The following is a 57671-nucleotide window of genomic DNA, read 5'->3' as shown; positions in this document are numbered from 1 at the left end:
GCTGTCCTTGATGCCGAGGGCGTGGGCCGCTTCGGTCTGGCCGTGAGACACGGCCTGAATGCCGGAGCGGACAATTTCCGCGATAAAGGCGGCGGTATAAATGGTCAGCGACAGCCACAGCGCCAGAAATTCGGGAATAATGGTCATGCCACCGCGGAAGTTGAAGCCGCGCAGTTCCGGGTAGCCCCAGTCGAGCGGGGCGCCGAGCAGTACGAAGGTCAGCAGGGGCAGGCCGATAATCAGCCCCAGCGACATCCAGCCGGCGGGCAGGCGTTGCCCGGTGGCTTCCTGGCGGCGACGGTTGAAGCGAACCAGCCAGACGGCGCCCACAATGGCCAGCAGCAGCGCGACCCAGATCCAGTGAAAGCCGGCATTGGGCATAGGCTCGGGCAGATAGAGACCACGCACGTTGAGAAAGATACTGTCATTGATATTCAAGCTGTCGCGCGGGCTGGGCAGGGTGCGCAGTACGGCGAAATACCAGAAAAACATCTGCAGCAGCAGGGGAATATTGCGAAACAGCTCGACGTAGGCGGAGGCCAGCCGGGAGATCAGCCAGTTGGGGGACAGCCGGGCCACGCCGATGATAAAGCCCAGTATGGTGGCGCCGATGATGCCGAGAGCAGACACCAGCAGCGTGTTGAGCAGACCCACCACGAAGGTACGGCCGTAGGTATCGACTTCACTGTAGGGGATAAGCGACTGGGCGATGGCAAAGCCGGCCGGATCATCGAGAAAGCCGAAGCCGGTGGTAATGCCGCGAGTGCTCAGGTTGGCAAGGGTATTGTTGACAATATACCAAATGAAGCCGGCCACAATGGCGAGTAATATCACCTGGAACAGCAGGGCGCGTTTAGCCGGATCCCGCCAGAATTTAACATCATGATTCGCCGATGAGGACATAAGCCCAATCCTCGAATAGGTGAGCAAGGTGGGCTACGCCGTGGCGCAACCCCCATTTTACAACAAGGTAACTAACAAAAAGCCATCGCTACCACTTGTGCCTGCCGGCGATGGGACCTGGCTAGCGTATCGGAGGAGCGTATTGCAGGCCGCCTTCGGTCCAGAGTGCATTCAGGCCGCGCTCGATTTTCAGCGGAGAGTCCTGGCCGACGTTGGCCTCGAACACTTCACCATAGTTGCCTACCTGCTTGATGATGCGATAAGCCCATTCCTTCGACAGGCCCATGCCCTTGCCGAAGTCGCTATCTTCACCCAGCAGACGACGCACATCCTGGTTATCCCCGCCTTTCATGCTGTCCACGTTGGCTTTGGTGATACCCAGTTCTTCGGCGTTGACCATGGCAAAATGCGTCCACTTGACCACGTTGAACCATTGATCGTCGCCCTGGCGCACCGAGGGCCCCAATGGTTCCTTGGAGATCACTTCCGGCAGTGCCACGGCTTCGTCCGGCTTGGACAACTTGGTACGCAGGGCATAAAGCTGGGACAAATCCGAGGTCAGCACATCACAACGGCCGGCTTCCAGCCCCTGTACCGTTTGATCCGAGGTGTCGAACACCACGGCGGTATAGCTGATGCCATGTTTGCGGAAATAATCGGCTACGTTCAGCTCGGTGGTGGTACCCGACTGAATACAAATAGCGGCGCCATCCAGTTCCCTGGCACTGGTGACACCCAGGCCCTTGTTGATCAGAAAGCCCTGACCGTCGTAATAGTTGACCCCGGTGAAGTTGACCCCCAGCTCCGTATCCCGGCTCGAGGTCCAGGTGGTATTGCGGGACAGTACGTCGATTTCACCCGACTGCAGGGCGGTGAGGCGTTCCTTGGCGTTGAGTGGAATATATTGCACCTTGCCGGCATCGTTGAAAATGGCGGCGGCAATGCCCCGGCACAGATCCACATCCAGGCCTTTCCATACTCCCTTGTCATCCGGGATCGAGAAGCCGGCCAGGCCGCTGTTGACCCCGCATTTGAGCACACCCCGCTCCTTGACCGAATCCAGGGTGTCCGCCTGGGCCTGGCTTAGTCCTGCGGCCAGAGTAGCCGCCACCAGAAGGGCTGTTCTTCCTTTGCCTGTCATATGTCACTTCCTCTTGAGTTTGCTCGGGCTGATAGCTTTATTCGCTAAAGGCATAAAAACACCGATGCCCCCTTAGAGTATTAGCACAAAGATAAAAAAAGTTTGTTAACGGGATGTAAAAACAAAGAAGTGTGCGAGGAAGAAGCCGAAATCGTGAGCAGAAACAGTTTTTGTATGAAAAACAAACGGCTATTTCGGGCAGGGTGCAGTCTCAGACCGCGGTATGGCCTGTGGCCGGCCCAGATAATAGCCCTGGCAGTGGTGAATGCCCATGCCTTGCAGCCGGCTCAGCTCACCACCGGTTTCGATGCCCTCGGCGATGATGCCGCATCGCATGTCGCGGGCCAGATGGATGATGCTCCGTACAAACGCCTGCTTAACGGGGTCCTGGTCGATTCCGTCGATAAAATACCGATCTATTTTTACGAAGTCGGGCTGTACTTCGTACCAGAGTTTCAGTCCGGCATAACCGCTGCCCAGATCGTCGATGGCTATCTGGAAGCCTGCTTCCCGATAGCGTTGTACCGCCTGTTGCAGATCATCCGGGTTCAGGATCGGATACTGTTCGGACAGCTCGATCACGATACGACTGGCCGGAATACCCAGTGTCTGTGCCATGCGTCGGGTACAGCCCCGGGGATGCTGTTTATCCAGTAACACATTGGGATTGACGTTGATAAACAGCAGGCCTTGCATCTGCAGCCGGCAATAGGCCTGCATGGCGGCTTCCCGGCAGGCCAGATCGAGTTCCGACAGCAGGCCGGTCTGCCTGGCCTCGTCAAACAAGGCAGCAGGAAACTCGAGACGATGTCCTGCGGGGCCGCGGATCAGGGCTTCATGCCCCAGCAGATGGCCCCTATGGGTATCGACGATAGGCTGAAACACCGGTTGTAACCGACGCTGAGCTATCAGGGAAGCGAGAGAATCGTTTATACAGGCCAACACCGTCATCAGAATACCATCCATTGTAATGTTGGCTGGCAGTCTATGGCCGTTATATGAAACGGTAATGACAGCCGACAGCTATGGCCACTCATTTATCATAAGTGCCAGTCAAGTCGTTCCCAGCCCCGTTCGTCAGCGAGGCGACCGAGGCGTTCCTCCCCGTTGATGACCGCGGCCTGGTCCACAAACTCAAGCAGCGGCAGATCGTTCAGCGAGTCGCTGTAGCCGTAGCTGTGCGACGGCCGCCTGGTCTGTTGTTCCAGCCATTCTTGCAGCCGAATCAGTTTGCCTTGCTGGTAGCTGTACACACCGTGAGTACGGCCGTTATATACACCGTCGCAACACTCGAGCTGAATACCGATGGCATGATCCACCCCCAATGCCCGGGCTATGGGTTTGACCAGATGCTCGCCGGTAGCCGAGATAATCAGTCGTTCGTGGCCCTGAGCCGTATGCCAGGCCAGCCGATCCCGGGCGGCGGGATAAACGAGGGGCAGAATATCCTGCTGGATAAATTCGTCCACCAGGGGGGCCAGATCCCGCTGCTGCCAGTTTCGAATGGGTGCCAGAGTCAGTGTCATATAGGCATCCATGTCCATCCGACCCCGATAGTAATCATTCATCAGGGCGTGTTCCCTCTCCAGAATATCGGCGGGGGCCAGTTGGCGTCGTACCAGAAAGGACAGCCACAGGCTGGCTGAATCGCCGGCAATCAGGGTTTCGTCCAGATCAAAAATAGCCAGCTTCATCAGGCAACTTCCTTCAGTTCGGTGCTGTTGAATATCAGTTCCAGTGGGCTGCCGGTCGGCAACAGGGCGTCGGCGCCCCGGTTCAGTCGATCCACCGTCAGCAGGCAACCGGCGGCCTGAATGCGGTAGCGGATCACATTGCCCAGCAGTTGGTGACTGGCGACCGAGGCCATCACCGGAGGCGTCATGGCCGGGCCGTACTCGCGGCCGGGCTCGCGAATATAGATCGACTCGGGCCGAACCGCCAGTCTGCCGCTGATTTCGAGTCCCAGCAGCCGTCTTGCCTGCTCGGGAGTGAGCAGATTGTAGTTGCCCATGAAACCGGCCACAAAGTCGTTGGCCGGTCGGGTATAAACCGCCTCGGCGGTATCGGCCTGCACTATCTGCCCCTTGTTCATCACGAAGACCCGATCCGACATGGTCAGCGCCTCTTCCTGATCGTGGGTGACGAATACGGTGGTCAGCTTCAGCTGTTGCTGAATGGCGCGGATCTGCTCGCGCAGGTGCTTGCGAATGGGGGCGTCCAGTGCCGACAACGGCTCGTCCAGCAGCAGAATACGAGGCCGTACCACCAGCGCCCGGGCCAGGGCGACGCGCTGGCGCTGCCCGCCAGACAGGCTGGCGGGATAATACTTTTCGTGCCCCTCCAGACCCACCAGCGCCACCGCTTCGGCGACCCTGCGTTTGATGTCATTGGCATCGAGCCGTTGCATCTTGAGACCAAAGGCGATGTTGCCGGCCACCGTCAGGTTGGGAAACAGCGCATAGCTCTGAAATACCATGCCGATGCCCCGCTGTTGCGGTTTGAGCCAGGTAATATCTTCTCCCGATACGCGGATCTGCCCCTGATCCGGGGTGGTCAGCCCCGCCAGGCTGCGTAGCAGGGTGGACTTGCCACAACCCGAGGGGCCGAGCAGGGTAATGAATTCGCCCTGGCTGATATCGAAACTGATGTTGTTGAACACCGGGGTCTGATTGAAGGATTTGGTCAGGTTGGCGACTTCCAGATAATGCATCAGGCGCTCCGTTTTTGCAGGCGCAGGGCGAACCAGGTCGCCAGGCCGATAAAGAGGAAATAAGACATCACCATGGCACTGGTAAAATGGCCACTGTTGGTGCGTTGACTGTACAGATAGACCTGCAGGGTTTCGAAGCGGGTGCCGACCAGCATGTTGGCGAACACGAACTCGCCGAACAGGAAAGAAAAAGAGAGAAACAGCGCGGCCAGCAGGCCGTTTCTGATATTGGGCAGTACCAGCTGCAGAAAGGCGCGTGTGGTGCCGGTACCGAGCAGGTGAGCCGCGTCCATCAGATCCGGCAGCCGGATGGCCTCCAGGTTGTTGGCCAGCGCCCGGTACATGAAGGGCAGACTGATGGTGAAGTAGCAGAAAACAAGAATCCAGGGGCCGCCGACCAGGGGCAGGGGACCGCCGGCATAAAGCTGCAGCAGTCCGACCGATGACACCACCGGCGGCACTGCAAACGGCAGCAGTATCACCATGTTCATCACGCCTTTCAGCCGGGGAAAATAGTAGAACACCACGAACAGGGTCGGCAGTATCAGCAGCAGGCTGAACAGCAAGGCGGCCAGACAGACCAGCAACGAGCGACCGAAGGCGGCCAGAAATCGGCTATCCGACCAGAGGCTCAGGTACCAGTCCAGGGTAAAACCGCTGGGCAGAATATGGGCGCCCCACTGGGCAGACAGGGAATAAATCAGGGTGATGACGATGGGCGTGGCCAGCAGCAGCACCAGCCCGGCCACGGTCAGGCGGGCCGGCAGCGGGGCCCTGTCTGAGTTATTCATAACGACTCCGGCCGATGACCCATTGATTGACGGCGGTCACCAGCACCAGCAATAGCATCAGCAGCAACGACAGTGCCGCCGCCAGCTGGGGCTCGAGGAAGATGTCTCCGGCGACCAGGGCCGAGATCTGAATGGTGACCAGGTTGTAGTTGCTGGTCATCAGCGCAAAGGTACTGGCATAGGCGCCGAGGGCATTGGCCAGCAATATGATAAAGGTGCCGAGCAGCGCCGGTGTCAGTACCGGCAGTACCACCCGCAGCCCGTATTGCCAGGGGCGGGCGCCGAGCAGGGCGGCGGCCTCGCGCCAGTCTTTCTGGATGCCGTCAAAGGCCGGGTACAGCAGCAGTATGGCCAGCGGAATCTGGAAGTAGGTATACAGAATTATGAGCCCGCTGCGGGAGTAGAGGTTGAAGTTGTCGATCAGGCCGGCGTCACGCAGCAGCAGGGTCACGGCCCCGTTCATGCCGAGCAGCACGATAAAGGCAAAGGCAAGCGGCACTCCGGAAAAGTTGCTGGCCATGGTGGTAAAGGCCACCACCGCATCCTGTATTCTGCCCGGCACCTGACGCAGCGCCGCGGTGCCGGCCAACGCAATCAACAACCCCAGCAGGCTGGACCAGACCGCCAGATCGATGCTGTTACCGAAAGACTGGCGATAGAAGGGCGAGTCGATGATGTCCCGAAAGTTGGCCAGACTCCAGTCGCCGCCGGCCTGAAAGCTGTTGAGCAATACCCAAAGCATCGGCGCCAGCTGAAACAGCCCGAACACCACCACAAAGGGCAGCAGCCACAGCAGCGGCAGCGCCCGGCGCCAGGCGGCGGGTCTGGTTGACGTAGATGAAACATCATTACTATGTCTGCTCGTCGGCCGAGTCGTTCCCTTTGGCCTCAGGCCAGACACCGGCTCGTGGTCTGATCGTGTATTGGCTGTCAGCTGGTTATTCATTTCAGTAACTCTTTGCACATCGATTTGTCGTGTTCTGCACCCAGCAGGCTGGCGATGGTGCCGCACAAGTCCAGCTGTCGGGGCCGGGCCTGGGCGTCATGGCTGAAGGCGTGGCCTGCCACAAACAGCGGTATGTTGCGTTCTTCCGGCAGAATGCCGCTGTGGCTGTGATCCCGGTTCATGCCGTGATCACTGGTGATCAGTACCTGATAGCCCTGTTCCAGCCAGCGTGGCAGATACTCGGCCAGCAGCAGATCGAAGCGCCGGGCGCTGTTGCGGTACTGGCGCGAGTCCAGGCCGAATTTGTGGCCGGCATCGTCGGTATTCATGGGGTGGATCAGCAAAAAATCCGGCTCGAAGCGGGTTCGGAGGATTTCCGCATCCTGCAACAGGTGGCAGTCCGGATAATGGTCCTGAGAGTAAAAGAGGCCGTATTGTATCGGCAGATCCGCATCCTGGGTGAAGCGATCCCGCACCGGCTGGTAAGGGGCCCGGTTATACAGCTCGCTGACCCAGTGATAGGCGGCGGCGGCCGTGGTCAGCCCAGCCCGACGGGCCAGAGAGAAAATGCTCTGCTGAGTGCTGAGACGAACCATGTCGTTGTTCAATATGCCGCTATCCACCGGCCGGGTACCGGTAAGAATGCACTCATAGAGGGGGCGGGACACGGCCGGCAGTTCGCATTGCATCTGGTAGCCGGTCATGCGACCGGCTTCGTTCAGACCCTGAAGGTAGCCCAGGCAATCCCGGGCTACCTCGTAGGCCAGGCCGTCGACAACGATGAGTATGACCTTGTTCATGCTTACCTCTGCTGGTGGATTAGTACGGCAGACTGCCACTGGCGAGACAGGGTGCGGGTACTCTTTTCCCAGGCATCATGATCTGCGATGGGGCGTGCCGCCGCATACATGTCGTTGGGCAGCAGTTTTTCCTGTACATCGGCGGGCAGGGTCACGGTGCTGCGAATGGGGCGGGCATAGCCGCGAGCCAGGTTGATTTGCCCCGCATCGCTCAGTATGTATTCCCGGGCCAGCTTGGCGGCGTTGGGGTGTTTGGCATATTTGTTGATAATGGTGGCGTAGCCGGAAATCAGCGAGCCGTCATTGGGGATCACCACGGTGAAACGGTTGCGATCGATCTGATCCCGATAGCTGAGGGCATTGAAGTCCCACAGTATCGCCATTTCCACCTCACCTTTTTCCAGGTTGGCGATGTTGGGATCCACCGGTGACAGGCGGCCCTGTCTGGCCAGCTCGGCAAACAGCGTCAGGGCCGGTTTGATATTGGACTCGTCTCCGCCCTGGGCAAAGGCGGCGGCCAGCACGGCACTGTTGGCCTGGGCGGCGATACCCACGTCACCGACGGTGACCTGATAGTCACCATCCAGCAATTCCTGCCAGGAGGTCGGGGCCTTTTTCACCAGTTCGTTGTTGACGATAAAGGCGATGGTGCCGGTGTAGCCGAGCATCCAGTGGCCGTCCTTGTCCTTGGCCCAGTCGGGAATTTCATCCCAGGTGGAGGGCTTGTAGGGCTGGGTCACCCCTTGACGTACGGCGATGGGGCCGAAGGCGGCACCCACGTCACCGATATCGGCGGTGGCATTGTCTTTTTCGGCGGCAAACTTGGCGATTTCCTGGGCCGAACTCATGTCGGTGTCCTGATGCTGAATGCCGTAGTGTTCACCCAGATCCCGCCAGGTGTCCTTCCAGTTGGCCCAGCTGTCGGGCATGCCGACACTGTATATCTTGCCTTCGGCGCGGGCCTTGCTTTCCAGTTCCTCGAGTTCGGCAGCCAGCACCGGGGTGGTGCCGAGGGCCAGGGCAAGCAGACTCGACGTTTTTAGCAGTGTCTTCATCGGTTCCAATCCTCTATACCAGGTCAGGTTCGAGGAGGATGCTAGGTGGGTTCCGTTACAGATTGACGGCAGTTTTATGGCAGTTGTGATACGGAACAGATTAAATCACCGCTCCATCCGGCCTGCGCAGTATAGGTCGGACAAGGGGCCGGATCCTCCGACACGCCATGAGCTAAGGTCATCTGCTATTTGGCCGGTTTGGTATTATTCGTCGGGCAGCAGTCGCGCCAGCGGTAGCAGGCTGCGAAACAGGTTGGTGTCGCGCCCTTCGCGGGTGAAATAGACAAGGCCGTCGTGGCCCAGGGCAATGCCTTCAAACTGGCCGCTGTGACTCAGGAGGAAGTGTCGTCCACCGGCTTCAATGACGCGGCCATGTCGCACCGGATACAGCCACAGCCAGGCCTGGCGGTTAAACCAGCTACGGCTGTAACCGACCAGCAGCAACGTTTGGGTGTTTGCATCGTAATCGGCGCCGGTGACCAGCATATCGGTGTTCAGCCGTTGTTGTGCGGTCAGCGGTTGTGCCACCAGCGGGCCTGTTTCACCGGAGACCGGCGGCAGCCTGTAGATGTCCGTTTGCTGGTCCAGCCAGCGCTTGGTCAGCAGCCACAGCTCGTCTTCTACCCAGGTCAGCGCCTCGGCGTCGAAGTTATGTTGATAAAGGGGGGGCTGAACGTTGTGCTGCTCGGCGTAACGGACGGGAATGGGCGCCAGTGCGGTGAAATGCGTACTCTCTGCCGTCAGTGGCAGAATATTCAAGTCCTGGCGCCGGCCGCCGTTGTTGCCGGTATCCGCCAGGTACAGGATCTTGCCTCGTACGGCGATGTCTTCCCAGTCCCGGTTGCCGGCGGCAATGGATTGATGAGCGGTAACACTCCCTTCGCCGTCGAGCACAAACAGCTCGGCGTCGTTGCCGCTGTCGTTATGGCTGACAAAGCCCTGTTGCCAGCGGGCCAGCCCTGACGTTTCCGCCAGTCTGGCCGGAAAATCGGCCACCGGCACCAGTTCGAGTCGGGGGGGCTGAGCGGCTACACAGCCAGACAGTAATATCAAACTCGGCAACAACGGGATGAGGCGCAATGGGTGTCCTTTCGTTGAATCATGTATGTGTGACGTAAAACAGTGCTGGCGTGACACATACATGGTTATTATTCCTGTGCGGTTTGGCAATACAATGGCTGCTGTTTTTTCACTTTTACCGACGCTATTCGGAGCATGACAATGAATCTCAAGGACTGGTCGGTATCGGCTGTGACCGCCGGCTTCCTGGCGGTGCTGATTTCCTATTCGGGGCCCCTGATCATCTTTTTTCAGGTGGCCCAGAGCGCCAATGTCTCCCATGAAATGATGGTGTCCTGGGTATGGGCCATATCGATAGGTGCGGCGGTGTCGGGCATAGTGCTGAGCTGGTGGCTGAAGGTGCCGGTCGTGACCGCCTGGTCCGTGCCCGGCTCGGCGCTGCTGATCAGCATGTTTCCCGAACTCAGCCTCAATCAGGCGGTGGGGGCCTATATCACCGCCGGATTCATTATTTTTCTGATCGGCATCACCGGCTGTTTCGATACATTGATGCGGTCAATCCCCAAGGGGATTGCCTGCGGCATGATGGCGGGAATTTTGTTTCAGTTCGGGGTAGGGGCTTTTCAGGCGGTGGAGTCCATGCCTGCCCTGACCTTCATGATGATTGTCGCCTACCTGGTACTGAAGCGCCTGTGCCCCCGCTATTGCATGATACTGGTGATGTTGGTGGGGATGGCATTGACCATGGGCCTGAAAGGGGTTGATTTGAGCGGGCTCGAACTCAGCCTGGCCGAGCCGGTATTTATCCGTCCCGAGTGGAGCTGGCATACCAGCCTGAGTCTGGCCATACCGCTGGTGTTGGTGAGCATCACCGGGCAGTTTCTGCCAGGCATGGCGATTCTGCGCAGCTCGGGCTATTACACCAAGGCCAGACCGATCATGCTTGTTACCGGCATCATGTCCGTGGTGATGGCGATGTTTGGCGGTATCACCATCGTCATCGCCGCCATCACCGCCGCCCTGTGCACCGGCAAAGAGGCCCATGAAAACGCAGACAAGCGCTATGTGGCGGGCATGGCCAACGGCCTGTTTTATCTGCTGGGTGGTTGCTTTGGCGGCAGCATCATACTGCTGTTTACCGCCCTGCCGAAAGAGTTTGTGGCGATACTGGCCGGATTGGCTCTGATCGGCGCCATCACCAGCAATGTGATAGGGGCCGTCAATGACGCGGAACACAGGGAGGCTGCCATGGTGACCTTCCTGGCAACCGCCTCGGGCATGAGCTTCTTGGGACTGGGCTCGGCGTTCTGGGGCGTGGTGTTGGGCGGACTGACGTATCTGGTATTGCACAAGGTCTACCGGCTACCGGCCCGGGCCAGGCGAGCCGATCCACGATTGACCGAATCGTCCAGGGCTCCGGGCGACGGTGGCCCGGCAGATGTCTGATGCCTTCCAGCTCCGGCAGTTCCATCGCCGGCCAGATCAACCACTCGTGGAGCCATCAGGGGTACTGGCTGCGGATACCACCGTAAAGTGGTTGATGAGTAGCTCAGTCTGCTGCGTACAAGAAAATTACCCGCTGTAGTTACTGATCTTATTTTAATAATTAGCTCAAAATTCCACCTCGAAACTGTTAAGCTGCCGGCAAAATTGACCATCCAGTTGAATAAAGAGGAGATGCAGATTGAGCAAGGGTGTTGCGCTGTCGGTTTTTTCATCGGTGTTGTTCGCGCTGCTGTACTATTACGCCAGCCTGATGACGCCGCTGAGCGGCGAAATTGTATTCGGTTGGCGCATGTTGCTGACCATGCCCTGCGTCGGTTTGTTTCTGCTTTACAGCGGTGACTGGCGACTGGCCAGCGCCTTGCTGGCACAACTCAGAACCCGGCCGGTGTTATGGCTGGGCCTGCCGCTGTCTGCCGCCCTGGTCGGGGTACAGCTGTGGATCTTCATGTGGGCACCGCTGAATGGGCGGGGGCTGGCGGTCTCGCTTGGTTATTTCATGATGCCATTGGTGCTGGTGCTGATTGGGCGCTTCGTCTATCAGGAGCGCCCGACCCGATTGCAATGGCTGGCGGTGGCCTTTGCGGTTATTGGCGTGGCCAACGAATTGTGGCAGGCCGGCGGTATTTCCTGGGAAACCCTGGTAGTGGCCATCGGCTACCCGCTGTATTTTGTCTGGCGCCGCTGGCTGGGCAACGACAACCTCGGCGGGCTCTGGTGTGACATGCTGTTGTTGATCCCGGTGGCGGCATGGTTCGTGCTGGCGGCCGAGACGCCCCTTGCCGCCTTTGCTCTGCGCCCGGTGTTGTATGTGCTGGTGCTGGGTCTGGGCATGATCAGTGCCCTGGCCTTGGTGTGCTACATACTGGCCAGCCGTCGCCTGCCGTTCAGCCTGTTTGGTCTGCTGGGCTATGTAGAGCCGATACTGCTGGTGGTGGTGTCGCTGGTGCTGGGCGAAAGCATAGCACCAGCAGAGTGGCCGACCTATATTGCCATCTGGATAGCGGTGGGGCTGCTGGTGCTGGAAGGGGTGCGCAAGCTGCTGGCGTTTCGGCGTTACCCTTTTAATTAATCCCCATCTCGGTAGGGTCTGATCTCGGGCTCCAGAGCAACAGGGTTGTCTTCTCCGACACGCTGCGAGCACATCCCTGTTTCCTCTTCCATGATGATGAGGTGCCCGCTGGTGGTGTCACCAGAAATCACGCCCACATCACGCAGACGGCGGCGATGACGATGAGCGCCAGCCCCAGGTGATCGTGGCGGGCCAGTTTGTCTCTGAAGTACCAGGCCGAAATCAGCAGGGTAAACAACACCTCTATCTGACCCAGGGTCTTGACCAGCGCCACGCTTTCCAGGCTCATGGCGCTGAACCAGCCGATGGATCCCAGGCAACTGGTGAGGCTGATCAGAGCGGTCAGACCGGGCCGGCGAACCAGCCCCAGTAGGCTGGCGGGATCGCGCAAGCCCAGCCAGCTCACCAGCAACAGGGTTTGCAGTCCGATCACCAGCAGCAATACCCAGGCGGCAGAGAAGGGAAAGGACAAGTCAAGCAGCAGGCTGGCTTCCCGGACCCACAGCGAGGTCAGCGCAAAGGCCAGGCCGCTGCCCAGGCCAAGCAGCAATGTCACCGGTGATATCGCTCCGGCCGCTCGATGCAGGCCACTCAGCAACCAGACCGCCAGGCCGCCGAGCCCCACGCCCAGCCAGCCGAGTCCGGTGAGGCTGGTACCGAAAAAGCAGACCCCCAGCACCGCCGCCAGAATGGCCTCACTCTTGGCCAGCCCCACGCCCACCGCATAGTTGCGCAGCTGAAACAGCCGTACCATCAGGGCGGTGGCCAGGATCTGGCTGAGCGCCGCCCCCACGATGTAACCGCCAAAGGGCACCGAAAAGTCGGGCAGCGGCTGCTGGGGTTGCCAACGATACAGAAGCCACAGGTAGGTGGCGGCGATGGGGCCGGCCAGCACAAAACGCGCCAGGGTCACACTGGTGGCGCCAAGGCTCCGGCTGAGTTGTTTCTGAAAGGCGTTGCGCCATGCCTGCATCAGGGCGGCGAACAGGGTAAAAGGGATCCAGAGCATCAGGTTACCGTCGGCGTGAGGGGGTAAGGCGTGAAGGGGAAGGCGTAAAGTCCATCCCATCGGGCTCGGTGTTTTTTACCTCGCCCTTCTCCCTCACGTCCGGTGTCTTACGATGTTGTATTCTTTTGTTGTTGCCGTTGTTTGCGCGCCTGCTTCTCGGCCCGGCGCTGCTCGGCATTGGCTACCGCATCGCTGCCAATATGGGCTTCGCCGCGAGCCCTGGCCAGTTGCAGCTGATGCTCGCGCTCGGCGTAGCGGCGCTGTTGCTCGGGGGTCTGCTGGTCATGGCAATGCGGGCAGCTCAGACCATGCTGATAATGCGGGCTTTGCAGGTCATTCTGAGACAGTGGCGCCCGGCAGGCGGAGCAGAGTTGATACTGGCCCGGTTGCAACTGGTGATCGACCGTTACCCGGTTGTCGAACACGAAGCACTCGCCCTGCCACATCGACTCCTGCTCCGGCACTTCTTCCAGATACTTCAAAATGCCGCCGTGCAGGTGATAAACCTCGTCGAAACCCTGCTCCTTGAGATAGGCGGTGCTTTTTTCACAGCGAATGCCGCCGGTGCAGAACATGGCGACCTTCTTGTGTCTGGCCGGATCCAGGTTGTTTTTGACGTACTCGGGAAACTCGCGAAAGCTCTCGGTATTGGGGTTGAGTGCGCCCTTGAAGGTGCCGATATCCACCTCGTAGTCGTTGCGGGTATCCACCAGCACTACGTCCGGATCGGAGATCAGCGCATTCCAGTCTTTGGGGGCCACATAGGTGCCGACCACTTTCTTGGGATCTATGCCTTCCACGCCCAGCGTCACGATTTCTTTCTTCAGCTTGACCTTGGAGCGGTAAAAGGGTTGCTCTGCGCTGAGGGATTCCTTGTAATCGATACCCTTGAAACGGACGTCGGCGTCGAACCAGACCTTGAGGCGGTCGATGGCGACGCGGGAGCCGGCCACGGTGCCGTTGATGCCCTCACTTGCCAGCAACAGGGTACCGCGGATTTGTTCGGCTTCCATCATCGACTGCAGCGGTTCGCGCAGTGCGTCGTGGTTGTCCAGGGTAACGAATTTATAGAGGGCACAAACAACAAACTGAGACATGGTTTCCTCCAGCGCCGGCCGTGCGCTGTATCAAGCAAATATTCGTGGCCACACTCGCAGAGCATGACGTTACAGGGCGCGCATGATAGCAAATTTTTGTGCAGGCCTGCATCCGTTGCTTCTATACACCCATCCCGGTAGGGAGTGGGTTATCTTTTGGGCCCATTGCCCAGAGGCAGCATAGCCACCTCCCTCGACACGCTGCAAGTACATTCCTGTAAGCTCGGACATGCCATCCCTGGTATGTCACGGTCGTGGGAGTTATCTCTGTTGCCTCTTCTGGTACACCGAGCTGTCTGTGGGCAGATGACTCCGGAGCTGAAAGGAGGACAAAGGGATCTGCTCAGCCGACCTTCTGTTTCAGGGATGAAACAGAGAGCGTACATGGATGTAGTCATAGCGAGTCGGCGGCGCGGGCCCTTTGTCCGGCATTTTGGGGCTATCAGACTTTGTTATCAAACAAAAACGGCGCCCGCAGGCGCCGTTTTATATGAGCAAGGCTGAAGTTAACCGGCGGCGGGTACCGCGGTGTCGGCTTCGTCATCCTGGTTGAAGATTGCTTCGTCGGTCTGGCCCAGCAGCTTGCTGCTGATGGTGCCGGCGGTCATGGCACCGTTGACGTTGAGTGCGGTGCGCGCCATGTCGATCAGCGGTTCGATGGAGATAAGCAGGGCGGCGAGGGCCACCGGCATGCCCATGATCGGCAGCACGATGAGTGCGGCGAAGGTGGCGCCGCCGCCCACACCGGCCACGCCGAAAGAGGCGAGGGTGATCACCCCGACCAGGGTCGCCAGCCACAACGGATCCAGTACATCGATGCCCATGGTGGGGGCTATCATCACCGCCAGCATGGCCGGGTAGATACCGGCACAGCCGTTCTGGCCAATGGTGGCGCCGAAGGAGGCGGAGAAGTTGGCGATGCTTTCCGGCACACCCAGTTTGCGGGTCTGGGCCTGCACGTTCAACGGTATGGTCGCGGCGCTGGAACGGCTGGTAAAGGCGAACGCCAGTACCGGCCACACCTTGCTGAAGAAGCGTTTGGCATTCACGCCGACAAAGGTCAGCAGCAGGCCGTGCACCGCAAACATGATGGCGATGGCCAGATAAGAGGCCAGCAGGAAGCCGCCGAGGCTGATCACATCCTGCAGGTTGGAGCCGGCGATGACCTTGGTTATCAGCGCCATCACGCCGTAAGGGGTCAGCTTCATCACCAGACGAACCAGTCGCATCACCAGTGCCTGCAGGGCTTCGATGCCGCCGATGACCCGGCGGCCCAGTTCGGGCTCGTCTTTCAGCAGCGACAGGGTGGCCAGGCCGAGGAAGACGGCGAACACCACCACGCCGATGATGGCGGTGGGGCTGGCACCGGTCATATCGGCGAAGGGGTTACGCGGAATAAAGGACACCAGTAGCTGGGGTACCGACAGGTTGGCTACGCTGGCGACCTGGGCTTCCAGCTGTTCGGCGCGCGCCAGTTCACGGGCACCCTGCACCAGATCGGCGGCATTGAGGCCGAAGCTGTGGGTGACAAACACGCCGACCAGAGCGGAGATGGCGGTGGTAAACAACAGCACACCCAGGGTCAATATGCTTATCTTGCCGAGCGAGGTGGCGTTATGCAGGCGGGACACGGCGCCGAGAATGGACACCAGCACCAGCGGTATTACTATCATCTGCAGCAGGCGAACGTAACCGCCGCCGACCACATTGACCCACTCCAGGGTACGGGCAATGGTGTTGGCGTCATACAGCGTCTGCATCACAAAACCGGCGGTCACACCGAACAGCAGGCCGGTCAGCACCTGGCGGGAAAGAGACTGGCCGCGACGGGACAGTTTACCCAGCAGCACCATCAGCAATAGAAAAACTGCCAGATTGAATAACACAATCAGCATAAAGACTCCGTGAACAGAAAATAATATCGATTGAGGGCGATGCTAGCAGCAGATCCGACTTGGTCGTTAATCGATTTGGTTATGAGTTATGAATAATTGGGGGGTTAGAGGCGATAAATTGCTGTTAAAGCATGGGGTTGCGTTAAATATAAACAAGGTGGAAGGGACAGGGCCCCATGATGGGCCCTGCCGAGGCCATTAACGGAGTTGATTCAGCAGTGTTGCGCTGGCATAACCGTCGGCCACCTGACTGACAGACTGCTGATAGGCACGGATGGCGCTGATGGTGTTGGGGCCAATCACGCCATCGGTCCCCCGGGTATCGAAGCCATGAGCGGTCAGTCTGCGCTGAAGTTCTTCTTTTTCTGTTCGGCTCAAGGCGCGTTCATCCCGGGGCCAGGGAGAGCGGAATTCACTGCCGCCGGCCAGTTTGTCGCCCAAATGTCCTACCGCCATGGCATAGGAGGTAGCGTTGTTGTAGCGACGGATTACCTTGAAGTTGTTGAAGATAGCGAAGGCCGGGCCATGGGCGCCGGCGGGCACCAGTATGGCGGCCTTACCATGGTCCGGCAGCGGCTGCCCGCTAACGCTGGTAATGCCCTGGCTGCGCCAGTAGGCGACTGGCTTGAGGTTGTTCTGATCGGCTGCGGAATAATCAAACCCGGCCGGCAGCCGGATTTCCACTCCCCAGGGGGCGCCATGTTGCCAGCCAAAGCGGGACAGGTAGGCCGCGGTGGAGGCCAGGGCATCGGTGGGATCTTCTGACCAGATGTCCCGCTTGCCATCGCCGGTAAAATCCTGGGCGTATTCCAGGTAACTGGTGGGCATAAACTGGGTGTGGCCCATGGCTCCGGCCCAGGAGCCGCGCATCTTGTCCGGGCTGACATCACCCGCCTGCAGTATCTGCAATGCCGCGATCAGTTGTGCCTCGGCAAAGGTGCGCCGACGACCTTCGAAGGCCAGGGTGGCCAGCCCTTCAATGGTGCTGGTGTTGCCGCGATAGGAGCCGTAGTTGGTTTCCATGCCCCATATGGACATCACTACCTTGGCATCCACACCGTAGCGGTTTTCGATGGCCTGAAGTGTGGGTTTCAGTTTTTCCCATTTCTGGCGACCGGTGCTGACACGGGTCGCCGAAGTAGCGGTGTCCAGATAATCCCAGATCTGGCGGGTAAATTCGGCCTGACTACCGTCCAGTTTGATAACCTGTTGGCTGAGTGACACCTCCTTGAAGGCGCTATCGAACACCGCCGGCGCTATGCCTTTGGCCAGGGCTCTGCGGCGGAAATCCTTCCGCCAGGCAGCAAAATCTGCCAGCTCGGCCGGCTTTATTTGGGCGGCGGTGGATTGTGGTTGCAGGGCGGTGTCCTGTGGGGCGGTACTGGCCTGACCGGCGCATCCGCTGAGGGTGGCACCGATCACCAGCGCATTGATATAGCGTCGTTTAAACATGATATCCCGTCTGTTGGCGTTATTATTTACAGCGTGACTGGCAGCATATCCCAAGCCCGTAAAAATGAAAGAGCGGGTCCTGTTTTTGCGGGCGTTGTCCGGCTTTAAAGATTGGTGTGGCCAAAGCAAATAAAATTGTTTCGCTCCGGCAGATAGTATCGCCGACCTTTGTTATGATCGCTTGTCAGACGAGATCGGGCATCAGCTTGCCCGGAATGGCTGCGGGCGGCGGTTGCAGAGCCTGGACAAGCCCAGTAGCGTTACTGAAAACCAGCCGAGACCGTCAGACGGATATTCTATCGGAGCCGTTATGTATCTGATCAGAGATGTTAAAGAAACCGACCTCAGCAGCCTGGAGTTGATCTATCACGATGCGGTGATGGAGCAGGGGCGGCGAGGCTACAGTGATGCCCAGGTGTCGTTATGGGCGTCATTCCCCTATTTGTATCCCACCGACTTCAGAACTCTGATACAGACCGGTTATACCCGGGTCATGGCATGCAACCAGATACCGGTGGCTTTTGCGACCCTGTACCCCGATAACCATCTGGCGTTGTTGTACGTGCTGGCCGGCCATACAGGGCGCGGCCTGGCCGGACGGCTGTGTGACGACATAGAACAAGAGTCCGGTCGTCGTGGCGTGGACTGTTTGCGCACCGATGCCAGCCTGTTGTCTCGCCCCGTGTTTGAACAGCGCGGATACCGGCTGATAGAGGAAGAGCAGGTAGAAAAGGCGGGCCAGCAATTTACCCGCTTTGTCATGGAAAAATCATTGTCCTCACTGAGCATCTGAATACTGGCGTCGGCCAGGCGTTTATCGCAGAATAGTGGTCCCCTGCCGAGGGGAGACTTCATTTATTCCGGGGTAGGAGATCGCCAGTGGCCAAGCCAAAAGACACCTATTATCTGACCGCCAACTGCCCGGGTGGCCTGGGCACAGTCGACGTGGTGACGCGCTACCTGTGCGAGCAGGGCTGCTATGTGGTGGAAATGCAGACCTTCGACGATGTGCTGAGCGGGCATTTCTTCATTCGCGTGGAATTTCGCCCTCCCCGGGCGGCCCCTTTTGACGAAGCGGGGTTTCGGCTCGGCCTGCAGCCCAGAGCCGCACAATTCGGGATGCAATGGGAGCTGGCCGCCGCCGAAGTGCGGCCCAATGTGGTGGTCATGGTCTCCCGGCTCGATCATTGCCTGAACGACCTGCTCTATCGTTATCGCACCGGTCAACTGGCCATCGAAATCCCGGCCATCATTTCCAATCATCCGGATCTTCAGCGGCTGGCCGACTGGCATCATATTCCCTTTTATCATCTGCCGGTGAACGATGACAACCGGGCCGAGCAGGAAGAGCAGGTGCTTGGGGTCATCAATGAATGCGAAGCCGATTTGGTGGTGCTGGCGCGTTATATGCAAATGCTGAGCCCCGAGCTGTGCGCCGCCCTGACCGGCAAGGCCATCAATATTCATCATTCTTTGCTGCCCGGTTTCAGGGGCGACAAGCCCTATCACCAGGCTTACCACAAAGGCGTCAAGCTGGTCGGGGCCACGGCGCACTACATCAATAACGATCTGGATGAAGGCCCCATTATTACCCAGGGGGTGGAAGTGGTGGATCACAGCCATTATCCGGAGCAGTTAACCGCCAAGGGCAGGGATATCGAGTGCATTACCCTGGCTCGTGCGGTGCAATATCATATCGAGCGTCGGGTTTTCCTGCATAACGGCAAGACGGTGGTTTTTACCAACTGAGCCGGGCATACATCCAATATCTATCGGAGCTTATTCACAGATGAACAAAACCCTATTGGCGAGCTTGCTGGCGCTGGCGCTGGCAGGCTGTGCCAGTCAGGAGCCGGAACAGCCTTTTACCCTGACCCTGGCCCATATCAATGACACCCATTCGCATTTTGATCCGACCGACGCACGAGTGACGCTGGGTAATCAGGCGGTGTTTACCCGGCTGGGCGGTCACCCCCGTCTGCTGAGTCATGTCAATGCCCTGCGCCAGCAGGCATCCCGGGACGATCAGCCATTGCTGTTTGTACACGGCGGAGACGCCTGGCAGGGGACCGGCTATTTCAAACTCAACCGGGGCGCGATGAACGCCGATGTGCTGAGCCGAATGCAACTGGATGCCATGGCGCTGGGGAATCATGAATTTGATCTCGATAACGGTCGTCTGTCTGCCTTTATTCAGAGCGTCAACTTTCCGGTGCTGGCCGCCAACCTGGATGCCAGTCAGGATCCGGATCTGAACGGCCTGGACAACCTCAAACCCTATATTCTCTATGCCTTTGACGGTAATAAAAAGAAACGGGTCGACAGCGTCGAGGACGCAGGCAAGCGTCCTGTGGTGGCGGTGATGGGGCTGGTGCTGGAAGACATGGCCAACATTAGCCCTAATGTCGGCAAGCTGCGTTTCGAGCGGGAAGTCAACAGCGCTCAGAACACCGCCAAGGCTCTGCGCGATCAGGGTGTTAAATACATAGTAGCGGTGACCCACCTGGGGCTGGAGCGAGATCAGCGTCTGGCCCAGCAGGTCAATGGCATCGATGTGATCGTCGGCGGCCATTCTCACAGCCTGCTCGGTGACTTCAGCAATCTTGGCCAGGGTGACGGCGGGCCCTATGCCCGTCGATTCAATAATCCGGACGGGCTCGGCACCACCTGCGTGGTGCAGGCCGGCCAGTTTGCCCAGGCAATGGGGCAGGTGAATGTGACCTTTACCCCCGATGGGCGGGTCAGCCGCTGTGAAGGGGGTAACACCCTGTTGTCTGATAACGCCTTCTACCGAGATATTCGCCGGGGGGATAACCATAAGTTGAACGAGGCGCAACAGCAGCGAGTGGCCGCCGCCATCGAGGCCGAGCCTAATATCAGCATGGTGGCGGAAGACCCGGCGCTGAGGGCCCATATCGATGAACAGTATCGTCCGGCGCTGGCCAAAGCCTACGGTGACATTATCGGTCATGTGCCTTTGCCGTTAAAGCATGTGCGGCTGCCGGTCGATGGCAAGGGATCTCAGATCGCGTCTCTGGTGGCGGCCAGCCAGCTGTACTGGGCCAATACCCCTGAGGTACAGGCGGTGACCGGCCGTCGCGCCGATTTTTCACTGGTGGCCGCCGGCTCGGTGCGCAACAGCCTGGAGCCGGGCGCGCTCAAAGAAGGAAATGTCGGCCTGGAGCTGTTGCCCTTCGCCAACCCTATGAGTCTGGTGTCACTCACCGGGCGTCAGGTGACGGGATTACTGCTGGAAACCATTAACGCCTCTTTGCCGTCGGCCGCTCATACCGGCAGGTTCCCCTATGGAGCCGGGCTGCGTTATAGCTTTAACGAAACCAGCCGGGGGAGGGGTTATCTCAGCCGCATCGAATATCTGGATAACGGCCAGTGGCAGCGAATTGAACCGGATGCCCGTTATCAGGTAGTACTGAATAGTTACCATGCGTCCGGCAACGATGGTTGGCATACGCTGTTTGATTCACAGCAGACGTTTACCGACCGGCTGGATCTGGCGTTTGTTAATGGCAACCTGAGCGTGTTTCCCGTGGCTCGGCTGAGCAAAAACGGGCAGGGCGTCATCGAGGTGCATTACATCAAGCAGTCGTTGAACTGCAAAACGGCAAGAGTTGCCTGCGACACCGACGCCCGGGCTTTTATCGATTATGTACGAGAGCGCCGGCCGGTACTGACGGCGTTGCCCGAGCCGGGCGTGACGCTTAACCGTTTGTAATTCAGGAGGTGGGCCGGGTACCGGCCCTCGACAGGATGATAAAGCCGGCCAGAAACAGGCCCGTCCGGGGCAGTTTTCTGGCCGGCGAAGCCCTGTCTGATGTAGTGCGTGTGCATCAGTCGCATGGTTTGTTCATCATTGCCCACATGATAAAATCTCCGTCGAAAATCCAGATGATATCAAACACATTCACTGGCTGCATGGTGAGCGCATTATCGATGGCGGGTCTGGCTCGACATCGATTTTTAATCCTGTCAGACTCAAGGTCATTGCATTGTAATTGAAAATCGTTATCAAAAAACGCCATTAATAAAGATCTGCTATGTTTACATACCCTATTGAGTCTTTTTTGGGAGTTGGATTATGAAGCCAGCCATGCCTGAAGTACGAGGCCGTCGCTCATTGTCGATATTCGTCTTTGGACTGCTACTGTCAGCATGGAGCTCGCTGCTCTTCGCCGCCGCTCCCCTATCTGCGCCACAAGGGCGGGTCATGCTGACCGTGACCGGCAAGATTGCCGTGACCAATGCCGACGGCAAGGCCGAGTTTGATATGGAGATGCTGTCGGCATTGCCGCAGCATGAATTCAGCACAGAGACTCCCTGGACGGAAGGACGTCACCACTTCCGCGGTGTGCTGTTGAGCGATCTGCTGCGGAGAGTGGGTGCAGAGGGAGCAGAGGTAAGGGCGGTAGCGCTTAACGAGTACCATTATGATATTGAAAGGGAACTGGTGGCTGAGGCGCCCTTGTTGCTGACGACGCACCTGGATGGCCAGCCGATGAAAATTAGGCATAAGGGACCGATCTGGCTGATGTTACCTTTGTCGGATCATCCCCGTTTCAGTACCAAACGTTATCATGAACTGCTGATCTGGCAGTTAAATACTCTGGATGTGTACTAACGGTGAATACCTTCAAGCTGATCGGTCTCACCGTCATTACCCTGTTATTCGGCGCCAGCTCGCTGTACAGCTATAACCGGGATTTGGAGGTGGTGCGTTTTGTCTCGGCCACCATCAAGACCGTCGGCTGGGCCAGCTCCGAACTGGAAACGGAAGTGCTCAAGTTTGATCATGCGCTGACGTCACTGGCGGCCCACACGGCAGATGAAAAATATGTCCGACTGCGCTTCGAGCTATTGTGGGGCCGAATTGAGACTTTGTTGCAGGGGGAAGAAAACCGTCCGGTGCGTGAGCAGCCGGGGGTGCTGCCGATACTGGAAAATTTTGTCCAGCAGTTGCAGGCCTGGGAAGAGCGGATTTATACGCTTCGCGCAGATGATCGGGCCGGTATACTGGCGTTGCGACAGGAATTGGCACACTTCCGACAGCAGACGCGAGAAATCAATGTCGACAATTTTTCCGGTGACAATGTCTGGCGACAGCTCGATGTTACCCAGAACCTTCGTTTGCACTCCAGTTTGTATCTGGGCGGCCTGCTGCTGAGTGGCGGCATCATGCTGCTGCTGCTGGTGCGGGAAAACCGCCGTAATCGTCATATGGCCTATCACGACACGCTCACCAGCCTGCCCAACCGGATGTTTTTCTATCAGCTGATGAGCCAGGAGCTGAAGCGTGGTCAACGGGACAGGCGGGGTCTTGCCGTTCATATGGTCGATTTGAACAGCTTCAAGTCCATCAACGATAGCCTGGGCCACGAAGTGGGAGACAGTCTGCTGCGGGAGATTTCCAGTCGTTTGCGTAACACCATAGGCACACAAGGCCAGGTGGCCCGGTTGGGCGGGGATGAATTCGTGGTCATTCAGCGATTGGAGTCACCGGAAGACGCCGGGCAGATGGCGGAGTTGTTATCACAGTCGCTGTCGCGCGACGTGCGGCTGCCGGACGGCTGTCTGTCGCCCCAGGCTTGCATCGGCACCAGCCTTTATCCTGATCACGGTACCACGACTCCCGAATTGTTGAGCCATGCGGATACCGCCATGTATTACGCCAAACATAGCCGCAAGAACATGGTGCAGATGTTTGAGTCGGGCATGGACGAGCGACGACTGCGCCGGCAGAAGCTGGCGGTGTCTTTGCAGGCGGCGATTGAACAGGATCAGCTCGTGCTGCATTACCAACCGATATTTCGGCTCGACAGCGGTGGCATCGAGTCGGTGGAAGCGCTGTTGCGCTGGCATTCGGAAGAGCATGGTACCGTCAGTCCGCTCGAGCTGATTGCGGTGGCCGAACAACATGGACTGGCGCACCGGCTCAATGAATGGGTGCTGTTGCAGGCCTGTCGGCAGCTGAATCGCTGGCACCAGGATGGTTTCGGCTGGTTGAAGGTGAACGTCAATATCAGCCCCAATATCTTTATGGACGGAGAGCTGGCCATTACCGTCCGCCAGGTATTGCATGATACCGGTCTCGATGCCTCGACCCTGGTGCTGGAAATTACCGAAGATACCAGCATGTGGGATACGATGGGCTCTATTGATACCCTTCAGGAGCTGCGTGAGCTGGGCATAGAGATAGCACTGGACGATTTTGGTACCGGTTATTCCTCATTCAGCCATTTGCGACAGCTGCCGCTCAACAAGCTTAAAATCGACAAGTCCTTTGTGGCCGACTTGTCGACGGATCCAAGGGCGGTCAGCCTGGTTAAAACCATTATCTCGCTGGCCGAGAGTCTGGACATGTCGGTCACCGCCGAAGGCATAGAGTTACCCGAACAGCAGGCACAGCTGCAATTGCTGGGCTGTCAGCTCGGGCAGGGCTATCTGCTGGCCAGGCCCATGCCGGTCGAGGACATGAGTGACTTGCTGTCACAAAATCACCATTATCGTTTCCGCACGGCGTAACCACCACGCCCTGTTCGAGTCTGTTCATACCATGCACCTGTTTTTCATCATGCAAATGGGGCCGGGTTCAGGATCGACTTTTCACTATTTGTCGACACATCTCATTTTATTAAGCGGATCAGCTGCTACTTTTAGCTTGTGTGCCAATAAAGTGTCGACAAATCATGGCGGTATCGAGTGAACATTATCACTGTCTGCTGTTCCAGACCGGCCATAATCAGATGCTGGCCGGCCAGTTATGCGATAAGCCTTACCCATTACTGCGCAGCTATCGTCATCGTCCCCTTGCCCGTCTCTCTACTCCCGGACTTGCTCTGCTCGAACACCGCCAGATCCTGAATGCCATGCCCTTGGGGGATGGTGAACAGGTCGCTCTGCTGATGTATCGCCATGTTACTCACCGCCGTCGTCGGCTGGCCCGACTCTATGCCCAACAGCATGCGCAACAACAGGAGAAACAGCCATGAAGCCCAGTCTGTTCGAGGCGCTGCAAGGGACGCAGCCGCTGACCATTGTCGGCGCCATCAATGCCTACAGCGCCATGCAGGCCAGTCAGGCCGGACACAAGGCGCTCTATCTGTCTGGTGCCGGGGTGGCTAATGCCTCCTTCGGGTTGCCGGATCTGGGCATCACCAGCCTGAACGATGTGCTGGAAGATGCCCGACGAATCACCGGCGTCTGTGATGTGCCGCTGCTGGTAGACGTGGATACCGGCTTTGGTGGCGCCTTTAATATTGCCCGCACCGTGCGGGAAATGGAGCGGGCCGGAGTGGCGGCCATCCATATCGAGGATCAGGTAGCCCAGAAACGCTGCGGCCACAGACCCAACAAAGCCATTGTTTCACTCCACGAGATGGTAGACAGGGTCAGGGCGGCGGTGGATGCCCGCACCGATAGCCGGTTTGCCATCATGGCCCGTACCGATGCTCTGGCGGTAGAAGGCATGAACGGCGCCGTTGAGCGGGCTCTTGCCGGTGTGGAAGCGGGTGCCGATATGATTTTTCCCGAGGCGATGGAGAGCCTGGAGCAATACCGCCGCTTCTGTGACGCCGTAAAGGTGCCGGTGCTGGCCAACATCACCGAATTCGGCAAGACGCCCTTGTTCGAACAGTCCGAGCTGGCCGAGGCGGGTGTGTCCATGGTGCTGTATCCGCTGTCGGCCTTTCGGGCCATGAGCCGGGCGGCAGAGACTGTTTATCGCCAGATCCTGAGTCAGGGCCATCAGCGCAGTCTGCTTGAGCAGATGCAGAGCCGGGAGCAGCTTTATCAGACCCTCGGCTATCATGATTACGAGGCCAAACTGGATGCCCTGTTCGAGCCTCCCGTTCCTGCCAGACGCTCAGTTAAAAAACAGCAAGGAGACAAGCATGACTAACGCCGAAGGATTGCGCGGCCAGACCGCCGGCCAGACCGCCCTCTGCACCGTGGGCAAGACTGGATCCGGACTGACCTATCGCGGCTTTGACATTACCGACCTGGCCGCCCATGCCCAGTTTGAAGAGGTGGCTTTCTTGTTGCTCAAGGGCTATCTGCCGAACCAGGGAGAGCTGGGCGCCTTCAAGACCCGGCTGAAAGCCAATCGTGGTCTGCCGGCGGCGTTGCGCATCGTGCTCGAACTGATACCGGCGTCGGCCCATCCGATGGACGTATTACGTACCGGATGCTCCCTGCTTGGTAACCTGGAAACCGAGCATAAATTCGGCGAACAGCAGGAGGCTGCCGAACGTCTGCTGGCGTTGCTGCCCTCTATCATCTGCTACTGGTATCGTTACGCCCACGATGGCGTGCGCATCGACACGGGCCTGGATGATCACAGCCTGGGGGGCCATTTTCTGCACATGCTGCGCGGCGAAGCCCCGCCCGAGCTGGATGTGAAGGTAATGAACTGTTCGCTGGTGCTCTATGCAGAGCACGAATTCAACGCTTCCACTTTTGCGGGGCGAGTCTGTGCCTCCACCCTGACCGACCTGCATTCGGCGGTGACCGCCGCCATTGGCACCCTTCGCGGCCCGCTGCACGGCGGCGCCAACGAGGCGGCGATGGCGATGATAGAGCAATGGAGCGGGCCGGATGAGGCCGAGGCCGCGCTGTTGGAGATGCTCAAGCGCAAGGAAAAGGTCATGGGCTTCGGTCATGCGGTCTATACGGTGAAGGATCCGCGCAACGCCCTGGTCAAGCCCTGGGCCAAAAAGCTGAGCGAAGCGGCGGGCGATCGGGTGTTGTATCCGATATCCGAGCGGGTAGAGGAAGTAATGTGGCGCGAGAAAAAACTGTTCGCCAACGCCGATTTCTATCACGCCAGTGCCTACCACTTCATGGGGATTCCGACCAGGCTGTTTACACCGATTTTCGTGCTTAGCCGGGTTACCGGCTGGACCGCACACATCATGGAGCAGCGCGCCCATAATCGCATCATACGGCCTAACGCCGATTACGTGGGCCCGGCCCCTCAGGAGTGGATACCGATAGAGAAACGGTGAGCCGGCAGCCAGTCTCTTGGATACCGCTCAGCTAGCGGAATAAAGAGGCAACAGGATTGATTCTCCCGACGGCGCGGCAGAGCTGGCCCTTTGGCCGATTCTGTAGCGTTGAAAAATAGCCGAATCATCCGGTAACACCGCTGATTTGAAGGAACACATCATGAGTACCAATGTTGATCTGAACCAGAGACCCGAGCCCGATCAGTTACTTGTCACCATAGCCGACTATGTGGCCAATACCGAGATCATCTCGGATGAGGCCTATCACACCGCCCGCCATTGTCTGGCCGATACCCTGGGCTGTGGCCTGCTGGCGCTGCGCTTTCCCGAATGTACCAAGCATCTGGGGTCCATGGTTCCCGGCACCATAGTACAGCATGGTGCCCGGGTGCCCGGCACCTCTCACGAGCTGGATCCGGTGACCGCCGCCTTCAACATTGGCTGCATGATCCGTTGGTTGGACTTCAACGATACCTGGCTGGCGGCCGAATGGGGCCATCCGTCCGATAACCTGGGGGGGATTCTCGCCACCGCCGATTACCTGAGCCGGGTGGCGGTGGCTGAGGGCAGGTCGCCGCTCACCATGCGCGATGTGCTGACCGCTATGATCAAGGCCCACGAAATTCAGGGCGTGCTGGCGCTGGAGAACAGCTTCAACCGGGTAGGGCTGGATCACGTATTGCTGGTGCGGGTGGCGTCTACCGCCGTTATTACCCGCATGCTGGGTGGCAGCCGCGAGCAGATTATCGACAGCCTGTCTCAGGCCTGGGCCGATGGTTGCGCCCTGCGTACCTACCGCCATGCGCCTAACGCCGGCTCGCGCAAGTCCTGGGCGGCGGGGGATGCCACCGCCCGCGCCGTGAGACTGGCGATGATCACCATGAAGGGCGAGATGGGACTGCCGTCGGTACTAACGACGCCCAAATGGGGTTTTTATGATGTACAGTTCAAGGGCAAGAGCTTCCGGGTTAATCAGCCCTTTGGCAGCCATGTGATGGAAAACGTGCTGTTCAAACTCAGCTTTCCCGCCGAATTTCATGCCCAGACCGCGGTGGAATGCGCCGTGCAGTTACACCCGCAGGTGAAGGACAGACTCGAAGACATAGACCGCATCCAAATTTATACCCACGAGTCTGCCATTCGCATCATCTCCAAGGTCGGGGCACTGGCCAACCCGGCGGACCGGGATCACTGCCTGCAGTACATGGTGGCGGTGCCGCTGCTTTATGGCTGCCTGATGGCCGAACACTACGAAGACGATTTTCACCGGGCCTCTCCTCGTATCGATACCCTGCGCGACAAGATGGAAATAGTGGAAGAGCCGCGCTATAGCGTCGAATACCTGGAGGCCGACAAGCGTTCCATCGCCAACGCCATCCAGGTGTTCTTCAAGGATGGGAGCAGCACCGAGAAAGTGGCAGTGGAATACCCCATCGGCCATCGCCGCCGCCGGGTCGAGGCGATACCGGTGCTGGAGCAGAAATTCATGCGTAACCTGCAGACCCGTTTTCCACCGGCGCGATGCCGGCACATTCTGGCATTGTGCCTCGATCAGCAGCGGCTTGAAGCCACACCGGTCAACGAGTTCATGGAATTGTTCGTGATCAACTAAAGGAGTTGAGGGGGAGTGGACGGTCGGCAGTTGGGGCCTGGAGATTGCCAATGGTGTCTTTTGAGTCGATAATTTCAGGCACTTTTATTAATACGGTAGATCCCCCTATGCTAGACAAGTATTTTCATCTTAAAGAGCTGGGCACCGATGCGCGCCAGGAAGTGGTGGCGGGTATTACCACCTTCCTGACCATGGCTTATATCATCTTCGTCAACCCGGCCATTCTGTCCGAGGCGGGCATGGATTATGGTGCCGTATTCGTGGCGACCTGTCTGGCGGCGGCCATCGGCTGCTTTATCATGGGGCTGGTAGCCAACTATCCCATCGCCCTTGCTCCGGGCATGGGCCTGAACGCCTTTTTCACCTATACGGTGGTGCTGACCGAAGGCTACAGCTGGCAGAGCGCCCTGGGCGCGGTATTCTTCTCCGGCTGTATCTTCGTGTTGCTGAGCCTGTTCAAGGTACGCGAGTGGATCATCAACTCCATTCCCGGCCCGCTGAAAATCGGCATCGCCGCCGGTATTGGTCTGTTTTTGGCGCTGATTGGCCTAAAAAATGCCGGTATCATCGTCGATAATCCGGCAACTCTGGTGAGTTTGGGGGATGTCACCAGCCTGCAGGTGGGGCTGGCGATGCTGGGCTTTTTTCTGATCATCGGCATGGCGGCCCGTGGCATGAGCGGCGCCGTGATGATCGGTATTCTGATCATTACCGGCCTGGGGGTGGCCTTCGGCGATATTCAGTATCAGGGCATCGTCTCGGCTCCGCCGTCCGTCATGCCGACCTTCATGCAGCTGGATATTGCCGGCGCCTTCAATATCGGCATGCTGTCGGTGATTTTCGCCTTTTTGTTCGTCGACTTGTTCGATACCTCCGGCACCCTGATTGCCGTGGCCCAGCGCGCCAGGCTGCTGGATGACAAGGGTCGACTGCCGCGACTGGGCCGCGCCCTGCTGGCCGACAGCACGGCCTCCATCGCCGGCTCTGTGCTTGGCACCTCGACCACGACCTCCTATGTGGAGAGTACCGCCGGGGTATCGGTGGGTGGACGCAGTGGCCTGACCGCCGTAGTCACCGGCCTGATGTTCATTGCCGCGTTGCTGTTCTCGCCGCTGGCGGGCATGGTGCCGGCTTACGCGACCGCCGGCGCCCTGGTGTATGTGGCGGTGCTGATGCTGGGCCAGCTCAGCCACCTGCACTGGGATGACATCACCGAAGCGGTTCCTGCCGTGGTGGTACTGGTGATGATGCCGTTTACCTTCTCTATCGCCAACGGCATCGCCTTCGGTTTTATCAGTTTTGTGGCGGTCAAATTGCTGGCCGGTCGTGTCGCGGAAGTCAGTCCCGTGGTCTGGGCACTGGCGGCGCTGTTTGCACTGAAGTTTGCCTTCGGGCTGTGATAAAAAAGCCCCGCGGTGCGGGGCTTTTTTTGTTGCGCGTATTTTGACCTCTGAAAATCAGAAGTCGGCGTTGCGCGGGGTACGGGGGAAGGGAATGACGTCCCGTACGTTACCCATGCCGGTGACATAGGCCACCAGTCGCTCGAAGCCCAGACCAAAACCGGAGTGGGGCACTGTGCCGTAACGGCGAAGGTCCCGATACCAGCCGTAGTCTGCCGGGTTCAGACCCATCTCTTTCATGCGGCTATCCAGCACTTCCAGCACTTCTTCACGCTGAGATCCGCCAATGATCTCGCCGATGCCCGGGGCCAGTACATCCATGGCTGCCACCGTTTTGCCGTCCGGGTTCAGCTTCATGTAGAAGGACTTGATGTCCTTGGGATAGTTCTTCACCACTACCGGCGCCTTGAAGTGTTCTTCGGCCAGATAGCGCTCGTGCTCGGAAGACAGGTCAACACCCCATGCAACCGGGAATTCGAACGTCTTGCCGCAGTTTTGCAGTATTTCGACCGCATCGGTGTAATCCACCTGGGCGAAGTCCTGCTCCACAAAGCTTTTCAGCCGGGTAATGGCGTCTTTATCGACTCGCTGGGCGAAGAAGTTCATGTCATCCATGCGCTCGGTCAGTACGGCGTTAAACACATACTTCAGCATGTCTTCCGCCAGGCCGGCGATGTCGTTCAGATCGGCAAAAGCCAGCTCCGGCTCCACCATCCAGAACTCGGCCAGGTGACGGCTGGTGTTGGAATTTTCGGCGCGGAAGGTTGGGCCGAAGGTATAAATCTTGCTCATGGCACAGGCGTAGGCTTCGCCGTTCAGCTGGCCGGAAACGGTCAGAAAGGTTTCCTTGCCGAAGAAATCTTCGCTGAAGTCGATATCACCCTTGTCGGTACGGGGCAGGTTCTGCAGATCCAGAGTTGATACCCGGAACATCTCGCCGGCACCTTCACAGTCGGAGGCGGTAATGAGAGGAGTGGCTACCCAGGCATAACCGCTCTCGTGAAAGAAGCGGTGAATGGCCTGCGCCAGACAGTTACGCACCCGGGTGACGGCACCCATCATGTTGGTGCGCGGGCGCAGATGCGCGTATTCACGCAGATACTCGATGGAGTGGCGCTTGGCGGCCATCGGATAGGTATCGGGATCATCGACCCAGCCGATGACCTTGACGTCGGTGGCCTGCAGTTCAAAGTCCTGCCCCTGACCCTGAGAGGCGGCGACGGTGCCGGTGACTTCCACCGAGCAGCCGGTGGTCAGACGCACCACTTCAGACTGATAATTCGCCACGTTATTGGGTACCACGGCCTGCACCGGATTGAAGCAGCTGCCATCGTGTACTGCCAAAAACGAGATACCCGCCTTGGAGTCACGGCGAGTACGAATCCACCCTTTAACAGTCAGGGTGGTGCCAACAGGATATTTGCCCGCCAGCACATCAGTAACGGATGCGTGGGTCATGTGAAATCGCTCTCCAGCTTTAACTAAATCGGCGTCAGGCCGATAGACTATAGATAAGGAAGCTAATGTTACCTCTGTAGTCTCAGGACTCAAGCAAAAGATGAACCGGAGGCAGCCATGGTACAACAAGGCATCGATTGGCTGGGAAAGCTGCTGGTGACCATGACCCTGGGCGGCTGGGGCCTTTATGTACTGCTGTTGCTGGTGTTTCACTATGGCCGCCCGGAGCAGCAGTTTGGGTATCTGCGTTATCAGGATATTGCCGTGAGAACCGAATGGTTGATGCCGCACAGTGTTTGGTTTCATATGGGTACATTTGGTGTCCTGGGGCTGGCGGTGACCGCCTTTACCCTGGTGCACCTCAGGGGAGGGCGCCATCAGCAGTTCCTCAAAATCTACCTGCTGCTGCTGGTTGCCGCGGCCCTGTTCACCCTGCTGCTGTTTTATTTTAATCCGCAATAATTGTTTTTTTGTCCATACTTAAAGCCGTAACAGTCCCAGGGAGGGGTACTGATGTTGCGTGTAATGATGCTGCTACTGGTGCTGATATCGCCGTTACAGGCCGCCGAACGGATATGGTGGCACAACGAAGACAATGCACTGAATGAAGCCGGTCGGCAACTGGCCGACTTGCTGCTGCCCGAGCCGGACGAGATGGCGGGGTTGTCGCTGGCTGAGCGGGACGCCTGGTTCAGCCGGGAATGGCGTAAGGTACTGGCAGCCCGGGCCCGCTTTGCCCAGTATCCTCTTGTCCCCGAACACGATGAAGCCGGTTTCGATCAGGCCTTAGATCGCGGTGAGCTGAGTGCCTATCTGCGTCGTCAGCAGCCGGACTACCCCGGCTACCGCCAGCTCAAACAGCATTATCATGCCTTGAGCGAAGCCGTCAGCATGACGACCTTGCCCCCCGGTGGCGAGGTGCGACCCGGTGAACGGGACAGGGCCATCCCCGCCCTGCGCCAACGGTTGACCGAGCTGGGTTATAGCCTGGCGCCGCCTCGTGGCCGGGCCGATGCGCTCGATCGCGGCTTGAGTGACATTCTCAAGGGGCTGCAACAGGCTAATGGACTGGTACCGAACGGCCGGCTTACCGCCGATATTCGTGTCATGCTGAATCGCTCGTCCGCCGAGTTGCGCCAAGAGCTGCGCCATAACCTGCGCCGCTGGCTCTTGTTGCCGCCCACAGCACCTGCGCAGTTTGTGCTGGTCAATATTCCCGCCTACCGACTGACCCTGATCCAGCAGTACCGGCCGACCCTGAGCATGAAGGTGATTGTCGGGCGCCCCGACTGGCCCACGCCCGAGCTGGGCACTCATATCAAGGCGCTTAAGGTCAACCCGGACTGGACCCCTACCGCCAACATCATCCGGGAAGATCTGCTGCCGGCCCAGCGTCGTGATAGTGGTTACCTGAGTCGCAATGGCTTCGGTGTCTGGCTGCCGGGTGGCGCGGAGCGGCAGGATCCGGGTACCATCGACTGGCAGCAACCGCCCGCCGGCTTCCGCCTGGTGCAAGCCCCCGGCCCCGACAACGCCCTGGGGCGCTTCAAGTTCGAAATGAACAACCCCTTCAATATTTATCTGCACGACACCCCGGACAAACGGTTGTTCGGCGAGGCGAAAAGGGCCCTGAGTCACGGCTGTGTGCGCCTGGCCGAGCCGGGCCAATTGGTGCAACACCTGGGCTGGTCGCTGCCGGAATATCAACAGACCCGCATACTGCCCGCCCGCTCGCCGACGCCGCTGTTTATGGTGTATTTCACCGCCTGGGTGGAGCAGGGTCGCCTGGTATTTGCCGAAGATATCTATAGAAAAAACGAGACAATATAAGCCCATTTGAGACCTTGGTGGTTGGCTGTATTTTGACCACTATTTAATGAAAACAATTTAATGGGAATCAGATAACAGGGATGCGATAACAGGAGAAGAGGCGATGTTATTCAATGGAATGTTATGCAATGAACTGAAACGATTCTGGCACGATGAACAGGGCCTGACCACCGTGGAATATGCGGTCGCGGGTGCTCTGGTCGCCGCTTCACTGGTGGGGGCTTTTTTATCTTTGGGCGACGGGGTTGGGGCAAGCATCAATGCCATGTGTAAGGTAGTGAAAAATGACGGCACCGACTGTTGATTATGTGTTGGTTATAAGTTAGTTACACCCATTCCCCCTCATAAAAACACGGGAATAAAAACGGCCGGCATCGATGCCGGCCGTTTTATTCCCGTGTTTTTATTTAATGACATAAATTCGAATGAATCCGGCCTATTTCCCCCCTAATCTGTCGAAAAATTGCTGATATAAAAAGGAAATTTCACTTTGAATAAACCCGGTTGTTTGTTTATAACTAAAGGTGTAATAAGAAAGTGGTGCCGGGGTAGCCCGGAGAATAATAACTATACAAGGTGATAATATAAACGGAGAAACAGGGAGGTAGCCGGATATATGAGTATAAAACAGCATTGTGAGCTGTATGGTTAGAGTCCGGCCCGTCGTAAAGGTTGGGAATTAAAAAGTTAAAATGTGAACCGGAAATCTCCGATTTAAAATATTCAAGATGGAACGAGGATATTATTATGTTGATTTTAAAAGAACTGAATCGCCTGCTGAATGATGAAGAAGGTCTGACTACGGTGGAATATGCGGTGGCGGGAGCTTTGGTGGCTGCTGGAGTTGTTACTGCATTTACAAATTTAGGTACTAACGTACAGGGATCGATCAACGAACTTTGTGATGCAGTTGGTAAAGGTGTTAGTGGTGGCGCTGCTACCTGCGCTAAAGAATGATGAAAATTTATAGGGCAGCATCGCTGCCCTAACCAGAATTTTAAAACATGGTGACGCTATGGAACAGCTACCATTGTTATCTTTATTGCTGGCCGCCTCCTGGCTGGATTTAACTACCCACAAGATTCCCAACTGGTTGACCCTGCCCTTTATTCTGCTGGCGTTGACTTATCATGCTCTTCTAGGGGAAGGCTTGGCTTTCGGCCTGACCGGCCTGGTTTATGCCTTTATCCTGCTGTTTCCGCTGTTTTTCTTCCGGCTGCTGGCCGGCGGTGATGTCAAGCTGGCATTGGGTATCGGCACCTTTCTCGGTTGGAGTCTGTTTCTCGAATCCCTGCTCTACGGCCTGATGATAGGCCTGCCGCTGGTACTGATATTCGCCTTTCACAAGGTGGGCTGGGGTGGCTTCAAACAGAGCTTTATGCGCTATGGTTATATTCTGGGTAGTAAAAAGTATCTGGCGCCGGTGGAGGGGGAGCTGGCCGGGCTCAAGGTGCCCTATGGTCCGGCACTGGCACTGGGCGCTACCCTGGCGGTGGTGCTCAACAAATACCAGATATTTACCCTGGTATCCTGAACATGACTGGATAGTAAAGAACACCCGACTGGCTGATGCTCAGAAAAAGGAGGTAACACGGATGTACCTGCCCAAACCGAAAACCCTGGCCGACACCGGCCTGTCGAAAGAGCTGCTGCTGCGGCTGACCCTGCGCCATGTGCAGGAGGAAGGCACACTATCGCTGCCGGCCCTGAGCGAGCGACTTTGCCTGCGTGGCAGCGTGGTAGAGCCCTTGCTGCAGGAGCTGAAAACCCTGCAATTGGTGGAGGTACGCGCCTCGGGTCGCTCCGGCGATATCATTCGCCATGCCCTGACCACCAAGGGACAATACGAGGCCCAGGAGCTGAGCGCGCGCGACGGTTATCTGGGCCCGGCGCCGATACCGCTGGAGGCATACAATAAACTGGTGCTGAGTCAGGCACTGGGCGAGCGCTGCATTCGTCGCGATCGGTTGGAGCTGGCGCTCGGCGACATGGTGATAAGCCAGGAGCTGGTCAATACCCTGGGGCCGGCGCTGAACTCCCGTCGCCCCTTGTTGATCTACGGTCATGCGGGTACCGGCAAAAGCTTTCTGTGTCACCGTTTCAACAAGATTTTCGACGACGAAATGATTTACGTGCCCCATGCCATCGCGGTGCAGAACACCATAATACCCATATTCGATCCGCTCTATCACTGGCGGGCCGAAGGCTATGTGCACGACCAGGACGAAGACATGGACACTCGTTATCTTCCCTGCAAGCGGCCGCTGGTTATGGTGGGGGGCGAGCTGAAGCTGGATACCCTGGAGGTGCACTTCGACCGGCAGTCCCGCCAATACAGCGCCCCCTTGCAGATGAAGGCCAACAACGGGGTGTTTTTGATTGATGACTTGGGGCGGCAGGGCTTTGCCGCCGACGAACTGTTCAACCGCTGGATAGTGCCGATGGAAGAGCGGCGTGATTTTCTGTCACTGCCCAATGGCCTGCACTTCGATATTCCCTTCGAACAGATACTGGTGTTTTCCACCAACCTGGATCCACAAGCCATCGCCGACGAGGCTTTTTTGCGTCGCCTGGGTTATAAAATCGAATTAGGTGCCATGTCACAAGCGTTATATAAAAAGATATGGCTGATGAACCTGGAAAAATATCAACTGATAGCCAATGAATCACTGTTCGATTATATGGTTGACGTGTTGCATGGAAATAGCGGTAAACCGCTGATTGCCTGTTACCCCCGCGATATTCTCGGTATTGCCCGGGATATAATGCATTTCAACGGTCAGGCCGGTGAACCGCTTGACCAGATTATTTTGAAAAGAGCCTGGAACATGTATTGCGTGCACTGACTATACTTTTTCTGTTCATCACAACCTTGTTAACAACAGCGGGTTAATGGCCGAGTGTTAATGGGTCAAGGGTTGTAGTAAATCTGATGATAATAAATCTGGTCGTAGTAAACCTAAGGATGGGGTTATGAAAACAAGAACCGTGATGCTTTTATTTTTGTCGGTGATATTCGGTCTCGGCGCCGCCTGGATGGCCAATAACTGGCTTGAACAGCAAAGCGCCGCCAGCGCCCGTCCGGCCGAGCAGGCGGGCAGCGAGCTGGTTCAGGTAGTGGTGGCGTCGGTGGATCTGGCTCCCGGCGTGCAGCTCGATCCCATTCATGTCCAGTTCAAACAGATAGACGCCCGTCTGGTTCCCCCCGGTGCCATTAATACTCTGGAAGAAACCCAGGGTATGGTGACCAAGAACAACCTTTATAAAGGAGACGTATTGCGCAAGGAACGGCTCACGCCCATAGGGCAGGGCAGCACCCTCTCTGTGCTGTTGGAGCCGGGCATGCGGGCGGTAACGGTAAGGGTGAACGACGTCATCGGGGTGGCGGGCTTTCTGTTACCCGGTAACCGGGTGGACATACTGTTTACCGAGGGTGACATGACCCGCACCGTGCTGAAAAATCTCAAGGTACTGGCGGTGGACCAGACCCAGCATACGGATGAAAACCGTCCCAAGCTGGTGCGTGCCGTTACCCTGGAGGTGGATCCCGAACAGGCCGAAAAACTGGTCAACGCCAGTTCCAACGGTCGTATTCAGCTGGCTCTGCGTAATCCCAACGACGAGCGGGATCTGAACGACAGAGTGGCTGCTATTCAGGCGGACTCTAAAGAGGCTGCTTCGCCGGTGACGGCGCAGCCCAGAACCCAACCTCGCCAGTCGTCGGTTGATCTGATCAAGGGCACCAGTCAGCAGCAGGTTCCGGTAAAAAGCTGAATACCAACAAAAACAAGGTTCACATGGAGGTGACTATGAAAACACTGCTTAACGCTACGTTAGGAGCACTGCTGCTGCTGTCGCCCGGCCTGCTATGGGCCGGGGGCAGTCTGCAGCAGGCAGGGAATGAAGTGCAGTTACCCATTCACAAATCTCGCTCTCTGATGCTGGACAGACCCGCCAGCCGGGTATCGGTGGGCAACCCCGCCATTGCCGATGTACTGGTGTTGCAAGACCGTGAGCTGTACCTGGTGGGCAAGTCACTCGGCCATACCAACCTGATGGTGTGGGACATGAACGATGGTCTGATGCAGGTGTACGACATCGAGGTCAGCCACGATCTGCAGGGGCTGAAAGAACGGCTCTATCGTTTCTTGCCCAACGAGCCGATTCAGGTGCATACCTCCCAGGGGCAGTTGGTGATGAGCGGCGAGGTGTCGGATCTGAACCGATTGAATGCCGCCTATGAACTGGGTCGGGGCTATGTGGTGGCCGCCGAAGGGGGGGTAGCCCGATCCGAGGTGATGAACATGATGAGCGTGGGCGGAGGCCAGCAGGTGATGCTGGAGGTGACCGTGGCCGAAGTGGCACGAGATACGTCGCGTAGCTGGGAGTCGGCTTTTGAGCTGCTCGAAAGCTCCGGAAACTGGGGCTTTTCGTTGTTGCGTGACAGCGTGGGCCAACTAGCCGGCTTTGGTACCAATACAGCAATTGGAACTTTTGCCAGTGCCGACACCGTGTTTAACGTGGCGCTGGATCTGGCCAAGACCCGTGGCCTGGCCCGGGTGCTTGCCGAGCCGCGTATTACCGCCATCAGTGGCCAGTCGGCCGAGTTCCTCTCCGGTGGCGAATTTCCGGTGCCGGTACCCACCGAAGACGGCGTGGCGGTGGAGTTCAAGGAGTTTGGCGTGGGCCTCAAGTTCACCCCAGTGGTGCTGAACAGCGGCAAGATCAACCTCAATCTCAACGTGTCGGTCAGCGAGCCGGTGGTGGCCAACCAGGCCAATATCCCTCTGTTCGGAGATATTACTGCGCTCAGCAAGCGCAGTGCCGGTACCACGGTCGAGCTGGGTGATGGTCAGACCATCAGTATTGCCGGCCTGCTCAGTGAAAATACCCGCGAGTCGGTCAGCCAGCTGCCTTTTGTCGGCGATATTCCCGTTCTGGGTAATCTCTTCAGTAGTCGTAGCTTCGCCAAGGGTGAGTCCGAACTGGTGATCATGGTGACCCCCCGCCTGGTACGCCCCTTCGACAAACAGCAGGTCACGCTGCCTACCGACGGTTTCATCGAACCTAACGATATGGAATTTTATCTGCTGGGCAGAATGTCGTTGCGTGACCGGGAAGGCGAGCAGGCACCGATGGTACAGTCGCAGGGCAATACCGGCATGAGCCAGACGGTGGCCGAAGGTGGCATGGAGCAGACCTATGGCCAGTCGCTTTAGTAGAAGATATGGCCGGTATGATCAGCATGAACGGCAAAAAAGTCGATATTGACAAGGAGACGAGCGATGAAACGGATACTACTGATAATGCTGGCTACCGGGGCTGTTACCGGCTGTGCAAGCGAACGATATTATGACTTTGCCATGGGGGACGATTTTCAGGAGCTGGACGAGCTGCAGATTATGGACCCGGATGCCGGTATGCGTAACGACGGCAAAATTGCCGCCCTTACCCTGAATGGCGAATACGGTGTATCGCTGTACGACAAGTATGTGAAAGGGGCAGAAGCCCCCAGCGAGGGCAAAACCCAGGTCACCCTCAACTTCGGCGAGTAATTTTCGGCGATAACAAGCAGGAGAAACAGCATGAAATCGTTATCGCACCGCAAGCAACAGAAAGGCGCCGTGCTCGTCCTGGTGACGATAGCGCTCTTTACGCTGCTCGGCTTTACCGCCCTGGCCCTGGATGGGGGCTATTTACTACTGAACAAGACTCGGGTGCAGGATGCGGTGGATTCGGCGGCACTGAGTGGTGCCAAGACACTAAATCTGACTGATAAAGCTGAAAGTACTCACGACAAGGCCCGGGATGCGGTGGAAGACACATTAAGAGCTATTCTTACCGGCCCGGGCTTTAAACAGGTAAATGTCGATCTGGATAACCTAGCATCAGTATTGGATGTGGAGTTTTCCATCGACCCAGTGCCTTTCAGCCCGACAACGGACTCTTCTGCCAAAGCAATACGGGTTAGTCTTAATACGGTGCCCGTAGATCAGTTTTTGTCACAGCTATTTGTGGATACCTGGCAGGTAAGAGCTTCTGCAGTAGCGGCAGCCGCAGCCGATAAAACAAAAGATCAAATCATACCGCTGTTGATGTGCGCTGAAGATACGAGTGAAAGTGAGATTGATTCGGGAAATTTTGGTTTTACTACAGCCAAGCGGGATGGATCTGGCGATACCGGGGATATTATCGTAATAAAAAGAGCGGCTCAGGGAGCTAACCCCATTGGGCCCGGTAATTTTTTGGGGCTTAATTTCAAATGCTATGCCAATGATCCTGATACAAGCTGTACCTCCGATCCAAACGGAGGTGGTGGTAGCCTTTATAAAGATGCACTTTCAGGTAAATTGTTTGAAAATTCTTTAGTCGGTGTAGGTGATACGATCACTACTCTTCCTGGTAATAAGGTGGGGCCATCTGAGAGTGGGATAAATACTCGGTTTAATATATTTGATGGCGATATGAAGAAATATAAGCCAACGCAAATGCCGGGTGAAAATGCAGGGTCTGCATATTATCCGGATTGCAAGTTACCAAGCCACTTGGTAGATGGTGACAATAAAACGAATGGTGTTGTTTTTGATAAGGATGATTTTTCCTCTATAGATGAAGACGATTCTGGTAGTCTGATTCTGTCCCCAGATATTGGAGCCAATTATGATAGTCTTGAAAAATACAAAGACTATGTCAATAATTCAAAAAATAATGGGGATGCTTGTGATGATGAAAGAAGAATAGTCAGTGTGCCGGTTGCCGACTGCAATAACGCTCTCAATAAAACTCCTTGCACGGGGCAATGTGATTACGAAGTGCTTGGTGTTAGCTGTTTTTTTCTGAATCAGCAGGTTACCTCTCATAATGGTGCTAAAGGTAAAACACAATATGTAGTGGCAGAAAAAATAGAATGTGGTCCAAATAATAGTGGTTTCTACGGCGGGGGCTCTGAGAAAATAGTACTGTATGATGATACCGATAGTGGAGACTCATGATGAAGAGCATCAGAAGACCCTCTTCCCAGCAAGGTATTGCCATTGTAGAAGCAACGATAGTACTACCTCTTGTGTTATTGTTAATGCTTTCTATTGGCGAGTTTGGCCGAATGATTTATCAGTATCATATTATGACCAAGGCGGTAAGAGCAGGTACTCATCACCTTGGTCCGGAAAATTGGCATAATGATGATTTAGAACGACCCATGATGGAGGATAAAATAAAAAAGCTTATCATCTACGGTAATGACACTTCCGGCACTAATGCTATTCTTCCTGGTTTTAATACATCAAATATATCAATAAGCTATAAGAAAATTCCTGCAGGAAGCTCCTATGTTTACATACTGATAGATGCGAATTACGATTGGCAGCCGGTCTTTGGTGATAAATTTAACACTTTTTTTGGTAATGAAATTGATCTGTCTTTCCCTCTGAAAACCAGTATTACTTCAAGGATGATGACTAACTGATGAGCATTACATCTGAAAAGATAATAATAAAGCAGAGAGGAACGACTACGGTAGAGTTCTCTATTGTATCCGGAGTTGTTTTTCTTGTGCTGTTTGCTGTTATGGAGCTTGGGCGGTTGATATATAACTGGTCCATGCTGAGTGAGTCGTCTCGTCAGGCAGCCAGAATGGCGGCTGTCTGTATGCCGGATGAACGACAGACCGTAGCTAACGATATTGCAGCAAGGTTGGATATCGCTATGGGTAGTTTCAACGGGACTAACATAAATATCAGATACCTGACGGACGGTATGGTAGCGGTCAGCAACCCTCAAAGCAATCTGAACGATATACGCTATGTTCAGGCCAGTATTGATAATTATACCTTTCAGCCTGTTTTGCCTCTGCCGACAAACCTGGCTATTCAGTCACCGGATTTTACCACTACCTTGAGAGCCGAAAGTTTGGGACGGACGACAAGTGGTGACATTCCCTGTTTTCCCTGATGTGGAGTGATTTATGACAGACGCCAAAATTGTAGAGCTGGAAAGCGCCTTATCACCTCACACGCCGCTGGCCTGTCCGTTGCAAATCAGCGTGATGGATCCGGACGGTCGTTTATGGCCAGAGTTGCAGAGTCAGCTCCAGTCCAGCCAGCTGCAGCTGCGGCGATTATCCGAGCAGGATGCGGCGCCCAAGGCGGGGCGTCAGCTATTGCTGCTGGTGGATAATTCCATGATCTCCATCGTGTTTGATGAACTGGAGCGCAGGCAAATGGCGACGCCGCCATTAATAGTGGTGGGCGATCCGGGCAATACGGCGCTGATGCGCCGAGCCATGCGGCTGGGGGCGGTCGACTTCTTGCCCTTCGACTATCAGCCGGCGGAGCTGTGGTCGGCCTTGGTCCGGGTGGCCGACAAACAGGCGGCCAGTGCCTCGCTGGCGCCGGTGACCGTGGTGGTAAACGGCAAGCCCGGCTCCGGTGCCAGCTTTATTTGTGCCAATCTGGGTTACGCGCTTGGCCGGCACCATGACGACGACAAGACACTGCTGGTAGATGCCAACCTGCATTATGGCTCGCTGGCGGATTATCTGAATGTGCACGACAAGCAGGGCAGTCTGGCCGGCGGCATGGAAAGAGCCACGGAAATGGATGCCATGGCGCTGGCGGGCATGGTCAGCCCGGCGCGGGAGCGACTGGATGTGTTGCCCTCTTTGCCGGCCTCGTTCAACGACCATTATCAGCCTACGGCAAAACACTGTGCTCAGTTGATGTACCTGCTGCGCAGCCAGTATCAACAGGTGGTGGTGGACTTGTCCCGCGGGCCCGAAAACTGGAACCTGCCCATGCTGGAATGCGCCGACCATGTGCTGGTGGTAATGCAGCAGTCGTTGTCCGCCCTGCGCGAGACCCTGTATCTGCTGAAGCGGCTCCGACACGAGCTGGGCATACCGAAAACCCGGATTATTTTACTGATAAACCGTTACGACAAGAGAAAGGACCTATCTTTAAAGAAAATAGAACAGACCACGGAAGTCACTCATATTCTTACTCTGCTCAATGATTTTACCATGGCGGAAAATTGTACCGATCTGGGCAAGCTGGTGGTGGAAATAGAAAAAAAACACAAACTGGTCAGAGTGTTTGACGACATCGCCGATGAAATTACGCCGCAGGATGAAGAACAAGCCACCAGGCCCGGATTGCTTAAAAGGTGGTTTGGCCGGCACTGAATAACTGACTCGGTCGGTACTGAATAGCTGATTTAATTAGCACTGAGAAAACATGGGGGTCAAGGATGAACCTGGAAGATTATATTCTCAACACGGATGAAGAAGCCTACAAACATCGTCTGCATGGCAAGCTGATGGATATGCTGGACTTGCCCATGCTGCAAACCATTTCCCGCGAGCAGGCCAGCGAACAGATTGAGCGCCTGTGCTTTCAGATAATGCAAGACTCGCCCACGCCGCTGACGGTGGACTCCCGTCATAAAATCGTGCGCCAGTTGCTTGACGAAATACTGGGGCATGGCCCGCTCGAACCCTTGCTGGCCGATCCGGGGATTGCGGACATCATGGTCAATGGCGCCAAAAACATCTATGTGGAACGCCGGGGCCGCATAGAGCGGGTGCCGCTCACCTTTACCGACGACGATCACCTGATGGGGGTGATAGAGCGTATCGTGTCCAGCGTGGGCCGCCGCATCGACGAACTGTCACCCATGGTGGATGCCCGTCTGAAAGACGGCTCCCGGGTAAACGCCATCATACCGCCGCTGGCGCTGAACGGCCCTGTGCTGTCCATTCGTCGCTTTACGGTCGAAAAGCTGGCGGTAGATACCTTGATTGACTTTGGTACCATCACCCCGGCCATCGCCCAGGTGATGGAGGCGGTGGTCAAGGGCAAGCTCAACATTTTGATCTCCGGGGGGACCGGTACCGGTAAAACCACCTTCCTCAACATACTGTCCGGCTTTATTCCGGCCAACCAGCGCATCATCACGGTGGAAGACTCCGCCGAGCTGCAATTGCAGCAGCCCCATGTGGTACAGCTGGAAAGCCGGCCCGCCAACATAGAAGGGCGGGGGGAGATAGCCATGCGCGACCTGGTTAAAAACACCCTGCGGATGCGGCCAGACCGCATAGTGGTAGGGGAGGTGCGCGGCGCCGAGGCCTTCGACATGCTCACTGCCATGAACACCGGCCACGAGGGCTCTCTCACCACCATTCACGCCAACACCCCGCGTGACGCCCTGGGGAGGCTCGAAAACATGGTATCCATGACCGGCTTCGACATGCCGGTGAAGAACATCCGAGCCCAGGTGGCCTCTGCACTGGATCTGATTATTCAGCTGGAACGGCAGGAGGACGGCAAACGGCGCATGGTCAGCATGCAGGAGGTGCACGGCATGGAAGGCGAAACCATCACAATGTCGGAGATTTTCACCTTCGAGCGCACCGGTATCGACGCCGAAGGCAACGTGCAGGGTCGCCATCGCCCCACCGGTGTTATGCCCAACTTCTACGATCGCCTGGCCCGCCGGGGCATGGTGTTACCGCGCAGCCTCTTCGGTGACGACGAGCTGCACCAGGGCATTTTCTAGCGGGAGGTCTTATGAGCAGCAATACCCTTATCTTTCTAGCGCTGGTGGGACTGGCGGTGGTGTTTTTGAGCCTGGCCATGTTTGTGCCGGTCACCCAGCCCCGGCTGAATCGTTCCGCCCTGCTCAAGCGGCGACTTGAGGCGATGGAGGCGGAAAACCGGGAACAACAGCAGGTATCCATCTATCGTACCAAGCGGCTGGACGCGCTTTCGCCGCTGTTACGCCGGCTGGAGACCTCACCACAGCTGGAGCGGGTGGCCTTTGCCCTGGAGCTGGCCGGCTCGCGGCTTTATGCCTATCAGCTGGTGTTTCTGACGGCGCTGGTGAGCCTGGTGCTGGCGGCTCTCAGCTGGTGGCTATGGCACAGCTGGTTGCTGGTGCTGCTGGCGCTGGTACTGCCGTCCGTCGTGGTGCACATCAAGCTGAAACGTAATTATTATCAGCGGCTGGCATTATACGAACAGCAACTGCCCGAGGCGCTGGACATCATGAAACGGGGTCTGCAGGCGGGTTATTCCTTTGCCGATACCATCAAGCTTATCAGCGAGCAGATGCCTAATCCGCTGGGGCGTGAATTTGCGCTGGTCTTTGCCGACATCAACTACCGCAAGGATATACGCAAGGCCATGACCGGCCTGTTGGAGCGGGTGCCCAGCGTGTCCAACATGGCGCTGATAAGCGCGGTGCAGGTACAGCGGGAAACCGGCGGTAACCTGGTGGAGAATATCGACAAGCTGGCCACCATTATTCGTGATCGCTTCAAGTTCAACCGCCAACTGCGAACTCTGTCCGCCGAAGGACGAATGTCGGGTTGGGTGCTGGTACTGACCCCCTTCGCGCTCTTTGCGATCATGTATGTGACTACCCCTGGTTATGTCGCGGAGCTGTTGAATAGCAAGGACGGGCATCGGCTGCTGATTTACGGTGGCATCGCCATGACGCTGGGTGTCTGGTGGATCAGCCGCATTATCAAGATTGAGGTGTAACATGGCAGAGCTGACAGAGTTGTTTAACGCAAGCCTGACCGATCCCCGGATGCGTCAGTGGTTGCTGATAGGCGGGGTGGCGCTGTCGGCCATGACCCTGTTCTGGGGCCTGGCGATGGTGGCAGGGGGCATTGCCAATCCCTACCGTCGGCGGCTGAATCACATGCAGCAGCAGGTAGAGGAAGAACAGCAGGACAGCCTGGAGCAGCGACTGGTACTGGCCAAACAAGGCGGCACCGGTACCTTTAGTGGTCACCGCATTCGTACCCTGCTGGTACACGCGGGCTTTCAGAAAAACTCGGCCTACCGGATATTCATCGGTATCCGCTTGCTGGTGTTGATGCTGTCGGTATTGGTTGCACTTGCCATCATGCTGACCAGCACCTCTTTGTCCTACAATATTATTCTGTTACTGCTGGTGGCGGTGGCCTATGTGGCTTATGTGTTACCCGTTTTTGTGCTGGAGCGGTTTGCCAATCATCGTATGACACAAATGAAACTGGCGATGCCCGATGCGCTGGATCTGCTGGTGGTCTGTACCGAGGCGGGCATGGGCTTTAAGGCGGCGCTGCAACGGGTGTCTAAAGAGATAAGCCTCAGTCATGAAGAGCTGGCCGAAGAGCTGGGGCTGATTTCCGCCAAGCTGCGAGCCGGGGTCAGCCTGAAACAGGCGTTCGACGAATTCATTTTACGTACCGGGCTGGAAGATTTCAGCAGCCTGAACGTGGCCATCAACCAGTCCATTCAGCTGGGTACCAGCATTGCCGAAACCCTGCGTACCTATGCCGGTGAATACCGCATCAAGCGTAAGCAGGAGGCGGAAGAAATGGCGGCCAAAATCGGCACCAAGATGATTTTTCCGTTGGTATTTTTCATTTGGCCGTCCTTTTTTATCGTGGCGATAGGCCCGGCCTTACTCAAGGTGCTCAAGGTATTCGGCAATATGTAATTGCTGTCTGATTAGTCTGGCAAGTGACAGTATAAACAGGCTGGCCGAACCCGGTAGGGGCGGCTAGCCTTGGAAGAGTATTTCTCTTTCTGCGACCATGGACTGGTTTAAGGATCTGATAATGAATAATAAAGCCCTTGCGCTAGTAACGATGCTGCTGTTGAGCGGCTGTGCCAGTACCAATCCGCACCATGACGGATTATCCGATATCAAAACCCCCGGTGCCGGGGCCATCAAACCCACCAATGCGACCGAGGCCAGCATGCTGATTGCCCAGTCGCAGACCTCGGGCAACCAGGATGCCATGATTTATGCCTATCGTCAGGCATTGGAGTTCAAGTCGTTCGACAAGGCGGACATTTACCTCAATATTGCCCGGCTGGAACAGCAGCGGAACCACAACAGCCAGGCCGAAGAGGCCTATCGGCTCGCCATGGCCAGCGACAGCAAACGCCCGGAACTGAAAGAATCGCTGGCCTTGTTATTGGTAGACATGAAGCGTCATCAGGAAGCCGACACCCTGCTGCAAGAGGTGATATCTGCCGATCGGGCTCGGCTCAATGCTGCCTCGGCGGCTCCGGCCGAGTGTGTAATCGACAATCAGTCACCCTGGCGCAGTTATAATGGTCTGGGGCTGTTGTCGGATATTCGGGAACAGGGTGAGCAGGCCCGGCAGTATTACCAGTGTGCCTTGAAAATACAGCCAGGCCTGGCCATGCTGCACACCAACCTGGGTTTTTCCTATTACCTCGAAGGAGAGTACCCCCAGGCCGAGCGGGCGCTGACCCGGGCGGTAAATCAGGACCCGGAATACCGGCGTGCCTGGAGCAACCTAGGGTTGATGTATTATCGTTGGGGGCGAAAGTCAGAAGCCCTGGCTGCCTTGCGCAAGAACGGTACCCAGGCCGAAGCGCTTAACGATTTGGGCTACATAGCGTTGATGGAAGGAGCTAGTGAAGAGGCCGTCGGCCTGTTTCAGCGCGCCATCGATGCCTCGCCCCGTTATTACCCCAGGGCGGTGGCCAACCTGAACCAGGCCAGAACCATGTCGGTGGTGAGCAAACGCTGAACAGGCTCTGTGCCTTAACATTTCGAGTCGACAGTTGTATTACGCCTTGTGTTATGCTCGGCGCTCTACTTTTTCCACAGATTGTATTGTGGTTACTGTAAGGTTCAAAACTCACCTCATGACAGATCAAATCTCATCTCCACAGTCGGATCCTGCATCGGAAAATCAAGTCGAAAGCCTTTCTTCTTTATTAACGAATCCATTGGTTTTGAAGCGTTTTATCCTGCTTTTTCTGCTGTTTGTCGGAGTTTTGCTGGCGGTGGGCGCGCCGATTTACCTGCAGTACGAAAAAGTGTTGCAGCAGCGCATGCTGGCCAATGAGGAAACCTCGGTGGTCGCCGCCACCCAGATGATTCAGAAAGAGATGTATGAACAACTGCATTTACTGGATTTGCTGAAAAACTCGGCGGCGCTGAAGGAATACCTGAGCACTGGCGATCCGGACAAGCGTGTTCGCCTGGAGCGGCTGTTTGAAAATATCTCCGGTACTTACAATCGCTTCGATCAGATCCGCGTGCTTGATAATTCCGGCCACGAGCTGATACGGGTCAACCTGACGCAGGGCGAAGCCCGGGTGGTACCAACGGACAAGCTGCAGGATAAATCCCACCGTTATTACTTCCAAAAAGCCAGAAGGCTGCCAGTGGAACAGGTATTTGTATCGCGCATGGATCTGAATATGGAGCAGGGCGTGATTGAGGAGCCCTATAAGCCCGTGCTGCGTTTTGCCACGCCGTTGCTGGATGACAAGGGCAACAGGGCCGGTGTGCTGGTGATGAACTACATGGCCGCAGACATGCTGGCCCGGTTTCGTCAGCAGATGTCTCGTCGGCTGAGTCAGCAGGGCATGCTGATTGACGCCAAAGGTTACTGGCTGAGCAATCACCAGCGCAGCAACGAATGGGGAGCCGATCTGGATCGCCCAGAACATATTTTCTCCAGCCTGTATCCGGATGCCTGGCCGGAAATATCGGCGCAGGACGGTGGTGTGCTGGAAAAGCCGAAAGGCTTTTTCCGTTTTCAGAGTATTGCCCCGCTCGACTTTTCCAAAAAAATCCTGCCGGAGTTTCTGACCGATAAGAAGCTGCAGCCATCACCGGGCTCGATAAACAACACGGCCTGGAAACTGGTGATTTTTCTGCCCCGCGATGTCATCAGGGCTCAGTCGTTTCTGTACCAGACTCTGGGGCAGTCTTTGCTGATTTTGTTGCTGCTGCTGATGGCAGGAGTCGCGCTGCTGATGGCGGTAGCATCTGAGCAAAAAGCCGCTCGGCGTCGTTATCATCGGCGTATCAATGCCGAATTGAGCGATCTTTACGAGTATGCGCCCTGCGGTTATCACAGTCTCGATGCTCAAGGTCACTTTATTCGTATCAATCAGACCGAGCTGAACTGGCTGGGCTATGCCCGGGAAGCAGTAATGGGCCAGCCTTTTGTCCGTTTTTTGACCCCGGAGAGCCAGCAGCGGTTTGAGCTTTTTTTCAATGCGCTGAAAACCGAGCTGGAAATAGAAAACATAGTGCTGGAAATGCAGTGCCAGGATGGCTCCACCTTCTATGTATCCACCTCGGCGACGTCACTCAAAGATCAGAAAGGGCATTTCGCCATTGCCCGTACCAGCATGTTTGACATTACCGATCGCATCAAGCTGGAGAAAAAGCTGGAGCAACTGGCGAATACCGATGAGCTGACCGGGGTCGGCAATCGCCATTATTTTTACGAGCGTGGCGAAACAGAGCTTCAGCGTGCCTTGCGTTATCGTCATTCACTGGCGTTGTTGATGATTGATGCGGACCATTTCAAGCAAATCAACGACGCTCATGGCCATGATGGTGGCGACTTGGTGCTTAAGGCGCTGGCGAATTCGGTGCAGGGCAGTCTGAGAGATCTGGATGTCTTGGCCCGTTTCGGCGGTGAAGAGTTTATTGTGTTGTTGCCGGAAATTACGCAGAGCCAGGCGATAGAGGTGGCAGAGCGTTTGCGCCGCCAGCTGAAAGAACTGGCTATTCCCTTGCCAACGGGGGAGCAAATCAGCTTTACCGTATCGGTTGGCCTGACGATGCTTATCTCTGAAGATACCAACCTGGATGCCCTGATCAAAAGAGCCGATATCGCCCTGTATCAGGCCAAGGAGCAGGGCCGTAACCGGGTGGTATCGTTCAACGAGGGCGTCTCTGCTGCCTTTTTTTGAACATCGAGTCGTCCGAAGGCCGTACTCGTCATGCGGTATAACAGGCATGGTTCTGTCGTCATTCCGCATACCCTTTCTTGTCATTCCCGCGACGGCGGGAGTCCAGGACGGGTGGCGCAGAGCGGTCAGACTGCGGGCCGCCTGCAAAGGTACTGGACCCCCGCCTTCGTGAAGGTGACGATAAAGGCAAACCAGCCCCAGCATCCGCATCAGTTATAAGATATCGCCTAGCTCGATTGTTTAATGTGAGGTGTTATTACTCGCAAATCATCAGCATGGCCCGGGTGAGCCGGCTCAGTTCGTCCGGTTGTATTATGTAGGGCGGCATCACATACAGCAGCTTGCCGAAGGGCCGTATCCACACCCCTTGGCTTACCAGTTTCTGCTGTACCTCGGCCACGTTCAGCGGCTCATCCAGCTCAATCACCCCTATGCCGCCCAGCACCCGTACATCGGCCACCCGGGGCAGCTTTTGTACCGGGGCCAGCTCGCGCTTGAGCTGTGCTTCAATGGCCTCAATACGGGCTTGCCAGGGTGATTCCAGCAATAACTCCAGGCTGGCTCCGGCCACCGCACAGGCCAGTGGGTTGGCCATGAAGGTGGGGCCGTGCATCAATACCCCGGCGGGGCCGTTGCAGATGGTGTCGGCGACGGCCTGGGTGGTTATGGTGGCGGCCATGGTCATGTAGCCGCCGGTCAGCGCCTTGCCTATGCACATGATATCGGGCGTTATGCCGGCCCATTCGCAGGCAAACAGCTTGCCGGTACGGCCGAAGCCGGTGGCAATTTCATCCACGATCAGCAAAACATCATACCGGTCGCACAGCGCCCGAGCACCTTTCAGATATTCCGGATGATAAAAACACATGCCGCCGGCACCCTGCACTATCGGCTCCAGGATCAGTGCCGCCAACTCGTGATGGCGTTGCTCCAGTATCAGTTCCAGCGGTTGCAAGTCCTGTGGGTTCCAGTCGCCATCGAAACGGCTCTTGGGGCTGTCGATAAACAGGTGCTCGGGCAGAAAACCCTTGTACAGGCTGTGCATGCCGCCCTTGGGGTCGCATACGCTCATGGCACCGAAGGTATCGCCGTGGTAGCCCTTGTTCAGGGTCACGAAGCGGGTCTTGGGTCGACCGCGGCCGTGCCAGTACTGAATGGCCATTTTCAGTGCCACTTCTACCGACACCGAGCCCGAGTCTGCCAGAAAAAACCGATCCAGCCCCTTGGGTAGCACCTGCGTCAGCGCCCGGCACAGGTTGACTGCCGGATCGTGGGTCAGGCCGCCGAACATCACGTGCGACATTTTCTCCAACTGAGTGGTGGCCGCCCGGTTTAGCTCGGGCACATTGTAGCCGTGCAGACAGGCCCACCAGGACGACATACCGTCGACAAGCCGGCGGCCGTCGGCCAGTTGCAGATAAACGCCATCGGCGCGCTCTACCCGGTAACAGGGCAGGGGCTGGGTGAGCGAGGTATAGGGGTGCCAGAGGTGATGCAGATCGAATTCCTGATTGCTCATAACTTCTCTGTTTATAACTTCATTGCTCATAAATCGACCTAATGTAAACCTTTGTCCTTCTTGTTGGTTGACAGGCTAGCATCGGTGCTTACACTAGCCAAGAAAAACACCTCTGAATATCAAGGATAAAGGCCCCGCATGAGCCGTCAAAACTGGACCCGTGAGCAGGTGCTCGCATTATTTGAACGCCCTTTCTTCGATCTGCTGTTTGAAGCCCAGCAGGTGCATCGCGCCAACTTCGATCCCAATGAAGTTCAGGTCAGTACCCTGTTGTCCATCAAGACCGGCGCCTGTCCGGAAGACTGCAAATACTGCCCGCAAAGTGCCCGCTACAGCACAGGGCTGGAAGTAGAGCGGTTGATGGAAATGGAAAAGGTGCTGGAGCGAGCCAAAGAAGCCAAGGCCAACGGCTCCAGTCGTTTCTGCATGGGCGCCGCCTGGCGTAATCCCAAAGAGCGGGACATGCCCTATCTGGTGCAAATGGTGCAGGAAGTGAAGTCTCTGGGGCTGGAAACCTGCATGACCCTCGGCATGCTCAGCGATGATCAGGCCGACCGTTTGGCCGGTGCCGGGCTGGATTATTACAACCATAACCTGGATACCAGCCCGGAATATTACGGCGACATCATTACCACCCGTACCTATGCCGACCGGCTTAACACCCTGGAAAACGTGCGTAACGCCGGCATGAAGGTGTGCTCCGGCGGCATCGTCGGCCTGGGCGAAAGCCCGGAAGACAGGGCCGGCCTGCTGCTGGCGCTGGCCAACCTGCCGCGCCAGCCCGAAAGCGTGCCCATCAACATGCTGGTGAAGGTGAAGGGCACCCCGATGGAAAACCAGGAAGATCTGGACGACTTCGACTTCATCCGTACCATCGCGGTGGCCCGGATCTTGATGCCGCAAAGCCATGTACGGTTGTCTGCCGGCCGCGAGAAGATGAACGATCAGATGCAGGCCATGTGCTTTATGGCCGGCGCCAACTCCATCTTCTACGGCTGCAAACTACTGACCACCCCCAACCCGGATGAAAACAGCGACATGCAGCTGTTCAAGCGGCTCGGTGTGCGGCCCAGTGGTGCCAGTCAGAAGCCGGACGAGATGACCGAAATCGAGCTGCATGAACAACTCGCCGCCCAAAACGAACCCAAGCCGCTGTATTACGAAGCTTAAAACAATGCGTTAAGTCATCAGCCGGAAGCGGTAAGCAGCCAGCGCCGCCATATCACTTCTCCCCCTGGTCTTCACGGGAGCTGTTGTGTGGTAGTCGGCGCTGCAGCTGCCGGATCATCAGACACCGCACCGCCGGTGGGTTTGCGCCAGTCAACACGGCGCTTACCGATGAGCCAGACATCGGTATTGTGGTTTTGTTAACAGAGAGAACATCATGCCTTTTAATCTGAGCCTGAGCGAACGTGAAGCGGCGGGCCTGAAACGCAGCCTGCCGGTGATTGAGCGGGTCGAGGGGCGGCGGCTGTGGGCCGACGGCAAAGGCTACCTCAATTTTGCCGGTAACGATTATCTGGGCTTGAGCCAGGCGGCCGAACTCAGGGCCGCCGCCGATGCCGCCGCCCGCGAGTTTGGCGTGGGCGCCGTGGCCTCGCCGCTGGTGGTGGGGCATCAGGCCATACATAGGACGCTTGAAAACGAACTGGCCGACTGGCTGGGGTTGGAGGCTGTACTGCTGTTCAGCTCCGGTTTTTCCGCCAATCAGGCGGTGATAAAGGCATTGCTCGGCAAAGAACACTGGTTGTGGCAAGACCGACTCAACCACGCCTCGCTGCAGGAGGCGGGCGCACTCAGCCCGGCCCGTATGCAACGCTTCGCCCATAACAACATGGCCGTCCTGGCGGCGAAGCTCAAACCCGAGTCCGGGCTTATCGTGTCCGAAGGGGTGTTCAGCATGGACGGCGATCAGGGTGACTGGCACGGGCTGACGCAATTGGCCGAGCAAAGCGGCAACTGGCTGATGATCGACGATGCCCACGGTCTGGGCGTGTTGGGTAACCAGGGCCGGGGTACCCTGAGCGAGCAGGGTGTAGCGGCAGAAAAGGTACAGATCACCATGGGTACCTTCGGCAAGGCGTTGGGGGTGAGTGGCGCCTTTATCGGCGGTAGCCGGGCATTGATTGAGTATCTGCACAATCACGCCCGCAGCTATGTGTACAGCACCCATCTGCCGCCGCCGCAGGCTGCAGCCATTCTGGCGGCGGTGCGGCTGGTACAGAAGGCAGGCGACAAGCGGGAGCAGTTGCGAGAGCGGGTACGGCAATTCCGTGAAGGTGTTGCTTCTCTGCCGTTCGAGCTGTTGCCCTCAGCCACCGCCATTCAGCCGCTGATTGTCGGTGACGAGCGCCGAACCCTGGCGCTGGCAGCCCATCTGCGCGAGCATGGCTGCTGGGTTGGCGCCATTCGCCCACCTACTGTGCCACCAGGTTCGGCCCGGCTGCGCATTACCCTGAGCGCCGCCCACACCAGGGAAGACGTGCAGCGCCTGATCGAAATCCTGCACCGGTCGTTGTAGGCCCGAATTTATTCGGGAAAACCGTCCAACATTTGGCTTCGCTGCCCCGATAAATCGGGGCCTACAAGCTGACAGCTTATGGCTTACAACTGCCCGCAGGGAACATCAACACCGGAGAAACCCGCCTGATGCAACAGGTCGACAAACACAAGGTGGCCGCGGCCTTCGGTCGCGCCGCCCATAGCTACGAGCAGCACAACGAGCTGCAGCGACGCAGTGGCAACGCCCTGCTGACTAAACTGCCGGACTGGGCCGACACCGGGCTGGATCTGGGCTGTGGCAGCGGCTGGTTTGCGCCACGGCTCAAACAGCGGGCGGAGCAACTGCTGGCGCTGGATCTGTCGCCAGACATGCTACAACAGGCGACACAAAAAGCCGACATAGAGCCCATCTGCGCCGACATGGACACCATGCCGCTGCCGGAACAGAGCCTGGACTGGATTTTCGCCAATCTCTGCCTGCAGTGGAGTGCCGACCCGGCCGCCTGGCTCAAGGGCTGGAGTGACCGTCTCAAACCCGGCGGCGTGCTGGTATTTTCCACCCTGCTGGCGGGCAGCCTGCACGAGCTGGAAAGCAGCTGGCGGCAGCTGGACGGCCATGCTCACATCAACCGTTTTATCGCGCCCGACACGCTGGAACAACAATTAACGGCGACCGGCCGTCGCTGGCAGTGGGAGCAGGTGACGGAGCAGCTCTGTTACCCGCAGTTGAAGGATTTACTGCTCGATCTCAAGGGCATCGGTGCCAATCGGGTGAACGGTGACCGACGACCAGGTTTGCTCGGCAAGCAAGCCTGGCAGCGACTGAATCTCATCTATCCTAAAAACAATCAGGGCCACAGTGTGGCCACCTATCGGCTGGCGTATGGAGTCATCTATGGCTAAAACATTTTTCATTACCGGCACCGACACCGAAGTGGGTAAGACCTTTGTGACCCGGGCACTGATGCAGGCCGCCGCCGAGGCGGGCAAGAAAGTGCTGGGCTACAAGCCGGTGGCCTCCGGCTGCGAACTGGTGGACGGCGAGCTGCAAAACAGCGATGCCCTGGCCCTGCAGGCGGCATCGTCCATCTCTCTGCCCTATAAAATGCACAACCCTTACGCCTTTGCTCCGGCCATCGCCCCTCATATCGCCGCGGCTCAGGCCAATGAGGCGATCAGCATTCATCATATTGGCGAGGGCTTGGCCCGGCTGAAGGAAACCGCCGTCGACTGGATTTTTACCGAAGGTGCCGGCGGCTGGCGTTTGCCACTGGACGAACAGCATTTGCTGTCCGATTGGGTGAAGAAAGAACACCTGCCGGTGATCCTGGTGGTGGGTGCACGTCTGGGCTGTATCAATCACGCCTTGCTGACACTGGACGCGATTCGTCACGACGGCCTGGTGGTGGCCGGCTGGGTGCTGAACCGGGTCGATCCCGAGATGAGCCATTATGAAGAAAACGCCGCTACCCTCAAGCAGCGTATCAAGGCACCCTTGCTGGGCGAAATCCCCTGGCTGGGTGAAGAGGGCATGGAAAGTGCCAACAACTTTATAGATATTGCACCTTTGCTGAAATAATTCATCATGATCATCTTGAATTTCGCCCGCTCGGACATATTATGTCTGCAGACTCGTTGAAGTAAGGAAAGTTATGAAACGCATTCTGTTGTTTATTGCCACCAACCTGGCCGTGGTGCTGGTGCTGGGCGTGGTGTTGAACATAGTGTTTTCGATGCTGGGCATCGATCGCAGCAGCGTCGGTGGTCTTTTGGTGTTCTGCGCCGTGTTCGGTTTTGGTGGTTCGACCATATCGCTGCTCATCTCCAAATGGATGGCAAAGCGTACCTATAACGTGCAGGTGATTGAACAGCCCCGCAACGAAATGGAGCACTGGCTGATGACTACGGTTACCCGCCAGGCCCAGCAGGCCGGCATCGGTATGCCGGAAGTGGGGGTGTACGACTCGCCGGACATGAACGCCTTTGCCACCGGTGCCAGCCGTAACAACGCCCTGGTGGCGGTGAGCACCGGCCTGATGTACAGCATGAGCCGGGACGAAGCCGAAGCGGTACTGGCCCACGAAGTGAGCCACGTTGCCAACGGCGACATGGTGACCCTGACCCTGATCCAGGGCGTGGTGAATACCTTCGTGATGTTCTTTGCCCGTATCGTGGCCAATATCATCAGCGGCTTCTTCAGCAACAATGAAGAGGAAGAAGGCGGCGGTATGGGTGGCCTGGCCTACTTTGCCATCGTGATGGTGCTGGAACTGGTGTTCGGCATCCTGGCCTCCATCATAGTGATGTGGTTCAGTCGTCAGCGTGAGTACCGCGCCGACGAAGGTGGTGCCCGCCTGGCCGGCAAAGAGAAGATGATTGCCGCCCTGGAACGCCTGCGTCGCGGCCCCGAGGTCGAGCTGGAAGGCTCGCTGGCCGCCTTTGGTATCAACGGTAAGCGTCACAGCGAACTGTTCATGAGCCATCCTCCGCTGGAAAAACGCATCCAGAGCCTGCGCGAACAGCGTTAACCGATTGCAATAACCCTGTAGTTTGGTTTTAACCCCGGCTTGCCGGGGTTTTTTTATATTTATGGCGTCGGTTCCATTCGTGAACAATATTCCTTGTTATTCTCCGGCCAAATGCCTTTAATGGCTAAAAATGAAAAGCACGGATGTCATGATAAAAACCGAACTCCATCGCCGTTACTGGCTGATTGAGCTGGTGAGCTATTGGGAAGGGCGGCTGACCAGCAATCATTTACGACAGTTTTTTGGCTTGAGCCGACAACAGGCCAGCAAGGATATCAACCAGTATCTGCAGCAATATCCGGGTAACCTGGAATATTGCGCCTCCTCCAAGGGTTATTTGCCAGCCGAGCAATTTACTCCTGCGTTTATTTCCGGTGACGTAGCTCAATATCTTAACTGGATGTCCGGCCAGAGCGCCCATGCCATGCCCGAAACGGCGGATTGCAGGCTACCTTACCTGATGCTTTCTCATCCGCCCCGCAACGTCAGCCCTCATATCATCCGGCCACTGGTACAGGCACTGCGCCGACAGCAACGGGTAGAAGTAGACTACGTGGCCGTGTCTCGCCCCGATCGCAGTGGCCGCATTATCGTTCCTACCGCCTTCGTCAATATCAGTCGACGCTGGCACCTGCGCGCCTGGTGTGAAAAAGCACAGGGCTATAGAGACCTTGTGCTCAGTCGTTTTCGTGGCGAAGCCATTCTGGAAGGAGCGCCGCTGACACCATTGCCCGCAGACGAGGGCTGGCATACCGAGCTCACCTTGATCCTTACGCCTGATCCCCGACTTACTCCCGAGCAGCAAGAGGCGCTGGCCCTTGACTACGGCATGCAAAACGGCGAGCTACGGCTGAACACCCGCGCCGCCCTGGCCAATTATCTGCTGCAGGAAATGCAGGTCAACGTAAAGATGCTCGACGGCAACCCTGCCGCCCAGCAATTGATCCTGGCCAATTACGGCGAGGTTAAAGAATGGATGTTTGGCTGAGCCCCCGGCAACCTGTCACCTGAGGCGACATGTTTATTTGCACAGTGTTGGCGAGGCTAAGAAAAAAGGGGAGAGTAAATGCAGAATAAGAAAAAGGAGTAAGTCGTATGAGTGCCAGTTATTTCCGTTATTGGGGGAAGGCGTGCAAGGATAATGGCCAGAAGGGAGCAGATTATCACCTATTACCCTATCACTGCCTGGATGTGGCAGCGGTGGGTTGGTTCTTACTGGACGAAGACAATCCCTTGACCCGTAATCTGGCCGAGTTTCTGGATATTGCTCCCGGTCAGTTGCGGAAAATATTCACCTTTTCGTTAATGCTGCATGATCTGGGTAAATTCGCCTCTGCATTCCAGAACTTGGCGGAGTTTACCAATAATCGACTCATCCGCAATCAACCTAGGGCTGGTTACGACAGCCGCCAGGCCCGTCATGACCGGTTGGGATATTTTTTTTGGTTAATGGCCAGCCGAGGGCGGCGGCTTAACGGAGCAGACATCGGACTGAGCCAAGTCGACATCGGTCAGGTTACCCCGGCTCTTGATAGCCTGAATGTCTTGCTGGATGTGGTGTTTGGCCACCATGGCTATCCCATCGACTGGGGCAGCCAGCCGAAAATGATGAAAGATTATTGTCACGAATCGGATGTGGATGCGGCCTGTGAATTTATCCGCGATTGTGCAGGGTTAATCAATGTTGCATGGCCTGAACAAAAGCTGGTCGACAAGGAATGGTTGGCTCGCTTGCGTCAGGTCAGCTGGCATTTGTCCGGTATCGCCATTTTAAGCGATTGGATAGGTTCTGATACGACATTTTTTGAATATCAAACTGGTGGCATGACGCTGGCCGAGTATTGGCCGCAAGCCAAAGAAAAAGCGCTACGCGCGCTTGCAGCCACAGAGTTAATCAAACCGGTAAAGGTTCAACCATTTTTATCGGTGCAGGAGCATTTTGGTTTTGAGCCCACCCCGTTGCAGACCTGGGCGGAGTCGGTGCCTCTGACATCGGGGCCACAGTTGTTCATTCTTGAAGATGTGACCGGAGCGGGGAAAACGGAAGCCGCCCTGGCGTTGACTCACCGTCTTTTACAGCAGGGAGAAGCCGGTGGTTTTTATTTCGGACTGCCGACCATGGCCACTTCAAATGCCATGTTTGCCCGGGTGGCGGAACATTATCGGCAGATGCTGTCGGTGGATGGCAGTATCCCGAGCATAGTGCTGGCACATGGTGCCAGGGAAATGAATGACCATTTTAGCGAAGCCCTGACAGCAGCGGTAAAAACGGACTCCGCCTATACCGACGGTGAAGAGACGGCCAGCTTGTATTGCAATCAGTGGTTGGCGGACTCTCGTAAAAAGGCGCTATTGGCGGCGGTGGGGGTTGGCACCATCGATCAGGCGCTGATGGCGGTACTGCCTCGTAAGCATCAACCTCTTCGCTTGTTGGGACTACACCGAAAGATCCTGATTTTTGATGAAGTGCATGCGGCAGACAGTTTCATGTTTGAGCTGCTTGATGACTTGCTTCGGGTCCATTTGCGTCAGGGGGGAAGTGCCATTCTGCTGACCGCAACGCTGGCACAACGGCAGCGGGAGCGATTATGTCGCATTTGGCAGGAGGCCGCCGGTTTGGAAACGATATCGTTACCTGAAAAAAATGATTTCCCGCTGGCAACCC

At 56.9% G+C, this 57671-nt stretch carries 53 protein-coding genes (2 of these 53 cut by a window edge); 37 read left to right on the top strand and 16 right to left on the bottom strand.

Features of this window, described 5'->3' with window-relative positions; all coding sequences use genetic code 11:
* The 10 genes from ACLEIV_RS11190 to ACLEIV_RS11145 form a co-directional block, all read right to left on the bottom strand.
* Positions 1–903, bottom strand: partial view of an amino acid ABC transporter permease gene (locus ACLEIV_RS11190; RefSeq protein WP_410456728.1) — the 5' portion only. It extends 273 nt beyond the left edge of the window; the window shows 903 of its 1176 coding nt (coding positions 1–903); the start codon lies at positions 901–903; its stop codon lies beyond the left edge, outside the window.
* 121 nt (positions 904–1024) lie between these two features.
* On the bottom strand, positions 1025–2044 hold the full coding sequence (locus tag ACLEIV_RS11185; protein WP_410456727.1) for an amino acid ABC transporter substrate-binding protein: 1020 nt from the start codon (positions 2042–2044) through the stop codon (positions 1025–1027).
* A 189-nt stretch (positions 2045–2233) separates the two neighbouring features.
* Positions 2234–2995 (bottom strand): EAL domain-containing protein, encoded by a 762-nt coding sequence (locus tag ACLEIV_RS11180; RefSeq protein WP_410456726.1) that lies wholly within the window; start codon positions 2993–2995, stop codon positions 2234–2236.
* An 89-nt stretch (positions 2996–3084) separates the two neighbouring features.
* Entirely contained in the window at positions 3085–3738 is a 654-nt protein-coding gene (locus ACLEIV_RS11175; protein ID WP_410456725.1) for an HAD family hydrolase, read from the bottom strand.
* Positions 3738–4754 carry an ABC transporter ATP-binding protein gene (locus ACLEIV_RS11170; RefSeq protein ID WP_410456724.1) on the bottom strand — a complete coding sequence of 339 codons (1017 nt, stop codon included), beginning with the start codon at positions 4752–4754 and terminating at the stop codon, positions 3738–3740. Before ACLEIV_RS11170 ends, ACLEIV_RS11175 begins: the two co-directional genes overlap by 1 nt.
* Entirely contained in the window at positions 4754–5545 is a 792-nt protein-coding gene (locus ACLEIV_RS11165; RefSeq protein WP_410456723.1) for an ABC transporter permease, read from the bottom strand. The genes ACLEIV_RS11170 and ACLEIV_RS11165 overlap by 1 nt, the downstream gene beginning before the upstream one ends.
* Complete coding sequence (locus tag ACLEIV_RS11160; RefSeq protein WP_410456722.1) at positions 5538–6491, bottom strand: ABC transporter permease; 954 nt, start codon at positions 6489–6491, stop codon at positions 5538–5540. Before ACLEIV_RS11160 ends, ACLEIV_RS11165 begins: the two co-directional genes overlap by 8 nt.
* Positions 6488–7291, bottom strand: a complete 804-nt coding sequence (locus tag ACLEIV_RS11155) for an alkaline phosphatase family protein (protein WP_410456721.1) — start codon at positions 7289–7291, stop codon at positions 6488–6490. Before ACLEIV_RS11155 ends, ACLEIV_RS11160 begins: the two co-directional genes overlap by 4 nt.
* A gap of 2 nt (positions 7292–7293) precedes the next feature.
* Positions 7294–8346, bottom strand: a complete 1053-nt coding sequence (locus ACLEIV_RS11150) for an ABC transporter substrate-binding protein (RefSeq protein ID WP_410456720.1) — start codon at positions 8344–8346, stop codon at positions 7294–7296.
* A 204-nt stretch (positions 8347–8550) separates the two neighbouring features.
* The gene (locus ACLEIV_RS11145) at positions 8551–9426 is read right to left on the bottom strand and encodes a hypothetical protein (protein WP_410456719.1); all 876 of its coding nucleotides are present in this window, start codon (positions 9424–9426) and stop codon (positions 8551–8553) included.
* 141 nt (positions 9427–9567) lie between these two features.
* Here ACLEIV_RS11145 and ACLEIV_RS11140 point away from each other — a divergent pair, with 141 nt between their 5' ends.
* Together ACLEIV_RS11140 and rarD are read left to right on the top strand one after the other, a co-directional pair.
* The gene (locus tag ACLEIV_RS11140; RefSeq protein WP_410456718.1) at positions 9568–10812 is read left to right on the top strand and encodes a benzoate/H(+) symporter BenE family transporter; all 1245 of its coding nucleotides are present in this window, start codon (positions 9568–9570) and stop codon (positions 10810–10812) included.
* A 238-nt stretch (positions 10813–11050) separates the two neighbouring features.
* The gene (gene rarD / locus ACLEIV_RS11135; protein WP_410456717.1) at positions 11051–11941 is read left to right on the top strand and encodes an EamA family transporter RarD; all 891 of its coding nucleotides are present in this window, start codon (positions 11051–11053) and stop codon (positions 11939–11941) included.
* Positions 11942–12068: 127 nt separating this feature from the next.
* Here rarD and ACLEIV_RS11130 read toward each other — a convergent pair whose 3' ends face one another.
* The 4 genes from ACLEIV_RS11130 to ACLEIV_RS11115 form a co-directional block, all read right to left on the bottom strand.
* Positions 12069–12950 carry an EamA family transporter gene (locus ACLEIV_RS11130; RefSeq protein ID WP_410456716.1) on the bottom strand — a complete coding sequence of 294 codons (882 nt, stop codon included), beginning with the start codon at positions 12948–12950 and terminating at the stop codon, positions 12069–12071.
* A gap of 107 nt (positions 12951–13057) precedes the next feature.
* Positions 13058–14047 (bottom strand): oxygen-dependent tRNA uridine(34) hydroxylase TrhO, encoded by a 990-nt coding sequence (trhO, locus tag ACLEIV_RS11125; protein ID WP_410456715.1) that lies wholly within the window; start codon positions 14045–14047, stop codon positions 13058–13060.
* A gap of 506 nt (positions 14048–14553) precedes the next feature.
* Positions 14554–15942 carry an L-cystine transporter gene (locus tag ACLEIV_RS11120; RefSeq protein ID WP_410456714.1) on the bottom strand — a complete coding sequence of 463 codons (1389 nt, stop codon included), beginning with the start codon at positions 15940–15942 and terminating at the stop codon, positions 14554–14556.
* Between the two features lie 198 nt (positions 15943–16140).
* Positions 16141–17394 (bottom strand): lytic murein transglycosylase, encoded by a 1254-nt coding sequence (locus ACLEIV_RS11115; protein WP_410456713.1) that lies wholly within the window; start codon positions 17392–17394, stop codon positions 16141–16143.
* A 310-nt stretch (positions 17395–17704) separates the two neighbouring features.
* Between ACLEIV_RS11115 and ACLEIV_RS11110 the strand changes: the two genes are divergently transcribed.
* The 10 genes from ACLEIV_RS11110 (at position 17705) to ACLEIV_RS11065 (ending at position 29423) form a co-directional block, all read left to right on the top strand.
* Positions 17705–18187, top strand: a complete 483-nt coding sequence (locus tag ACLEIV_RS11110; RefSeq protein WP_410456712.1) for a GNAT family N-acetyltransferase — start codon at positions 17705–17707, stop codon at positions 18185–18187.
* Between the two features lie 86 nt (positions 18188–18273).
* Positions 18274–19143 (top strand): formyltetrahydrofolate deformylase, encoded by an 870-nt coding sequence (gene purU, locus ACLEIV_RS11105; protein WP_410456711.1) that lies wholly within the window; start codon positions 18274–18276, stop codon positions 19141–19143.
* A gap of 40 nt (positions 19144–19183) precedes the next feature.
* Positions 19184–21127, top strand: coding sequence for a bifunctional metallophosphatase/5'-nucleotidase (locus ACLEIV_RS11100; protein WP_410456710.1), 1944 nt, complete (start codon positions 19184–19186; stop codon positions 21125–21127).
* Between the two features lie 363 nt (positions 21128–21490).
* The gene (locus tag ACLEIV_RS11095) at positions 21491–22030 is read left to right on the top strand and encodes a putative pterin-binding protein (RefSeq protein WP_410456709.1); all 540 of its coding nucleotides are present in this window, start codon (positions 21491–21493) and stop codon (positions 22028–22030) included.
* 2 nt (positions 22031–22032) lie between these two features.
* Positions 22033–23931 (top strand): putative bifunctional diguanylate cyclase/phosphodiesterase, encoded by a 1899-nt coding sequence (locus tag ACLEIV_RS11090; RefSeq protein ID WP_410456708.1) that lies wholly within the window; start codon positions 22033–22035, stop codon positions 23929–23931.
* A 164-nt stretch (positions 23932–24095) separates the two neighbouring features.
* A complete protein-coding gene (locus ACLEIV_RS11085) occupies positions 24096–24398 on the top strand; it encodes an FCD domain-containing protein (RefSeq protein ID WP_410456707.1) in 303 nt (100 codons plus the stop codon).
* Positions 24395–25306, top strand: a complete 912-nt coding sequence (gene prpB, locus ACLEIV_RS11080; RefSeq protein ID WP_410456706.1) for a methylisocitrate lyase — start codon at positions 24395–24397, stop codon at positions 25304–25306. The genes ACLEIV_RS11085 and prpB overlap by 4 nt, the downstream gene beginning before the upstream one ends.
* Positions 25299–26411, top strand: a complete 1113-nt coding sequence (gene prpC, locus ACLEIV_RS11075; protein WP_410456705.1) for a bifunctional 2-methylcitrate synthase/citrate synthase — start codon at positions 25299–25301, stop codon at positions 26409–26411. Before prpB ends, prpC begins: the two co-directional genes overlap by 8 nt.
* A gap of 160 nt (positions 26412–26571) precedes the next feature.
* Positions 26572–28023, top strand: coding sequence for a bifunctional 2-methylcitrate dehydratase/aconitate hydratase (locus tag ACLEIV_RS11070; protein WP_410456704.1), 1452 nt, complete (start codon positions 26572–26574; stop codon positions 28021–28023).
* Between the two features lie 107 nt (positions 28024–28130).
* Positions 28131–29423: an NCS2 family permease gene (locus ACLEIV_RS11065; RefSeq protein ID WP_410456703.1), complete on the top strand. Its 1293-nt coding sequence runs from the start codon at positions 28131–28133 to the stop codon at positions 29421–29423.
* 57 nt (positions 29424–29480) lie between these two features.
* On the opposite strand, the gene asnS is transcribed toward ACLEIV_RS11065, so the two are convergent.
* A complete protein-coding gene (gene asnS, locus ACLEIV_RS11060; protein ID WP_410456702.1) occupies positions 29481–30881 on the bottom strand; it encodes an asparagine--tRNA ligase in 1401 nt (466 codons plus the stop codon).
* A 117-nt stretch (positions 30882–30998) separates the two neighbouring features.
* Between asnS and ACLEIV_RS11055 the strand changes: the two genes are divergently transcribed.
* The 18 genes from ACLEIV_RS11055 to ACLEIV_RS10970 all read left to right on the top strand — a co-directional run bounded on the left by ACLEIV_RS11055 (position 30999) and on the right by ACLEIV_RS10970 (position 48457).
* The gene (locus ACLEIV_RS11055; protein ID WP_410456701.1) at positions 30999–31343 is read left to right on the top strand and encodes a hypothetical protein; all 345 of its coding nucleotides are present in this window, start codon (positions 30999–31001) and stop codon (positions 31341–31343) included.
* 51 nt (positions 31344–31394) lie between these two features.
* A complete protein-coding gene (locus tag ACLEIV_RS11050) occupies positions 31395–32711 on the top strand; it encodes a L,D-transpeptidase family protein (protein ID WP_410456700.1) in 1317 nt (438 codons plus the stop codon).
* A gap of 103 nt (positions 32712–32814) precedes the next feature.
* Positions 32815–33015 (top strand): Flp family type IVb pilin, encoded by a 201-nt coding sequence (locus tag ACLEIV_RS11045; RefSeq protein ID WP_410456699.1) that lies wholly within the window; start codon positions 32815–32817, stop codon positions 33013–33015.
* 443 nt (positions 33016–33458) lie between these two features.
* Positions 33459–33668 carry a Flp family type IVb pilin gene (locus ACLEIV_RS11040; RefSeq protein ID WP_410456698.1) on the top strand — a complete coding sequence of 70 codons (210 nt, stop codon included), beginning with the start codon at positions 33459–33461 and terminating at the stop codon, positions 33666–33668.
* Between the two features lie 58 nt (positions 33669–33726).
* Positions 33727–34245, top strand: a complete 519-nt coding sequence (locus tag ACLEIV_RS11035) for a prepilin peptidase (protein WP_410456697.1) — start codon at positions 33727–33729, stop codon at positions 34243–34245.
* 61 nt (positions 34246–34306) lie between these two features.
* Positions 34307–35557, top strand: coding sequence for an AAA family ATPase (locus tag ACLEIV_RS11030; RefSeq protein WP_410456696.1), 1251 nt, complete (start codon positions 34307–34309; stop codon positions 35555–35557).
* Positions 35558–35684: 127 nt separating this feature from the next.
* Positions 35685–36485, top strand: a complete 801-nt coding sequence (gene cpaB / locus ACLEIV_RS11025) for a Flp pilus assembly protein CpaB (RefSeq protein WP_410456695.1) — start codon at positions 35685–35687, stop codon at positions 36483–36485.
* A 35-nt stretch (positions 36486–36520) separates the two neighbouring features.
* Positions 36521–37930: a type II and III secretion system protein family protein gene (locus ACLEIV_RS11020; RefSeq protein ID WP_410456694.1), complete on the top strand. Its 1410-nt coding sequence runs from the start codon at positions 36521–36523 to the stop codon at positions 37928–37930.
* A 66-nt stretch (positions 37931–37996) separates the two neighbouring features.
* On the top strand, positions 37997–38266 hold the full coding sequence (locus tag ACLEIV_RS11015) for an addiction module component (protein WP_410456693.1): 270 nt from the start codon (positions 37997–37999) through the stop codon (positions 38264–38266).
* 30 nt (positions 38267–38296) lie between these two features.
* On the top strand, positions 38297–39703 hold the full coding sequence (locus tag ACLEIV_RS11010; protein WP_410456692.1) for a pilus assembly protein TadG-related protein: 1407 nt from the start codon (positions 38297–38299) through the stop codon (positions 39701–39703).
* Positions 39700–40176, top strand: coding sequence for a TadE/TadG family type IV pilus assembly protein (locus ACLEIV_RS11005; RefSeq protein WP_410456691.1), 477 nt, complete (start codon positions 39700–39702; stop codon positions 40174–40176). Before ACLEIV_RS11010 ends, ACLEIV_RS11005 begins: the two co-directional genes overlap by 4 nt.
* On the top strand, positions 40176–40661 hold the full coding sequence (locus ACLEIV_RS11000; RefSeq protein WP_410456690.1) for a TadE/TadG family type IV pilus assembly protein: 486 nt from the start codon (positions 40176–40178) through the stop codon (positions 40659–40661). The genes ACLEIV_RS11005 and ACLEIV_RS11000 overlap by 1 nt, the downstream gene beginning before the upstream one ends.
* A gap of 13 nt (positions 40662–40674) precedes the next feature.
* The gene (locus ACLEIV_RS10995; protein ID WP_410456689.1) at positions 40675–41889 is read left to right on the top strand and encodes a CpaE/TadZ family protein; all 1215 of its coding nucleotides are present in this window, start codon (positions 40675–40677) and stop codon (positions 41887–41889) included.
* A 65-nt stretch (positions 41890–41954) separates the two neighbouring features.
* Positions 41955–43262, top strand: coding sequence for a TadA family conjugal transfer-associated ATPase (locus ACLEIV_RS10990; RefSeq protein ID WP_410456688.1), 1308 nt, complete (start codon positions 41955–41957; stop codon positions 43260–43262).
* Between the two features lie 11 nt (positions 43263–43273).
* Positions 43274–44248 carry a type II secretion system F family protein gene (locus ACLEIV_RS10985; RefSeq protein WP_410456687.1) on the top strand — a complete coding sequence of 325 codons (975 nt, stop codon included), beginning with the start codon at positions 43274–43276 and terminating at the stop codon, positions 44246–44248.
* A gap of 1 nt (position 44249) precedes the next feature.
* Positions 44250–45197: a type II secretion system F family protein gene (locus tag ACLEIV_RS10980; protein ID WP_410456686.1), complete on the top strand. Its 948-nt coding sequence runs from the start codon at positions 44250–44252 to the stop codon at positions 45195–45197.
* A gap of 121 nt (positions 45198–45318) precedes the next feature.
* Positions 45319–46266, top strand: coding sequence for a tetratricopeptide repeat protein (locus ACLEIV_RS10975; RefSeq protein ID WP_410456685.1), 948 nt, complete (start codon positions 45319–45321; stop codon positions 46264–46266).
* Positions 46267–46474: 208 nt separating this feature from the next.
* Positions 46475–48457 carry a sensor domain-containing diguanylate cyclase gene (locus ACLEIV_RS10970; RefSeq protein ID WP_410456684.1) on the top strand — a complete coding sequence of 661 codons (1983 nt, stop codon included), beginning with the start codon at positions 46475–46477 and terminating at the stop codon, positions 48455–48457.
* 256 nt (positions 48458–48713) lie between these two features.
* Here ACLEIV_RS10970 and bioA read toward each other — a convergent pair whose 3' ends face one another.
* Positions 48714–49976 carry an adenosylmethionine--8-amino-7-oxononanoate transaminase gene (bioA, locus tag ACLEIV_RS10965; RefSeq protein ID WP_410456683.1) on the bottom strand — a complete coding sequence of 421 codons (1263 nt, stop codon included), beginning with the start codon at positions 49974–49976 and terminating at the stop codon, positions 48714–48716.
* Positions 49977–50114: 138 nt separating this feature from the next.
* On the opposite strand from bioA, the gene bioB reads away from it, so the two are divergent.
* The 7 genes from bioB to cas3 all read left to right on the top strand — a co-directional run.
* Positions 50115–51146: a biotin synthase BioB gene (gene bioB, locus ACLEIV_RS10960; protein WP_410456682.1), complete on the top strand. Its 1032-nt coding sequence runs from the start codon at positions 50115–50117 to the stop codon at positions 51144–51146.
* Between the two features lie 214 nt (positions 51147–51360).
* Positions 51361–52497, top strand: a complete 1137-nt coding sequence (gene bioF / locus ACLEIV_RS10955) for an 8-amino-7-oxononanoate synthase (protein WP_410456681.1) — start codon at positions 51361–51363, stop codon at positions 52495–52497.
* A 128-nt stretch (positions 52498–52625) separates the two neighbouring features.
* Positions 52626–53381 (top strand): malonyl-ACP O-methyltransferase BioC, encoded by a 756-nt coding sequence (gene bioC / locus ACLEIV_RS10950; RefSeq protein WP_410456680.1) that lies wholly within the window; start codon positions 52626–52628, stop codon positions 53379–53381.
* The gene (bioD, locus tag ACLEIV_RS10945) at positions 53374–54057 is read left to right on the top strand and encodes a dethiobiotin synthase (protein WP_410456679.1); all 684 of its coding nucleotides are present in this window, start codon (positions 53374–53376) and stop codon (positions 54055–54057) included. The genes bioC and bioD overlap by 8 nt, the downstream gene beginning before the upstream one ends.
* Positions 54058–54130: 73 nt before the next feature.
* Entirely contained in the window at positions 54131–55006 is an 876-nt protein-coding gene (gene htpX, locus ACLEIV_RS10940) for a protease HtpX (protein WP_410456678.1), read from the top strand.
* A gap of 148 nt (positions 55007–55154) precedes the next feature.
* Entirely contained in the window at positions 55155–55994 is an 840-nt protein-coding gene (locus tag ACLEIV_RS10935) for a BrxR family helix-turn-helix transcriptional regulator (protein WP_410456677.1), read from the top strand.
* A 107-nt stretch (positions 55995–56101) separates the two neighbouring features.
* Positions 56102–57671 carry the 5' portion of a CRISPR-associated helicase Cas3' gene (cas3, locus tag ACLEIV_RS10930; protein ID WP_410456676.1) on the top strand. It continues 1190 nt past the right edge of the window, so only the first 1570 of its 2760 coding nucleotides appear in the window; its start codon is at positions 56102–56104; the stop codon falls past the right edge of the window.

The sequence above is a fragment of the Oceanisphaera submarina genome (assembly GCF_046521305.1).
GTDB lineage: Bacteria > Pseudomonadota > Gammaproteobacteria > Enterobacterales > Aeromonadaceae > Oceanimonas > Oceanimonas submarina.
This window is presented reverse-complemented; position numbering and strand designations above follow the sequence as displayed.

What these genes read in the sequence shown, in the direction of transcription:
- asnS (WP_410456702.1), bottom strand. Translation starts at nt 30,881, where the DNA reads ATGACCCACGCATCCGTTACTGATGTGCTGGCGGGCAAATATCCTGTT.
- ACLEIV_RS10980 (WP_410456686.1), top strand. Translation starts at nt 44,250, where the DNA reads ATGGCAGAGCTGACAGAGTTGTTTAACGCAAGCCTGACCGATCCCCGG.
- ACLEIV_RS11120 (WP_410456714.1), bottom strand. Translation starts at nt 15,942, where the DNA reads ATGCTGATTGTGTTATTCAATCTGGCAGTTTTTCTATTGCTGATGGTG.
- ACLEIV_RS11115 (WP_410456713.1), bottom strand. Translation starts at nt 17,394, where the DNA reads ATGTTTAAACGACGCTATATCAATGCGCTGGTGATCGGTGCCACCCTC.
- bioD (WP_410456679.1), top strand. Translation starts at nt 53,374, where the DNA reads ATGGCTAAAACATTTTTCATTACCGGCACCGACACCGAAGTGGGTAAG.
- ACLEIV_RS11180 (WP_410456726.1), bottom strand. Translation starts at nt 2,995, where the DNA reads ATGACGGTGTTGGCCTGTATAAACGATTCTCTCGCTTCCCTGATAGCT.
- ACLEIV_RS11185 (WP_410456727.1), bottom strand. Translation starts at nt 2,044, where the DNA reads ATGACAGGCAAAGGAAGAACAGCCCTTCTGGTGGCGGCTACTCTGGCC.
- ACLEIV_RS11170 (WP_410456724.1), bottom strand. Translation starts at nt 4,754, where the DNA reads ATGCATTATCTGGAAGTCGCCAACCTGACCAAATCCTTCAATCAGACC.
- htpX (WP_410456678.1), top strand. Translation starts at nt 54,131, where the DNA reads ATGAAACGCATTCTGTTGTTTATTGCCACCAACCTGGCCGTGGTGCTG.
- trhO (WP_410456715.1), bottom strand. Translation starts at nt 14,047, where the DNA reads ATGTCTCAGTTTGTTGTTTGTGCCCTCTATAAATTCGTTACCCTGGAC.
- ACLEIV_RS11045 (WP_410456699.1), top strand. Translation starts at nt 32,815, where the DNA reads ATGTTATTCAATGGAATGTTATGCAATGAACTGAAACGATTCTGGCAC.
- ACLEIV_RS11140 (WP_410456718.1), top strand. Translation starts at nt 9,568, where the DNA reads ATGAATCTCAAGGACTGGTCGGTATCGGCTGTGACCGCCGGCTTCCTG.
- prpC (WP_410456705.1), top strand. Translation starts at nt 25,299, where the DNA reads ATGACTAACGCCGAAGGATTGCGCGGCCAGACCGCCGGCCAGACCGCC.
- bioA (WP_410456683.1), bottom strand. Translation starts at nt 49,976, where the DNA reads ATGAGCAATCAGGAATTCGATCTGCATCACCTCTGGCACCCCTATACC.
- prpB (WP_410456706.1), top strand. Translation starts at nt 24,395, where the DNA reads ATGAAGCCCAGTCTGTTCGAGGCGCTGCAAGGGACGCAGCCGCTGACC.
- ACLEIV_RS11015 (WP_410456693.1), top strand. Translation starts at nt 37,997, where the DNA reads ATGAAACGGATACTACTGATAATGCTGGCTACCGGGGCTGTTACCGGC.
- ACLEIV_RS11065 (WP_410456703.1), top strand. Translation starts at nt 28,131, where the DNA reads ATGCTAGACAAGTATTTTCATCTTAAAGAGCTGGGCACCGATGCGCGC.
- bioB (WP_410456682.1), top strand. Translation starts at nt 50,115, where the DNA reads ATGAGCCGTCAAAACTGGACCCGTGAGCAGGTGCTCGCATTATTTGAA.
- ACLEIV_RS11155 (WP_410456721.1), bottom strand. Translation starts at nt 7,291, where the DNA reads ATGAACAAGGTCATACTCATCGTTGTCGACGGCCTGGCCTACGAGGTA.
- ACLEIV_RS11175 (WP_410456725.1), bottom strand. Translation starts at nt 3,738, where the DNA reads ATGAAGCTGGCTATTTTTGATCTGGACGAAACCCTGATTGCCGGCGAT.
- ACLEIV_RS11050 (WP_410456700.1), top strand. Translation starts at nt 31,395, where the DNA reads ATGTTGCGTGTAATGATGCTGCTACTGGTGCTGATATCGCCGTTACAG.
- ACLEIV_RS11085 (WP_410456707.1), top strand. Translation starts at nt 24,096, where the DNA reads ATGGCGGTATCGAGTGAACATTATCACTGTCTGCTGTTCCAGACCGGC.
- ACLEIV_RS11020 (WP_410456694.1), top strand. Translation starts at nt 36,521, where the DNA reads ATGAAAACACTGCTTAACGCTACGTTAGGAGCACTGCTGCTGCTGTCG.
- ACLEIV_RS11160 (WP_410456722.1), bottom strand. Translation starts at nt 6,491, where the DNA reads ATGAATAACCAGCTGACAGCCAATACACGATCAGACCACGAGCCGGTG.
- ACLEIV_RS11130 (WP_410456716.1), bottom strand. Translation starts at nt 12,950, where the DNA reads ATGCTCTGGATCCCTTTTACCCTGTTCGCCGCCCTGATGCAGGCATGG.
- ACLEIV_RS10990 (WP_410456688.1), top strand. Translation starts at nt 41,955, where the DNA reads ATGAACCTGGAAGATTATATTCTCAACACGGATGAAGAAGCCTACAAA.
- ACLEIV_RS11030 (WP_410456696.1), top strand. Translation starts at nt 34,307, where the DNA reads ATGTACCTGCCCAAACCGAAAACCCTGGCCGACACCGGCCTGTCGAAA.
- ACLEIV_RS11165 (WP_410456723.1), bottom strand. Translation starts at nt 5,545, where the DNA reads ATGAATAACTCAGACAGGGCCCCGCTGCCGGCCCGCCTGACCGTGGCC.
- ACLEIV_RS11000 (WP_410456690.1), top strand. Translation starts at nt 40,176, where the DNA reads ATGAGCATTACATCTGAAAAGATAATAATAAAGCAGAGAGGAACGACT.
- ACLEIV_RS11035 (WP_410456697.1), top strand. Translation starts at nt 33,727, where the DNA reads ATGGAACAGCTACCATTGTTATCTTTATTGCTGGCCGCCTCCTGGCTG.
- ACLEIV_RS11150 (WP_410456720.1), bottom strand. Translation starts at nt 8,346, where the DNA reads ATGAAGACACTGCTAAAAACGTCGAGTCTGCTTGCCCTGGCCCTCGGC.
- ACLEIV_RS11070 (WP_410456704.1), top strand. Translation starts at nt 26,572, where the DNA reads ATGAGTACCAATGTTGATCTGAACCAGAGACCCGAGCCCGATCAGTTA.
- bioC (WP_410456680.1), top strand. Translation starts at nt 52,626, where the DNA reads ATGCAACAGGTCGACAAACACAAGGTGGCCGCGGCCTTCGGTCGCGCC.
- ACLEIV_RS11095 (WP_410456709.1), top strand. Translation starts at nt 21,491, where the DNA reads ATGAAGCCAGCCATGCCTGAAGTACGAGGCCGTCGCTCATTGTCGATA.
- ACLEIV_RS11010 (WP_410456692.1), top strand. Translation starts at nt 38,297, where the DNA reads ATGAAATCGTTATCGCACCGCAAGCAACAGAAAGGCGCCGTGCTCGTC.
- ACLEIV_RS11040 (WP_410456698.1), top strand. Translation starts at nt 33,459, where the DNA reads ATGTTGATTTTAAAAGAACTGAATCGCCTGCTGAATGATGAAGAAGGT.
- ACLEIV_RS11005 (WP_410456691.1), top strand. Translation starts at nt 39,700, where the DNA reads ATGATGAAGAGCATCAGAAGACCCTCTTCCCAGCAAGGTATTGCCATT.
- cpaB (WP_410456695.1), top strand. Translation starts at nt 35,685, where the DNA reads ATGAAAACAAGAACCGTGATGCTTTTATTTTTGTCGGTGATATTCGGT.
- ACLEIV_RS10935 (WP_410456677.1), top strand. Translation starts at nt 55,155, where the DNA reads ATGATAAAAACCGAACTCCATCGCCGTTACTGGCTGATTGAGCTGGTG.
- ACLEIV_RS10995 (WP_410456689.1), top strand. Translation starts at nt 40,675, where the DNA reads ATGACAGACGCCAAAATTGTAGAGCTGGAAAGCGCCTTATCACCTCAC.
- ACLEIV_RS10985 (WP_410456687.1), top strand. Translation starts at nt 43,274, where the DNA reads ATGAGCAGCAATACCCTTATCTTTCTAGCGCTGGTGGGACTGGCGGTG.
- ACLEIV_RS11100 (WP_410456710.1), top strand. Translation starts at nt 19,184, where the DNA reads ATGAACAAAACCCTATTGGCGAGCTTGCTGGCGCTGGCGCTGGCAGGC.
- ACLEIV_RS11055 (WP_410456701.1), top strand. Translation starts at nt 30,999, where the DNA reads ATGGTACAACAAGGCATCGATTGGCTGGGAAAGCTGCTGGTGACCATG.
- ACLEIV_RS10975 (WP_410456685.1), top strand. Translation starts at nt 45,319, where the DNA reads ATGAATAATAAAGCCCTTGCGCTAGTAACGATGCTGCTGTTGAGCGGC.
- ACLEIV_RS11110 (WP_410456712.1), top strand. Translation starts at nt 17,705, where the DNA reads ATGTATCTGATCAGAGATGTTAAAGAAACCGACCTCAGCAGCCTGGAG.
- bioF (WP_410456681.1), top strand. Translation starts at nt 51,361, where the DNA reads ATGCCTTTTAATCTGAGCCTGAGCGAACGTGAAGCGGCGGGCCTGAAA.